The organism is Conchiformibius kuhniae DSM 17694, assembly GCF_000428785.1.
In the GTDB taxonomy this organism is placed as follows: Bacteria; Pseudomonadota; Gammaproteobacteria; order Burkholderiales; family Neisseriaceae; genus Conchiformibius; species Conchiformibius kuhniae.
The window spans coordinates 57,672-104,426 of sequence record NZ_AUAP01000010.1; the positions used below are offsets into that span (position 1 = coordinate 57,672).

The window sequence follows — 46,755 nt, forward strand, 5'->3', positions numbered from 1 at the left end:
TTTTCCACCACGCACGCACCCAAGGCGATGGCGGCGATGGCAGTGGTGTTGTCCAAAGTGTGGTCGGACAAGCCGACAGGCACGCCGAAGCGTTGCGCCATATCGGGCAGGGTGCGCAGGTTGTAATCGGCGGCGGGTGCGGGATAGCCGCTTACGCAATGCAGCAAAATCAATTCTTGGCAACCGCCCGCGCGGGCAGTGTCCACCGCTTCGGCGATTTCGGCGGCATCTGCCATGCCGGTGGAAACAATCATCGGTTTGCCCGTTTGCGCGACATAACGAATCAACGGCAAATCAACGGCTTCAAACGAGGCGATTTTATATGTGGGTGCGTTGAGCCGCTCCAGCATGTCCACCGCGCTGAAGTCAAACGGCGAGCTGAACAGGGTAATGCCCGCTTCCCGCGCATAATCAAACAGGGGCGCGTGCCAATCCCACGGCAGGTGCGCCTGTTGATACAAATCGTAAAGCGTGCGCCCGTGCCACAAGCCGCCCTTGATTTGGAAATCGGGAGCGTTGCTGTTCAGGGTGATGGTGTCGGCGGTGTAGCTTTGGATTTTGACCGCATCGGCACCGGCGCGTTTGGCTTCGTCAATCAGGCGGAAAGCGGTTTGCAGGCTGCCGTTGTGGTTGGCCGACATTTCGGCGATGATGTAGGGCGGGTGCGCCGTACCGATGGCGCGGCCGTTGATGGCAATGGTCATGCGAATATCCTAAAATCGGGCGTTATTATACGAAAGGAAACGCCAATGTTGAAACACTATTGTTTGGCAGGCTGCATGATGTTTGCCCTTGCCGCCGCCAACGCGCAAACCGCCGCGCAAACTTTGCTGAAAACAAACGAAACACCGCCCGCCGGCACGAACGGTTACGCCGCGCTGCATTTGTTCCCTTACCACACCACGCCGCAGCAGCAGGCAGAATGGCTCCGGCACCCGCACACCGCTACGGATTGGGAAAAACTGCCGCACGAAACCGATTTTGCCTGCCCAAACAAATATGACACAGACGCTTGCACCGCACACGTCCGCACGCATCTGCCCGTGTTTCAGGCAGCTTTGCCGCGACACCGTGCCGTGCTGGACAATCTTGACAGCTTGGCGCAATCCGACCACATTTCCGTGCCGCCGCAGCATTTTGAAACGGCTTTGTTGGAAACAACGCACTTTCCCGCCTACGCAACACTGCTGCAAACCGGCAGGGCGGCAGCCATCACCGAATGGCTGTCGGGCAAGGCACAAGACGCCTTGTCGCGCAGTTGCCGCCACATCAAAATCGGGCGCATGATGCTGGCACACCCGCAAGGTTTGGTGCAAAGCGCCACAGGCAACGCGCTTATCCGACAACACACGGAATTGTTTGCACATATTTTGGCACAACACCCCGAATCGGCACACCGTTTGCCCGCAAGCTGCACGGCAGTGTTTGCGCCTTTGCCGGAACAGGACATGGGTTTGTGTCGGGCAATGAAATACGAATACCGCAGTTTGGCAAACGACATGACCGCCGACCGACCGCAAACATCGGGCATTCCGGCACGGCTTGGCGCATACTGGCATGGTTTCAAAATCAAGGTGTTGCTACGCGAAAACGCCGAACACGCCGCGTTTGTCTGCACGGACGATGCTTTGGCACAACTGCGCGGCGATGCGCCGTTTCAAACGCCCGTGCCGCGTTTTTCGCTGGGCAAGTAGCTGTGGAACATGGAAATTCACACCGAATATCAGCAACACGCGCAGCAACTGCAAGACACCCGCTTACGCCTGAACGCCGTCCGCGCCCTGTTGCAGCTTTACCGACTACCCGCGCCGCCCGATGATGCCGCCGTGCAACAGGTTTTGGCGGCACACGCCACACCCGCCCGCGCTTTGACGTGGCACGCGGCGCAGGGGCGGATTGGCTTTACGCTTTACCGTCCGCACCCGCAAGAAAGCACAAATGCGTTTTTGCCGTTTAATAGGCAAATTCGTTAGACGATAATTCAAAGATTTGCGTACCGTCCGCCAAAGTTTCGGGCTGTCTGAAACCGAGTTTGCGGTGCAGCCCCAAACTGGCGGCGTTGTGCGGCAACACGCGCCCGCGCACCGCCGCCACGCCCAATTCGGCAAAGGCAAAACGCAAAGCGTGCAGGCACAATGCCGTGCCGTGTCCGCGCGGGCAGTCGGGGGCGCGGTAGAAACCCCATTCCCACACGCCGTTTTCGCGGCGCGTGAAGCTGACAAAACCGCGAGCCGCGCCGTCTGCCTGATGGATTTTCATCACGAAATCGGGATTGCCGCGCTGTTTGGCAAACCAAGCAATGTGGTTTTCCCATGCGATTTCGCCCGCATCAAACATAAAACGGCGCACTTCGGCATGGTTGCGCCACGCAAACAAACGCGCCGCATCGTCATCGCGCACATCGCGCAACACGGCGGCGGGCATCGGCGCGGTCAGATGCCGCACCACCCGCGCCACGCCTTTGCCATCGCACAAAGCGGCGGCGGCACGGCTTTGGCGGATACGCTGCTCCGCACCGGCGCAGGCTGCCTGAAGGTCGGCGGCGGTAAAATCGGACGGCAACACGGCGGCCGCACCCGCATCGTGCAAGGCGCGGGCGATGCCGCGCTGGTTGTCCGCCAACACCAGCAAGGCACTCGGCAAACCCGCGCAACAGCGTTCCCACGCGCTGCTGCCCGCCGCGCCCACCGCCCAATCCGCCGCCGCCAGCAATTCGCCCATATTGTCCGCCGCCGTGATGACGCGGCAGCGATACGGCGCGGCACCGGCAAATTCGCGCACCGCCGCCAAATGCGGCGCGGCCGCGCCCATCACCGCCCGCACTTCGCAAGACGGCGGCAGCCATTGCGCCAACGCCCGCAACACGCGCAACGTAAAATTATCCTTGTCCACGCCGCCCAAACTCACCAAAACCGTGTTCAGGCAGCCTGAAACGCGCCGCGCCAAACTGCGTTCGCGCCACGCCGCAAATTCGGGTCGCAACAGCGCATAGCGCGTTCCCGCCAACACACGACCATGCGCGGGCAGCAAACCCACATAATCGGCGGCGCGGCTGCCGAGATTTTGGTCAAGCAGCACATCGGCATCGTGGCAGCGGTCGTGCAAATCGTCAATAATCAAAATCTTGGACGCGCACACGGCGCGGGCGCGGCTTTCCCACTCCGTATCCAGCGCGTAGTGGTCGCACACAATCCAGTCGGGCGCGAAATCGCGGATAATGCCCTCGCAATCGGCAGAATCCCGCGCTTGCGGCACGCCCAGCCACGCCGAATGCGCCAAACACGATACGCCCTCCCCTGCTTGCGGGGGAGGGTTGGGGTGGGGGCTGGCGGACGGCGCGGGCAGCAAACTGCCGTCAAAACCGTTTTTCAACACCAAATCAAACAAATGCCCCGAATGTTCGCGGCAAACGAAATGCGCGGTATGCCCTTGTTCACGCAGGGATTTTGCCAAGGTCAGACAACGCATCAGATGTCCGCTTCCGATTTGCAAGGAAGCATCTGTTCGGAAAAGGAATTTCATGTTCGGGCTGCCTGAAAATGGTTTAAACGTTTTTGAATTTCCGCGCATAATTGCTCTGCCGTGTACGGGCTGTCCGTTCCAATTAACGAGAAAGTCTGGGTTGAATAGCCCATTTTTTTTACTGCTTAAAGCCATTATTTTTTGAAACCCCGACATTCGCGCCAAAAACTTTTTATCATCAAAAATATCAATTACGATAAAAGTTTGTTTACTGAATGGAGATGTTTCCAATGTCGTGATTTTTACTCCGCCAATCTCTTGCCACGCCATCAAGCCCACGCTGTACGCATGAGCATCCACAACAATGCCTTGCTCATTGATTTCAATCATGGGCGTGCTTTGCCGGAAACGTTTGACCATTTGCACCGCACAGAACCCAAAAAACAGAAAACCAACAATAGAAAAAATATATCCAAAGCACTCCCTTTTTCCAAACCGCGCATCAAAAGCCACGGGGACAGCGCACAGAAAGCCAAACCTATCAACAAATACTTGAATAATTTGGTTTTGCTTGGGTAAATTTTAATGGTTTCAAACATTTTGTTTCCTTTCAGGCAGCCTGCCATTCCGCCAGCACCCGCCACAATATTTCCGCCCGTTGCCAATCTTCTTCGGTATCAATATCCTGCACGCGGTAACGCGGTACGGGAACGGCGCACACCTCGCCCGCAAACACCGCCTTGCCCGTGCGCCACGCCGCCGCCCTGCCCCAGTAAAACTGTCCCGCATCGTGCCACGCTTCGGTCAAATCCTGCGAACGCACCGCCGCGTTTTCGGGTTGGAACATCTGCAATCTGCCCTGTTCGCAACGCAAAGCGCGTTGAATCGGAAAAGCAAACGTGGTAACGCTGACGGCGTAATCCGCGCCGCTTTCGCGCAACACCGCCGCGCCGCGCCGCAAATCGTCTGACCGCACAAACGGCGCGGTGGCATACAGGCAGCACACGGGCGCATCGTCCGCCACGCCCAGCGCGTTTACCGCATGGCGCATCACGTCCGAAGTGGTGGCGTAATCGTCTGCCAATTCGGACGGGCGCACAAACGGCACGTCCGCGCCGTATGCCTGCGCCGCCGCCGCGATTTCGCCATCATCAGTGGACACCAGCACCCTGTCAAAACAGCCGCTTGCCAAGGCGGTTTCAATGCTGTGCGCCAGCATCGGTTTGCCCGCAAACGGGCGGATGTTTTTGCGGGCGATGCGTTTGCTGCCGCCGCGTGCGGGGATAATGCAAAGGGTCATAATTTGATTTCCAAAAAATTTTCAGGCTGTCTGAAACATTTTGCTCCCTCTCCCGCTTGCGGGGGAGGGCTGGGGCGGGGGAACGGTATTGCACGCGCAACAAACTTTTCTTTTGATTACGCCGCTTTTCCCCCACCCCGCCCCTCCCCCGCAAGCGGGAGAGGGAGGCTTTTCTATTTTCAGGCTACTTTAGAGCGTGTCATCATTTAAACTTTTATTACGAATAATCAGAACAATAAAAAAATGCCGTCATTCCCGCGCAGGCGGGAATCCACTGCCCGATGCTTGGCATTTGACTTGGATTCCCGCATTCGCGGGAATGACGGTGCAGTGGCTTTCCGGTTAAATGATGACACACCCTAAACATTACGGTTTCAACTCAGCTTCGCACATCCGCACGTTGTCCGCGCTGTGCGCCGTTTGCAACTGCTCGTGCGCCGCTTTCAAATAGGCGCAACCTTTCACCTTGTCCGCCGCCACGCCGCGCCCTTCCATATACGCTACGCCCGCATTGTTTTGCGCATCGGCATTGCCCTGCGCGGCAGCACGTTCATACCAAATCACCGCATTGCGCCAATCATCGCGGTGCATATAATAACGCCCCATCTGATACTGGGCGGCGGCATCACCCTGACGCGCTTTCGCCAACACATCGGCGGGCGGCGCACCAACGGACGGCGGTTTGGTATCGTCCCGCACCATTCCCTGCGCGAAAGATTGCCAAGCGTGATACAGCCCCGCGCCGCCCAACAACACACCGCACACCACAAGCGGCCACACCGAACCGTGCTTGCTTTGGTACGGCGGTTTTTCCGGCAGAAAGTCAGACATCTGTGTTTACCCTTTTGTTTTCAGGCAGCCTGAAACGCCGCCCGCAACACCCGCACCACTTCGTCCTGCTGCGCTTCGCCCAAATCAAAATACAAAGGCAAACTAATGGCTTGCGCGTAATACGCTTCCGCACTCGGAAACGCGCCCGCTTGAAAACCGAAACGCTTGCGGTAATACGGCTGGCTGTGGACGGGAATATAATGCACATTCGCGCCGATACCGTTTTCCCGCAAATAATCAAAAACCTGTTTGCGGGTTTTGCCGCTTTCGGGGCGCACGCGCACGGGATAAAGATGCAGCGCGGAATGGTTGTCGGGATTGCGGTACGGCAAATCCAACGGCAATCCGCGCAATAATTCATCGTAACGCGCCGCCAATTGATGACGGCGGGCGACAAATTCGTCCAAACGCGCAAGCTGGCTAATGCCCAACGCTGCCTGAAGCTCGGTCATGCGGTAATTGAAGCCCAAATCAATCTGTTGGTAATACCACGCACCATCGCTGCCGCCGTCCATTTCGGCGGGGTCGCGGGTGATGCCGTGCGAACGCAGCAAGGCCATTTTCTGCGCCAGTTCGGGGCGCTTGGTGGTCGCCAAGCCGCCTTCGGCGGTGGTAATGATTTTGACGGGGTGGAAGCTGAACACGGTGATGTCGCTGTGGGCGCAGTTGCCGACTTTGCCCGCGCCGTAAGCCGCGCCGATGGCGTGCGAAGCGTCTTCAATCACGGCAAAACCGTATTGCCGCGCCAGTTCGCCGATGGCTGCCATCGCGCACGGTTCGCCGCACAGGTGGACGGGCACGACGATTTTCGGCAAACGTTTGCCTTCGCGCCGCGCCCGCGCCAATTTGTCCGCCAGCGCGGGAACGGACAAATTCAGCGTGTGCGGGTCAATGTCCACAAAATCCACGTCCGCGCCGCAATACAGGGCGCAGTTGGCGGAAGCGGTAAAGGTTATCGGCGATGTCCACAACACATCGCCCTGCCCCAAGCCCAATGCCAGACACGCCAGATGCAGGGCGGAAGTGGCGCTATTGACGGCAACGGCGTGTGCCGCGCCGCAGTAGTCGGCAAGGGCGCGTTCAAATTCGGGGACTTTGTTGCCCTGTGTGAGAAAGTCGGATTGCAGCACGGCGGTAACGGCGGCAATGTCGGCGGGGGAAATGGTTTGTTTGCCGTAGGGAATCATGGTTTTCTTTCTTTAAACAAATGTTCAGGCTTCCTGAAGCAGGGGCAAGCCCGTGCGTTGTGCCATTTTCTCGGCGCGTTGCCACACAAAATAGTGGTCGGTAAACACATTGCTCACGCGCCCCAACGCCCAGTCGCGGCTGCCTGAACGGGCAATCAGACGGATTTCGTGATGCCCCGTGCCATCATCATTTTTCTGCCACGCGCAGGCGATGCCGACAAAATCGTTCGCGCTACGCCGCTCGCGCACCTGCCAACGCATTTTTTGCCAAGAAAACATGCGCAAATGAAATTCATCGGCAAGCGGTTCATAAACCAAACGCCGCGTGGACAACAAAATACCCAGCACATAGCGTAAAGCGGAACACACCACAAACATCGTGTAAGCCGCCAACAACAGCCCCGAAAAATCTGTGTTCGTTACCAACAGCGTCCACACCGATTTGACGCACCAAGCACATAGCCACAGCAACACCACCAAACGCACAAGCTGCCACCACCAAGCAAACGGCATCGTCCACGCACACGCGCCCTGCGGCGTTTGGCGCGGCGGAATCGGTTGCGACAACACCGCTAATTCCGCTTCACGGTACAAACGGCGGTTGCGCCAATACACAGACACCCGCCGCGCACTCCAAAACAAATACGCCGCCGCAGGCAGCGCAAACACGCTAAACATGACGCCGAAACGCGTTTCGCCACGCCAGCCCAGCCACAGAAAAAAGCCCAGCAACGCCGCGCCCGCCGCCGTAAACAGCAGGCGCAGCAGCAGGGACGGCAAGGGCGCAGTTTGGGGCAATTTGGCGTGATAGCGGGTCATGGCAGGTTTCCTAAAAATGGTTTACACGAATAATTTCAATTGGATAATCGTTTTCCGCCAACATTTTCCGCAAATCAATACCGGCAGCCAAATTCTTCTGTTCAAAATCGGTGGGAAACAAACGTTGATGCCGCATGGCACGGTTTAAACTGCTTTGATAATATTGGTGCCTATCCCAAATCGTTTGATTATCTACCTTCATTTGCCGATAAGCGTCCGGATAACGGGTTTGCACTTCATAGATGCGCTCCGCCATCACCGTCATCAAGCGTTGATGAAAATCCTCCACTTCACGGATAAAATCCGCCTCTGCCATCACAAAAACGGCTTCGCCGCGATGCTGAAAATACGGCACGCCCTCACCGTCCGTTTCGTTGCCGTTCCAATACAGATAAATTTCATCGGCATACCGCCACAAGCGGAAAACGGGCATTCCCATATAGCCGAAACTGCCACCGAACAAGGCATAACGCATGGCTTGGTCATGGCGCTGCAATTTTTCCGCCCATTGCGCCCGTGCCAAATCATAAACTTTCGGATTCAAAAGACAAGCGTGTATCAAGTCGCTGACATTTTGCCAAGCATAAGGCAGGGCGAAACTCAGCACGTATTCATGCAAACGGGCGACATAATAATCGGGTATTTCAGGAGAAAAACCGTTATCATATTGTTCCGCAACGATTTTCGCGTCCGCCGTCCAAATGTCGGGATTGTACGACAACAAACGCTTGCCGTTAATACAGATGTTGTAAGCACCGTTCGTCAAATAAAACCAACCGAGAAGGTGGTTAGACTCAAGCGTTTTCTCCAAGTTTTTAAACGTGAAATCAAATAAAGGCATCGCATTCCTTTCTTTTCAGGCTGCCTGAAAACTCAAATCGCCCCGATTTTATGCTTGTTCGCCTCAATCCACGCCCGCAATGCCTCCCGCGACATCCATTCGCGGTTGCTGTCGCTGGCATACACAAAACCTTCCGGCACTTTTTTGCCGTCTTTGATGCGCTCGGGCGAATCGTGCCAGCCGTTAATCGCGGGCAGGATTTTGAAATGTTCGGGATATTCGTAGGTGTAGTGCGCGTCTTCCGCGCCTATCATTTGTTCGTGCAGTTTTTCACCCGGACGGATACCCACCGTTTCGCAACGGCATTCGGGCGCCACCGCCGCCGCCAGTTCGGTAATCGTCATCGAGGGGATTTTTTTCACATACACTTCGCCGCCCACCATGTCGTCAAAAGCGTGCCACACCAGCTCCACGCCCTGTTCCAGCGAAATCATAAAACGGGTCATGCGCGGGTCGGTAACGGGCAGCACGCCCGTGTCGCGCAGGCTGATGAAAAACGGTATCACCGAGCCGCGCGAACCCATCACATTGCCGTAACGCACCACCGCAAAGCGCGTGCCGTGCTCGCCCGAATAGGCGTTGCCCGCCACAAACAGTTTGTCGGAAGCCAGCTTGGTCGCGCCGTAAAGATTGACGGGGCTGCTGGCTTTGTCGGTGGACAGGGCGACCACGCGCTTCACGCCTTTGTCGATGCAGGCGTCAATCACGTTCATCGCGCCGTTGATATTGGTTTTTACGCACTCAAAGGGATTGTATTCGGCGGTGGGGACGATTTTGGTGGCGGCGGCGTGGACAACGTAATCCACGCCGTCCAAAGCGCGGTAAAGCCGTTCGCGGTCGCGCACGTCGCCGATGAAAAAGCGTACCCGCGCATCGCCTTGAAAGTGTTTCGCCATTTCCCACTGTTTCATTTCATCGCGGGAAAAGATGATGATTTTTTTCGGATTGTAGCGGGCGAGCGTCATCGGCACGAAAGTGTTGCCGAAAGAGCCGGTGCCGCCGGTAATCAAAATCACGGATTGGGAAAGCATGGTTGCGCCTTAATCAAAACAAATGTGCCATTATAGCAGGGCGTTTTTGCCCGCATCCGCACAAGACGGCACTTTTTGCCCCGTGGCAATTGAAGCCTGTAGCAACATTGTGTAAGATACGGTTTGGTATTTGTTTTTTACAGGAGTAATGCCATGCTGCTGAGCAATTTGGAACACATTCCCGACCGCCGCATCGTCAAACATCTGGGCTTGGTGCAAGGCTCGACCGTCCGCGCCAAGCACGCGGGGCGCGATTTTATGGCGGGTTTGAAAAACCTTGTCGGCGGCGAGCTGAAAGGCTATACCGAGCTGCTGAACGAGTCGCGCGAACAGGCTTTGGAAAGAATGCAGGAACAGGCGCGGCAAATCGGCGCAAACGCGGTGATTAATGTGCGTTTTTCCACCTCATCGGTGGCGGCGGGCGCATCGGAGATTTTCGCCTACGGCACGGCGGTGGTGTTGGAATAAGGGGGCAGTCATGTCAGAAACCATTATGCTCATAACGGGTATCTTTTTGCCCTATTTATTGCCCGTGCTGCTGTTGGCGGTGGCGTTTGTTTTCGGCAGCCGCGCCGAGAAAAAACACTATGCCGGTATTTTGGCGCGGGAAGACGCGTTGCGTCATATTATGGTGTTGTCGGTGAAACGCCCGCCCAAATCGTTTGCGGAACAACGCTTGGTGATGGGCAGCGTGGTGGTGTCCAGCGATTATTTCACGCGCCTGCTGGCGTGGTTTCGCAATATTTTCGGCGGCAATGTGCGCGGCTACGAAACCTTGCTCGACCGCGCCCGCCGCGAAGCGGTGTTGCGGATGAAGGCGCAAGCGGACGAACTCGGCGCGGAGATGATTTTAAACATGAAGTTTGAAACGTCCACTTTGGGTAATATTCATGTTCCGCAGCAATCCTCTGCTTTGGGAACGGTGGAGGTGCTGGCATACGGCACGGCGGGAAAGTTGCGAAAGCCCAATCATGCCCGACCCGAAGTTTGACGAAAGCCGTAATCCGAACATTCCGCCTGCCGGTTACCGCGTGCGCGAGTTGCGGCAGATGCTGGTGTATCTCACCGTTAGTGTGGCGGTGCTGTGGCTGTTGGTGGAAGGTGCGGTGCGCGTGTTGCCGTATGCCCTCAGCTTGGAGCGGGAGCGGCAATGGTTTGCCTTTGTCGGGGATTTGATTGAAAGCGGTGATGACACGCGCAGCGATGCCGCTTTGCAAACGCTGGCGGACGATTTGGCACGGCGCATGGATTTGCCTGCGGGCAGCGTGCGCGTGTACCGCAGCGATGACGATACGGTAAACGCTTTTGCCACATTCGGCGGGCATATCGTGCTGTATCAGGGTTTGCTGGACAAGCTGCCTGACGAAGAAAGCGTTGCCGCCGTGCTGGCGCACGAAATCGCCCACGTCAAACACCGCGACCCTTTGCGCGGCGCATCGCGCGGGCTGCTGTTCGCGCTCATCAGCACGGCGGCAACGGGCGGGCAGGGCAATCCCGAGTGGCTGATTGGTTTGGAAAATCTGCGTTACAGCCGCAGTTTGGAAGAAGCGGCGGACGCGGCGGCGGTGGCGGCGGTGCAATCGCGTTACGGCGATGTCGGCGGCGCAGCACGGCTGTTTGCCGTGTTTGCAAACGTGGAGCGCGAACACGGACACGACCACACCCCGCAATGGGCGCAAAGCCACCCCGACACCGCCGCCCGCCGCGCACACGTCCGCGCCCTTGCCGCCGACAACGGTTGGCACGCCGCCCCTTCCGCACACCCCAATATTTGGCGCACGCCCGCGCCCACGAAAGGAGACTGAATATGGACGGATTTTTTATCGGCTTGCTGCTGTTTGTGCTGGGTGTTTTGGCGGCACTGGGCATCGGTTTCAAGAAATTCTACCGCCATGCCAACAAAGAAACTTCGCTGGTACGCACGGGCTTGGGCGGTGAAAAAATCGTGATTAGCGGCGGCGTGATTGTGCTGCCGATTTTTCATCAGGCGATGGAAATCAATATGCAAACCATCACCTTGGAAATCTCCTGCGAGGAAACCGAATCCCTGCTCACCCGCGACCACATGCGCATCGACCTTGTGGCGCAATTTTTCGTGCGCGTGCGCCCCGGCGAGGTCGGCATCGAAACCGCAGCACAAACGCTCGGCACGCGCACCCACGACCGCAACGCCCTGAAAGAAGTGTTGGAAGGCAAGCTCATCAATGCCTTACGCGCCATCGCCGCCAAAATGGACATGGAAGAGCTGCACAGCAAGCGCCTTGAGTTTATCCGCGACGTTCATGCCTACTTGAAAGAAGAACTGGACAAAACCGGCTTGGATTTGGAAAACATCGCCATCACCCATCTGAACCAAACCGACAAGGAATTTTTCAACATCAACAACGCATTTGACGCGCAAGGTTTGACCCGCTTGACCGAAATGGTGGAATTGCACAAAAAAAAGCAAAACGATGCCGAACAGGACAGCGCGTTTGCACGCACCCAGAAAAACCTGCAAACCGAACGCGACCAGCAATACGCGCAAATGGCACAAGAACTTGACCTTGCCGTCCGCCGTGCCGAACAGGCCGCCGCCATTGCCGAAGAAGAAGCCGCCAAAGAACGCGAAGCTGAAGAAGCCCGCATCGCCGCCCGCCGCGAAGTGGAATTGGCACGCATCGCCGCCGAGCGCGACATCGAAAACGAGCGCATCCGCAAAACCCAAGCCGTAGAATTGGCAGAGCAGGAACGCACCATCGCCATCGCGGAAAAATCCCGTGCCGAATCCGAAGCCAAAGCCGCCGCCGAAAAATCGCGCGCCGAAGCCGTGCGCGAGGAAGAGGGCGTGATTACCGTGCGCGAAACCGAACGCGCCGAGCGCAGCAAAGCCATTGAATTGATTGCTGCCGAAGAAGCCGCGCAAAAAGAAGCGATTGCGGTTACCGTGTCTGCCGAAGCGGAGAAACAGGCGGCGCTCGACCGCGCCGAAGCCGCCCGCATCGCCGCACAGGGCGAAACCGATGCCAAAATCCTGCTGGCGCAGGCGCAGGAAAAACAATATCAGGTGGAGGCGGAAGGCACCCGCGCCGTGAACGAAGCCGCCAACGCGCTGTCGGACGAGCAAATCGCCATGCAAATCCGTTTGGCATTGCTCAAGCGTTTGCCCGACATTATCCGCGAGTCCGTCCGTCCGATGGAAAACATTGACGATATTAAGATTTTGCAGGTAAACGGCTTGGGCGGTTTCGGCGGAACGTCCGGCAGCCCGAAAGACGGCGGGCATGCCGACAATCTTGCCGACCAAATGGTCAACAGCGCCCTGCGTTATCGCGGCCAAGCCCCGCTTGTGGACAGTCTGCTTAAGGAAATCGGTTTGGACGGCAGCAATATCAACGGCTTGACACAAGGTCTGCACCACAGTGTGCGCCAAGCGGCAGAAGCCTTGCAGGGGGAAACACCCGCCCTGCCCGCCGCCGAAACCGTAACGGCTGCGGACGATGTGTCCGCACACGCAGACGCGCCGCAACATTAAACGCTATAATTGCCCTTTTTTTCCCGTCAAACACCCATGCCCCATCCCTACCGCCGCCAACAACACTACCGCCGCGCCCTGCCTGAAGTGGGCATCAGCGAAAACGGCAACATCCGTTCCCTGCATCTTGGCACGCCCACCGTGCAAAGCGCGATGAATTTGGACAATCCGCCCGAACTGGTGCTGTCGTACAGCCGCGCGATGATGGCGTGGCTGCTGTTTGCCGAACAGCCGCCCGCGCACATCACCCAAATCGGCTTGGGCGGCGGCAGTTTTGCGCGTTGGCTGGCGGAATACCTGCCCGACACGCGCCAGACGGCGGTGGACGTCAATCCGCAGGTGATTACGGTTGCCCGCGCCATGTTTGTCTTGCCGCCCGAAGGCGGAACCTTTGAAATCATTGAAGCGGACGGCGCGGAATACGTCAAAACCCTGCGCGGCGGCACCGATGTGATTTTGACGGACGGCTTTGACGGCGAACAAATCATCGATGCTTTGGTGTCGGACGAATATTTTGCCGACTGCCGCCGCGCATTGAGCCGGCACGGGATTTTCGTAACCAATTGGTGGCAGGGCGACAAACGTTATCCGCAGTTTTGCGCCCGTTTGCGCGAGGCGTTTGATGGGCGCGTGTTGGCATTGCCCGCCGAAACACACGGCAATGCGGCGGTGTTGGCGTTTCAAACCGCGCCCGTGCTGCTCACCGACACGCTGAAAAAACGCGCCGATGCGCTGTCGGCACAATACGGCTTGGATTTCAAATGCATGCTTGCCGATTTGAAAGCCGAAAACGGTTGCAACGGGCGCAGTTTGCGTTTTCAGGCAGCCTGAAAAAATACCGCTTCAGTCCCCTCCCGTTTACGGGGGAGAGCTGGGGCAAATCCCATTTTCTTTTGAAAAACAAAGCGCATGCCGTCATTTAAATTTTTCTACTGAAAATCAGTGTAATAAATAAAATACCGTCATTCCCGCGCAGGCGGGAATCCAACAATAAATTCAAACAAACTTTGATAAAACATCGTTTGCCAAGCATCGGGCAGTGGATTCCTGCCTGCGCGGGAATGACGGCGGTTGGGATTTTTTCGTCTGCGTACGAATTGAAAAAACCGTTTCCCCCACCATCTACCCCGCTTGAAAAATCCTTTTGCGAAAGCCCCCGATGATTACCGTCAATACCCTCCGCCAAATGAAAGCGCAAGGCGACAAAATCGCCATGCTCACTTGCTACGAAGCCGCCACCGCCGCCCTGCTCAACCGCGCCAAAGTGGACGTATTGCTGGTGGGCGATTCGCTGGGCATGGTGGTGCAGGGACACGCGTCCACCCTGCCCGTGTCGCTCGCCGACATGTGCTACCACACCGCCGCCGTGTCGCGCGGCAACGGCAACGCCCTGATTGTGGCGGACTTGCCTTTCGGCAGCTACCAGCAAGGGCGCAAACAGGCATTCGCCGCCGCCGCCGAACTGATGGCGGCGGGCGCACACATGGTCAAGCTCGAAGGCGGCGCACTGATGGCAGACACCACCGAATTTTTGCAACTGCGCGGCATTCCCGTGTGCGCCCACATCGGTTTGACCCCGCAATCGGTACACGCGTTCGGCGGCTACAAAGTGCAGGGCAAGGGCGACATCGCCGCCGCCGCGCTGCTGGAAGACGCACGCGCCCACGATGCGGCGGGTGCGGCGATGGTGCTGATGGAATGCGTTCCCGCCGCGCTGGGCAAACGCGTTACCGAAGCCGTGTCCTGCCCCACCATCGGCATCGGCGCGGGTGCGGATTGCGATGGTCAGGTGTTGGTGTGGCACGACATGCTCGGCGTGTTCCCGAAGCCCGCCAAATTCGTCAAAAATTTCCTGATGGGGCAAAACAGCCTGCAAGACGCGGCGGCAGCGTATGTCCGTGCGGTGAAAGATGGCAGCTTTCCGGCGGCGGAACACGGCTTTGCCGAGTAGGAGACGGCGCATGCGTACCATCGGCATCATCGGCGGCATGAGTCCTGAAAGCACCGCGTGCTACTACCGCGACATCAACCGCATCGTCAATCAAACCAAAGGCGGCAACCACAGCGCACCGCTCATCTTGTACAGCGTTGAATTTCAAGCCATTGCCGAACAACAAAAAAACGGCGACTGGCAAGCCGCAGCCGCCACACTTGCCCGCGCCGCCCGCATCTTGCAGCAGGCAGGCGCACAAGCCTTGGTGCTGGCAACCAACACCATGCACAAAGTCGCCCCGCAAATCGAAGCGGCGGCAGACATTCCCCTGCTGCACATTCTCGATGCCGCCGCCGCAGCCCTGCACCGTCAAGGCATCAGCCGCGCCGCCGTATTGGGCACGCGCTTCACCATGCAGGCAAACGGCTTTTATGCCGAAGGTTTGCGCCAACGCGGCATTGACGCGCTCATGCCCGCTCCCGCCGACCAAGACGACATCCACCGCATCATTTTCCAAGAACTGTGCGTGGGCGACATCCGTCCGCAAAGCCGCGAGCGTTACCGCGACATCATCGCCCGCTTGCGGCAAAACGGCGCGGAAGGCGTGATTTTGGGCTGCACCGAAATCGGACTGCTGCTACAGCCGCACGATTGCCCCCTGCCCCTGTTCGACACCGCCGCCCTGCACGCGCAAGCGGCTGCCGAATTTGTGTTGGCGCAAGATGCCAATCTTCACTGTTTCAACGCACATAAAGCACCGCCCCATGCCTTGCCCTGATGCGGATGGCGTTACGCCCCGCCCGAAAGGAATTTTGATAAAAAAACCGCTTCCGATGATGTTGTCGGAAGCGGCTGCTTGCACATACTCTGCCGGTTATTGGGTAACGACAGATTGGATACGCACGTCCACGCGGCGGTCGGGTTCGATACACGCAATCAGTGCCGAACGTTTTTTCGCTTTGGACACTTTTTTGCCCAAACGCGCCACTTCCGCTTGGCAAGATGCGGTCATGCGGGCTTGGCTTTCGCCGTAGCCGATGGCGGAAATCTTGGCTGCGGGCACGCCACGGTTCACCAAGTAGTTGGCAACCACGTTGGCACGACGCTCGGACAGGGCTTGGTTGTAGGCATCTGCGCCCATAAAGTCGGTATGGCCTTCCACACGCGCGCGCACCACTTTGGCATCAGACAGCTGCGCCGCCAAAGAGTTGAGCGAATCCACAGCTTGCGGACGCAAGGTATCTTTGTCGAAGCCGAACAGGAAGTTGGAAGAGAAAGTAACCACTTTTTCTTCGGGTTCGCGCTGAACGGGCGGGGGCGGCGGAGGAGGCGGCGGTGTGGGGGCGGCAGCATCGCCACATTCTGCCAAGCCTTCGGTGGATTTGTTCAGATAGTTGTTTTCCCAGCATTCGCCGTAGCTGTTGCGGACAACTTCGCCGCTTTGCTCGCTGACGGTATAACCGTTGGCCGACACGCCTGCAGAAGCAAGCAGGGCGAGCATCATGGCGCTTAATTTAAGCTGTTTGGTCATGTTATTCCCTCATCAAAAAAATTTGGCAGAAAGCGCGGTAGGGCTGTGTGGGCGTGTTCTGCCGGCTTGCGGTATTCAGGCAGACCGCAAGCGTTATGCGGCGGAAACCTGAATTTTTCGGGGTTACTATAAAGAAAACAGGCGGTTTCTGTCAATAGAAAATACCGCCGCACCGTTTGGCTTATAGATTGCAGCATTATACCTAAATATTTGGCATGATATAATATTCAGGCGGTTTTTCGGGCGTTTTTTTTTCTTGCGGTTGTGTAAAAACAACAAACCCGCCGCCTTTGCTTTTTGCTTGGGGCGTGATACATTGTGCCGTTTGCCCCGCCAAGCATGCCAATCGGGGGGCGCAAACCAAAACGGTGTTTTTGCGGCAAGGAAACGGTGATGAAATTACAGCAGTTGCGTTATGCGGTGGAAACCTTCCGCCACAATTTGAACGTGTCGGAGGCGGCAGAGGCTCTGTTCACGTCCCAGCCGGGCGTGTCCAAACAAATCAAATTGCTGGAAGAGGAAATCGGGGTACGGATTTTCATCCGGCACGGCAAGCGCATGGTGGCGGTTACGCAGGCGGGGCGGGCGGTGCTGGAAACGGCGGAGCGGATTTTGCGCGATGTGCAGCACATCAAAAGCATCGGCGGCGAATTTGCCGATACCGCCGGCGGAGTGCTGACGGTGGCGGCGTCGCACACCCACGCCCGTTGCGTGTTGCCGCCTTTGGCGGCCGCTTTTGCCGCCGACCACCCCGACGTGTGCCTGAACATCATCACCGGCACGCCGGATGAAGTGGCGGCCGCCGTCTTGCGCGGCGAAGCCGATTTTGCCGTCAGCAGCGAGCCGCCGCGCAACATACCGCCACTGCGGCATTTGCTGTCGCGCCCTTGGCGCTATGCCCTACTGTTGCCAAAAACCCATACTTTGGCGGAAAAAAGCGGCGCAAGCATACGGGATTTGTCTGATTACCCTTTGCTTACCTATAATTATGCCCTACAGCCGCACAGCGTGTTCGGGCGCGCACTGGCAAAAGCACAAATACACTGTCGGGCGGCACTGCTCTCCTGCGACAACGACCTGCTGAAAACCTACGTCCGCGCCGGCTTGGGCATCGGGCTGCTCGATTGGGCGGCGTGCGCTGCCGAAGCCCGCGACAACGGCGAATGGACGGTGCGCGACATCAGCCACTGGTTCGAACCCGCCTACACCCAAATCATCGTGCGCGGCGACACCCAGTTGCGCAAATACGCCTGCGACCTGATTGCCAGAATAGACGAAAACCTGACCGCACCGCGCATCGAGTCGCTGCTGTACGCCCCGCCCGCCGATGATTTTTCCATCTGAAACCGATGACGGCACCGCCCCATCATTTTGCTTTTTGTAAGGAACAACCACCATGTCTTCGGAAACTTCGCCTGCCGCACGCCATCGCGGATTTGCGGGATTCGTGTACCAACGCTTCAAAGAAGCACGGGTACTGCAAGCGGCGGGCAGCCTCACCTTCACCACCCTGCTGGCACTTGTCCCCCTGCTTACCGTCATGCTGGTGGTCATCACCGCCTTCCCCGTGTTCGGCAACGTCTCCGCCCTGTTCGAGCGCTGGATTAACGACCTGCTCGTACCGAGCGGCGCATCTGCCGTAACCGTATACCTGACCGAATTTAAAAATCAGGCGGGCGGGCTCACCGCCATGGGCTTGGCAGCCATGACCCTGAGCGCCCTGCTGCTGATGCAAACCATCGAACGCACCTTTGACGGCATTTGGCGCGCCCGCAGCACCCGCCCTTGGTGGGTACGCTTTTCACTGTATTGGGCGATACTCACCTTGGCGCCCGTGGTGGCGGGCGCGGGGCTATCCGCTTCCACCCAAATGGCGCACTGGTTTCCCGCACTGGCGGGCAAAACCGGCTGGGTGTGGATGGGACTGCTTGCCAACGCCGTTTTGCTGTACCTGCTCTACCGCCTTGTGCCCAACCGCGAAGTGCCGCATTGGCACGCCCTCACCGGCGCGGCGGTTACCGCCGTACTGCTGGAAGCCGCCAAATGGCTGTTCGGCATCTACATCAACAATTTCAACAGCTACCATTTGGTTTACGGCGCATTTGCCGCCGTCCCCCTGTTTTTGGTGTGGCTGCACCTGCTGTGGACGATGGTGCTGGGCGGCGCGGTACTCACCGCCAGCTTGAGCGGCTGGCACGGCGGCAGCACCGACCTGCCCGACGACGGCCGCGAACGCTTCGACACCGCCGTACAAATCCTGCTGATGCTCCAAACCGCCCAACAAGAAGGCAAAACCCTGCGCCCGCACGACTTTCGCAAACGCGTGCGCGTGGGCGGCGAACGCTTGGAAGAAGTCTTGCGCAAGCTGGCGCAATACGACTACATCGGCGCGGAAGCCAAAGGCTGGCTGCTCAAAACCGCCGCCGACCAAATCCAACTGCGCGAACTGTTCGAACGCTTCGTGTACCTGCCCGGCTTGGAGGGCGACAGCGTCCCCCGCGCCCTTCGCGCCCTGATTCTGCCGGGCTTGGAGCGTTTGGACATGAACTTGAGCGAATTTGAAAAAAGTCTGGTGGAAGTGCCGGTGGTGTCGGACGAACCCGAACCGCCCGCCGCCAACTGAAACGCACCATATAAATTTTTATACCGCAAATCAATGCAACAAAAAATACCGTCGTTCCCACACGGGCGGAACGCCACTGCCCGATGTTTGGCAAGCGGTGTTTTATCAAAGTCTGCCGTGCTTCGACTCGGATTCCCGTCTGCGGGAATGGCGGTGCAAAATTTTTTCAGTTAATTGACGACACGCCCCAAGGCTTATTATCAATTAAATTATTACATTAAAAATCAAAAAAGTATAAAAACTTCCGTCATTCCCGCGAATGCGGGAATCCACTGCACGACAACTTGCAAGCAATGTTTTATCAAGGTTTGTTTGAATGTGTTTTGGACTCCCGCCCGCACGGGAACAACAGCGTTGCCGACTGCGCACAGTTTTTTGAAACGGCACGGCAGTGCTGCGCTATAATCGGCATTTTCACCCCGCCCGCCATGTCCCGCGCCAAACTGCTGTTCAAATCCCTGAAAGCCCGCTTGCAAACGCTGCGGCTCAAATGGGGCAAACGTCTACTCGACCGTCCGCCGCCGCCCGCACCGTCCGACCGCATCCGCAGCATCTTGTTTTTGCGGCAGGACGGCAAAATCGGCGATGCCGTGGTCAGCTCCTTTGTGTTCCGCGAAATCAAACAAGCCCGACCCGACATCCGCATCGGCGTGTTGTGCAACAACGGCAACCGCCGCCTGTTTGCGCCACATCCGCATATTGACGCGCTGTATCACGCCCGCCCGAAAAACCTGTGGGACTACTGGCGCACCGGACGGCAGTTGCGCGGGCGTTACGATGCGGTCATCGACCCCACCGTGTTGCTGCGCAACCGCGATTTGCTGCTGTTGCGCCTGCTGGCCGCGCCGCTCACCGTCGGTTACGGCAAAGCGGATTACCGCCTGTTCAGCCGCAACATCGATGCGGACGGGCTGCATTTTGCCGAAGTGTACCGCCGCGCTTTGGAATGCTGCGGCATTGCCTGCGCCGACACCCGCCACGATTTGCCGCACGATGCCGCCGTTGCCGCGCGGATTGAAAATTTTTTGCAAACGCACGGCATCACCGATTTTACCGCCGTTAATTTTTTTGGCGCATCGCGCAGCCGCCGCTTCAACGACCGTCAAATCCGCGCGTTTTTAACCATGTTTGCCGATGAATTTCCCCAACGCCGTTTTGTACTGCTGGGCGCACCGCCGTTTAACGCGCAATTAAGCGCCCTGCCCCTGCCGAATAATGTCGTCTGCTATCCGGCAAACGATGTTTTGGAAACGGCGGAGCTGATTCGCCGTGCCGAAAAGCTGGTCAGCCCCGACACCGCCGCCGTCCACCTTGCCGATGCTTTCGGCACGCCGCAAATCGCCTTTTACCGTGAAGATCCGCAAAACTTCGCCCATTGGCGACCGCAGTCGCCCGATGCAAAGATATTGTTCTACAAAAACAATATCGGCAAAATCAGCCCGGCCACCTTGTCCGCCGCCCTGCGGGTCTGAACCATCGTGTTTCAGGCAGCCGTTCAAAAATGGCGCGGCAGCCTGTTTCGATACCGCTAAACGGCAATTTGCAACCTGTCGTGCGAATTGCGGCAGGTTGCGCCTCCAATTGTGATAAATATGAATATCTAAATTATGAATATCTTAATTTTGCACAAATCTTTGGTCTTGGGCGGCACGGAAAAAATCCTGCTCAACTACCTGAACATCTTGTCGCGCCAACACCAAGCAACCCTGTTGCTGACTATAGATTTGGGCGAACAGGCGTTTTTTCAGGATGGCATTCCCGCTGGCGTCGCCGTACACACGGTTTTCAGCGAAGCAGAAGTGGAACATTATTCACAGGTCGGACGGCAACGGCGCAAAAGCCTGCTGCACAAAATCCGCCACGAATATTTCAAAGCCTACGAACAAATCCGCTTTTACCGCGCGGTCAAACGCCTCATCCGACAAAATCAAATTGATTTGATAATTGACTTTTCAGGCTGCTTGGACAAATTTATCCGTCTGCCGGAAATATTGCGGCGCGGCTGCCCGCCCAGTGTGCGCTGGGTGCACGGACGACTGCACGGATTATTGTCTTCCGATAAACACCAATTTGATAAATTTAGAAAAATTTTCCAAAACCACGCTGCTGTCATCGCCCTTTGTCCGCAAATGTCCGAGTATTTGCAAAACCTGTTCACGCTGCCACCCGACAAAATCCGTACCCTGCCCAATCCGATGGACTTGGCAGACATCGCCGCCCAAGCCGAACAAGACTTGCCCGCCGAAGCCGCCGCCTACCGTCCCTATATCTTGCAAACCGCCAGGCTGGACATCGGCAAAGGGCATGAAGAACTGATTGACATCTACGCAGAATTGAAACGGCGCGGCATCACCCACAAACTCTGCTTTGTTGGCGAGGGCGGCAACCGCACCGCCTTGGAAGCAAAAATCCGCGCTTTGGGCTTGGAGCAAGACTGCATTGTATTGGGCGCACACCGCAATCCCTATCCGTTTTTCAAACATGCGGACGTGTTTGTACACACTTCCGAACACGAAGGCTTACCGACCGTCCTGCTGGAAAGCATGGCTTGCGGCACGCCTGTGGTGGCGATGGATTGCCCCACCGGCCCGAAAGACGTTTTGGGCGCAAACAGCGAATACGGGCGTTTGATTCCCCTGCACGACAAGCAAGCCTTTGCCGATGCCGTCTGCGAACTGCTGGCATCGCCCGAACAGCAAAGCCGTTACCGCAAACAAGGCTTGCGGCGCGTACGGGATTTTTCTGTGGAAAATATCGGCTTACAATTGGAAGCATTATTGAACTCTTTGACCGGCAAAAAACAACCATGAAACTGATTATCCTTGACCGCGATGGCGTGATTAACCACGACCGCGACGATTTCGTCAAATCCGCCGAAGAATGGCAGCCGATAGACGGCAGCTTGGACGCGATTGCCTTTCTCACCCAAGCGGGCTACACCATCGCCGTCGCCACCAACCAATCCGGCTTGGGGCGCAAACTGTTTACCATGCACACTTTAAGCGAAATGCACGCCAAAATGCACAAACTCGTGCATCAGGCTGGCGGCGAGATTAGCGGCATCTGGTTTTGTCCGCACCTGCCCGAACACGGCTGCACCTGCCGCAAACCCAAACCCGGCATGGTGGAAGACATTTTGGAGCGTTTTCAAGCCGATGCCGAACACACTTATCTGGTCGGCGACAGCCTGCGCGATTTGCAGGCAATGGCGGCGGCGGGCGGCAAAGCCGTATTGGTCAAAACCGGCAAAGGCGCCAAAACCCTTGCCGAACACGCCGACAAACTGCCCGAACACACCCTGATATTTGACGACTTGCTCGCCTTCTCCCAATACCTGACCGCCCCGCCCGACACCGAATCCGAACACGAAGCCTGATGCCCCGCCCCGTTTTCGCGTACAATACGCCCCTTTCCGCCCGACAGCCCATGCCATGTTTCAACCCACAGGGCTGCACATAAAGCGGCGCCCCATGCCTTGCCCTAATTCGGACGGGCTTACCCCCGCCCGAATAATCAAGCGATTTTACCGCCGTAAACGGCGGGGTTTCAAACCGAAAAGGAACAAGATGAACACCCACCGCGCCCGCAAACGTTTCGGACAAAACTTCCTGCACGACACCCGCATCATCGCCGACATCGTCCGCGCCGTGCGCCCGCAGCCGCACGATATTGTGGTGGAAATCGGACCCGGCTTGGGTGCGCTCACCGAGCCTTTGTGCCGTGCGCTGGCGCGGCTGCACGTTTGCGAGATTGACCGCGACATTATCGCCCATTTAAAAAAACAATCTTATGCGGAAAAGCTGATTGTCCATGCGGGCGACGTGTTGCAGTTTGATTTTTCAAGCGTTGCAGGAAAAAAGAAAATTGTCGGCAATCTGCCCTACAATATTTCCACGCCCCTGCTGTTCCGCTTGAGCGAATACGCGGACGAAATCACAGATATGCACTTTATGTTGCAAAAAGAAGTGGTTGAGCGCATGGTTGCCGCGCCCGAAAGCAATGATTACGGGCGTTTGGGCGTGATGCTGCAATACTTTTTTGACATGGAAAAACTGCTGGACGTGCCACCCGAAGCCTTTGACCCCGCGCCGAAAGTGGATTCGGCGGTGGTGCGCCTGATTCCGCAGGCGGGGCGCATCGGCACGGCGCAGGATTTCGCCCATTTTTCCGCGCTGGTGAAACAGGCGTTCCACCAACGCCGCAAAACCTTACGCAACAATTTGAAAGATTGGGCGAACGAAGACGATTTGCTCGCCAACGGCATCAGCCCGCAACAACGCGCCGAAGCCGTGCCGCCCGAATTGTATGTGCGCTTGTCCAACCATCTGATTAACCAAAATGTTCAGGCTGCCTGAAACACCGAAAGACCGCAATGACCGTAACCGACAAAAACAAAATCATGGTGAGCTTTAAAAACGTTCACAAATATTTCAAAGATTTGCATGTAATCAACGATGTCAGCCTCGACATCCGCCAAGGCGAAGTGGTGGTGGTGTGCGGGCCTTCGGGAAGCGGCAAATCCACGCTTATCCGCACGGTAAACCAATTGGAAACCATCGCTTCAGGCGAAATTTGGGTGGACGGCGTGAACGTTGCCGACCCGAAAACCGATTTGAACAAAATCCGCACCGAAGTGGGCTTCGTGTTCCAGCATTTTAATTTGTATCCGCATTTAACCGTGTTGCAAAACATCACCTTATCGCCGATTAAGGTAAAAGGCATCAGCCGCGAAGCTGCCGAAGCCAAAGCGGTGGAACTGCTGAAAAAAGTCGGTTTGGAACACAAAAAAGACGCGTTGCCGACCCAGCTTTCCGGCGGGCAGCAACAGCGCGTGGCGATTGCGCGGGGCTTGGCGATGGAACCGCGTGTGATGCTGTTTGACGAACCGACTTCCGCGCTTGACCCGGAAATGGTCGGCGAAGTGTTGAAAGTCATGAAAGATTTGGCACAAAGCGGCATGACGATGATGTGCGTAACCCACGAAATGGGCTTTGCCCGCGAAGTCGCCGACCGCGTGATTTTTGTTGACCACGGGCAGATTGTGGAAGATGCGGAACCGGAAGCGTTTTTCAAAAACCCGCAAAGCGACCGCGCCAAGCAGTTTTTAAGCCAGATTATGTCGCATTGAGTTTCAGGCTGCCTGAAAACGTTTTTCAAGAAAATTCAAAATGATGAAATCCCCAAAATCGCTGGTCATCGCCAGCCGCGAAAGCCCGCTTGCGATGTGGCAGGCGCGGCACGTTCAGGCGCAACTGCAAACGCTGTATCCCGATTGCGCCGTTTCCATTCTCGGCATGAGTACGCAGGGCGACCGCATTTTGGACAAAACCCTGTCCAAAATCGGCGGAAAAGGTTTGTTTATCAAGGAATTGGAACAGGCTTTGCAAGACAGTCGCGCCGACCTTGCCGTTCATTCCATCAAAGACGTGCCGATGGTGCTGCCGGAAGGCTTTGCGTTGGCGGCGATTGGCGAGCGTGCCAATCCTTTTGATGCCTTTGTTTCCAATGATTATTCCGATTTGTCCGCGCTGCCCGCAGGCGCGGTGGTCGGCACGTCCAGCCTGCGCCGCGAAGCGCAAATCCGCGCCCGTTTTCCGCATTTGACGGTGCGCCCTCTGCGCGGCAATGTACAAACGCGTTTGGCGAAGCTGGACGCGGGCGAATACGCGGCGGTTATTTTGGCGGCGGCGGGGCTGGAACGGCTGGAATTGCACGGGCGCATTCGTGCCGTGTTGTCGCCCGCCGACAGCCTGCCGGCGGCAGGACAAGGCGCATTGGGGATTGAAATCGCCGCACACCGCACGGATTTGATTGAGGTTTTGCTGCCGCTCAACCACGCGCAAACCGCCGCTTGCATCACGGCGGAACGCGCCCTTGCCCGCGCTTTGGGCGGAAGCTGCCAAGTGCCGCTCGCCGCCTACTGCACGGGGGACGAACAGGGTGTGCTGACCCTGCACGGCTTGGTGGCGCACCCCGATGGTTCGCACACGCTCACCGCTTCGGCGCAAGCACCCGCGCCCTATGCGGACGCGCTCGGCAGGGCGGTGGCGAAAAAATTGGCGGACGATGGCGCGGTGGAATTGATTGAAGCGGTGTTGGCGGAAAACTGATTGTTTGTTTCAGGCTGCCTGAAACCCGAAAACCCTGTTTCCCGACAGGGTTTTTTCTGATTCAGGAAATGAAAACGATTTGCATTTGTCGGCAACGGGCGTATAATTTCAGTTAAATCAGGTTAATTTTCGTCATTTCCCATTCTTTTCAAAGGAATTTTTCATGAAACGCACACTTTCCCTGCTGCCCCTGCTGTTGGCATTGGGCGCGTGCCAGCAACAGCCGTCCGCACAAGCCCCCGCCGCCGAAACCGCCGTTTCCCAAGCCGCGCCGTCCGAAGCCGTTGCCGCCGCATCGTCTGCCGCCGCGCCCGCCGCTTTGGAACAGGCTTTGGCGGAATACAAAAAATACGTTCAGGAACAAACCGATGTGCTGGTGCGCGATACCGAAGCCTTTGTTACGGCGGTGAAAGCGGGTGATTTGGACAAGGCGAAAGCCCTGTATGCACCCGCCCGCGCCCATTACGAGCGCATTGAGCCGGTGGCTTCGCTGTTTGAAGAATTGGACGAAGCGATTGACGTGCGCGAAGACGATTTCAAACTGAAAACCAAAGACCCCGCTTTCGGCGGCTTCCACCGCATTGAATACGCGCTGTGGGTGGAAAAAGACACCAAGTCGGTGGCGGCAACGGCGGATAAATTATTGAACGATGTCAAATCCTTGCAAGCGGAAATCGCCAATCTGGACTTCCCTGCCGAAAAAGTGGTCGGCGGGGCGGCGGAGCTGATTGAGGAGGTGGCCGCCGACAAAATCACCGGCGAGGAAAACCGTTACAGCCATACCGATTTGAGCGATTTTCAGGCGAATGTGGACGGTTCCAAAAAAATCGTGGAGCTGTTCGGAGCGCAGATTGCCGCCGCCGATGCCGAAATGCCGCCGCGTTTGCAGCAGCGTTTTGCCGAATTGGACAGCATTTTGGCGAAATACCGCGCCCAAGACGGCAGCTTCGCCACCTACGACAAATTGAGCGATGCCGACCGCAACGCTTTGAAAACGCCGTTAAATGCGTTAGCGGAAGATTTGGCGAAATTGCGCGGCTTGCTCGGTTTGGGCGGCTGAAACTTTGGACGTGCCGTCATTTCCATTTTTCTGAAAATCAGTGTGATATAAAACCATTCCGTCATTCCCGCGCAGGCGGGAATCCAAGTGGAAACCCGACAAATGTCGGGAAAACAACGCTTGCCAAAAAGCAGCACCGGATTCCCGCCTGCGCGGGAATGACGGGATTGGGATTTTTCAGTCAAATGATGACACGCGCTTATTCCAAACACAGGCTGCCTGAAATTCAGGCAGCCTGTTTTTCTTGAAAGAACAATATGATGGATACCCCGCACGACCCCGCCAAACGCACCCTGTTCAAAACCGCCGCGCTGTTGGCGGCAGGCGGCACGCTGGCTGCCTGCAGTCAGGGTAAACCCGCCGCCGCGCCGCCGCCTTGCGCGGAAAAAACGCATTCGCGTCAAGCCTATCCCTGCCACGGAGCGCATCAGGCGGGCATCGTTACCCCGCACCAGCCTTTCGGCATCGTCTGCGCCTTTGATGTCAGCGCACGCGACCGCGCCGGTTTGCGCGAAACCTTGCAAATTTTGAGCCGCCGCATTGAATTTCTCACGCGCGGCGGCGAACTGGCGGACGGCGACCGCAAATTTCCGCCCGCCGGAAGCGGCATTCTCGGCAAAACCGTGCCGCCGGACGGCCTGACCGTTACGCTCGGCGTGGGCGCGAGCCTGTTTGACGGACGTTTCGGCTTGTCCGCGCTGCGCCCCAAGCATTTGGTAGAAATGCCCGATTTTCCCAACGACAAACTTCAGGCGGAATGGTGCGATGGCGATTTGTCCTTGCAAATCTGCGCTTTCAGCCCCGAAACCTGTCTGAACGCCCTGCGCGACATCATCAAACATTGGAGTGCGTTTGCGGTGATTAAATGGAGCATGGAAGGCTTTTTGCCAAAAACCCAAGCGGGCAGCGCGGCGCGGAACCTGTTCGGCTTTCGGGACGGCAGCGCAAACCCCGACGTGTCGCAAACGCAAACCGCCAATCAGGTGCTGTGGACGGGCATTGCTGAAAACGCGCGGGACGAACCGGCGTGGACGCGCGGCGGCAGCTATCAGGCGGTGCGCTTAATCCGTCATTTTGTGGAATTTTGGGACAGAACGCCGCTTGCCGAGCAGGAAGCGATTTTCGGGCGCGAAAAATATTCCGGTGCGCCCTTGGGCATGAAACACGAACACGACAGCCCCGATTACGCCCGCGACCCCGAGGGCAAAACCATTCCCAAAGACAGCCACATGCGCCTTGCCAATCCGCGTGATGGCGGATTTTTGAAAAAACACCGTCTGTTCCGCCGCCCGTTCAATTATTCGCGCGGGCTGGCGAAGTCGGGACAGCTTGACGTGGGTTTGCTGTTTGTGTGTTATCAGGCGAATTTGGCGGACGGTTTTGTGTTTGTGCAGGGTTTGCTCAACCGCGAGCCTTTGGAAGAGTATATTTCGCCGTTTGGCGGCGGCTATTTTTTCGTGTTGCCCGGTTTTGAAAAAGGCAGCTATTTGGGGCAAACGCTGCTGGACGCGGCTGCCTGAATGCGCCAAGCCGGCGGCAAAAACCAAGCTTGGCACAAAACACGGTGTGCAAAATGCCTTTTTCGTTTGAAATCCCGCCGTTTATAACGGTAAAATAGCCGTTTGCAGCTTAAGGCGTGTCATCAATTGACTGAAAAAACACGGCATCGTCATTCCCGCGCAGGCGGGAATCCAAGTCAAAGCACAACAAACCTTGATAAAACATGGCTTACCAAGCATTGGGCAGTGGATTCCCGCCTGCGCGGGAATGACCTTGTATTTTTATACCACACTGATTTTCAGTAGAAAAATTTCAATGACGACACGCCCCAACCTTTCCCGAGCGGCGCGGCGCACATGTCATCCCGCGTTTCGGGCAAACACACAGCGATGAGCCAATTACAGCAAGGAGTATGATTATGGCGCGTTACAGCCTTCGCATCACCCGCCACGGCAGCACCCAATATCTTGATTTGTCGGACGCTGCGGGTCGCATCACACGGGTGGAAGCACAAGACCAAACCGTTTACCAAATCATCGACAAGCAAACCGGCCGGCCGGTCGAGCAAGCGGTGGCGCACCGTTCCGGCAAGGATTTGCAGATTTATTTGGGCAGCAAGGCACAAGGTTTGCCCAAATTGGTGGTGGGCAAGTATTTTGACCATCACCCCGTTGCCCCCGATGAAATTCCGGGTGCGGACAACAATGCGGGCAAAAATGCCGCCACTTTCGCCACTTCCAGCACCGCCGTACTGCCGCAGGACGGCGAACAGGGCGCGCACCAGTCGGGCTGTGCCTGCGCGGGCTGCTGCCAACGCCGTCTCGACAACTTTGACCAAGACGGCGTATCCCGCCCCGAAACCCACCATGCCGTTGAAAATAAGCAGGGTTATGCTTTGGAAATCGTCCGCAACGGCAAAACCCGGCATCTTGACGTGTCGGGCGGCATGGACTGGATTCAGGCGCACGACCAAACCATTTACCGTGTTATCGACAAAAGCACGGGGCAGTTGGCGCAAAATATTTCCACGCTGAAGGTGGGCAGCAATCTGCAGGTTTATCTGAAAGACAAGGCTTCGGGCATGCCCGATTTCGTGTTGTACCAATATTTTGAAAAATATCCCGTCAGCAGCGACAAATTGGGCGGCTTGAACGCGACTTTTGCCACGTCTTCCGCCAACGGCACGCTGCCCGATACGGACACGGGTGCGGGAAGCGGCGGAACGGGGTCGGGCAATACCGCCCCATCGGGCGAGCAAGGCTACACCTTGAAAATCTACCAACCCGATAAAATCGGCACGGCGAAGCTCTCCGGCAAGGGCGACATGATTTGGGTGCCGGTGGCGGCGCAAAGCGTGTACCAAATCATCGACAACAAAACCGGCAAAGTGTTGGACAATGTCGCCACGTTTGCTTCGGGCAGCAATCTGCTGGTGTATCTGAACGGCAAAATGACGGGCATGCCGGATTTGGTGATGCAAAATTATTTCCGTCATCACGCCGTACCGGAAAGCAAATTGGGCGAATTGAACGCCACTTTCGCCACCTACTCGGCTGCGGGCGCATTGCCCGCAAGCGCACCCGCCGGCACGGACGGCGGACACCAGCCCGCACCGACACCGCCCGACAACGGCAACGACACCGCGCCGACACCGCCCAAACCGCCGGTGCAGCCGCCCCAACCGCCGCAGCCGCCCGTACAGCCCAAGCCGCCCGTGCAACCGCCGGTTGAGCCGCCGCAGCCGCCCAAACCGTCCGCACCCGCCGACAATCAGCGCATCGGCATCCGCATCACCGATGTGGACGACAACTTTTTGGGCGCAGACGACATGAGCCGCATGGTTACGCTCAACGGCCGCATCGACACCGCTTCCATGCCGCATTTGAACACCCGTTACAACCGCGATGTGCTGCAAAGCGTTACCGTAGAAATCAACGGCAAACGCTATGAAGCGGGCGTGGACAACGAAACCTTCCGTTTCAAAGTGCAAATCGCCGAATCCGAGCTGCGCGCTGCGGACGGCAAGCAGTTCCGTTTCCACATCAATCACGGCGGCAAAGTGTTTAAAGTGTCGCAAGGCGGCTGGTGGAGCGGCAACAGCAAAACCTTCGCGCCGATGGACGACCAAGACGCCGCCGCCGCCATTTCCCGCCTGAAAGTATCACTGGAAGGCGAAGGCGTGTCGGGCAACACCGTCCGCGCAAACGGCCTGAATGCGGAACAATCGCAAATTTCCGGCGTGGTGAGCGGCGCGGCCAAAACGGGCGACACCGTATTGGTGGACGTGAACGGCAAGCAGTACCGCACCCGCGTGGAACACGGCAAAACCTTTAAAGTCAGCGTAAACAAAGCCGACTTGCTCGCCGACAGCGACCACACCGTCAGCGCGAAAGTGGTTTCCGGCAGCGCAAGCGCACAAGACCACCACCACTACACCGTGATGCGCCCCCAAATCGGCGGTGATTTTGTGAGCGGCAACGGCAAACTGCCCGTCAGCAAACTGCCCTACTTCATTGCCAATTTGGACAGCGAATGGGACAACCAGCGCTATTTGGGCTTTCTGCCGCAAAAACCCACCGGCAAAGCCGCCACCCTCACCTACCGCTTCTTCACCCAGCACGACTTGGACAACTTGTCGGAACACATTGCCCAATTGAAACAGCAAGCTGCCAAACTGGGCTACGCCGACCGCCACAAAATCTCGGTTATCCGCAGCGAAATCAAATATCTGGAAACCCTGCACCGACACAACCCCGAAGGCATGTCGGAAGCCAACCAGCGCAAAATGGAAGACGTGTTGCGCCACATCGAAGAAAACTCGGCGGTTAAATTCGTCCGCGCCAAAGACGGCGAATATGCCGACATTACCTATTACATTCACGACCTTGCGCCAAACGTATTGGGTCAGGCGTATTTTGGCGGACACGTCCAGTTGGCGCGCAACATCTTCACCGGCAACAAATTCGACTACGTTACCGCCATTCACGAAACCCTGCATTCGCTGGGTCTGAAACACCCGCACCGCGATGCCCAACGCGGCGACGAACCCGTGATGAGCAAAACCGAAGACCACGAAAGCCTGACGGTGATGTCGTACAACCGCGCCGACTTCGTCAAACACGACGGTTTGCGGATTTACGACATGGCGTATCTGCACTACCGCTACGGTGTGAACCCCGACAAACGCGCGGGCAACGACACCTACACGTTCAAAGCCTTCAACCGCCATTCCTTTGACGGCGACGTGTATATTTGGGACGGCGGCGGCGTGGACACCTTTGACGCATCGGCGGAAACGCAGGGCGTAACCGTGAATCTGACCCCCGGTTCGTGGATTCATTCCGGCGCGAAAACCACCAATTTCGCCTTGAGCGAACACACTTTGCTGACCCGTGCCGATGTGTTGGCGGAGAGCGGCGGCGGGCGCAATCTGTCTGACGGCAACTGGCTGGCGATGCGCACCGTTGCGGCAAATACTTTTGTGAAAGGTCAGGCGTTTATCGGTTTCGGTACGCAGATTGAAAACCTGATTGGTTCCGATTACAACGATTCGCTCACCGGCAACGATGCCGACAACGCCATCTACGGCGGCAAGGGCGATGATGTGATTGACGGTGGCAAGGGCAACGACTGGCTGGACGGCGGCGCGGGTGCGGATACGCTCAAAGGCGGTACCGGCAACGACAGCTACATCGTAGACAATACCGGCGACCGCGTGGTGGAAAACCGCAACGAAGGCACCGACACCGTTTACAGCAGCCTGAAAAGCTACACGCTCGGTCAGTTTGTGGAAAACCTGCACCTGATTGGCAGTGCGAAAGACGGCATCGGCAACAGCGAAAACAACCGCATTGTCGGCAACGACCGCGACAACTATCTGTTGGGCGGCGGCGGCAGCGACACGCTCACCGGCGGCAAAGGCAAAGACACCTTCGCTTTCGGCAGCCTGTTGGACGGCAGCATCGACACCATCACCGACTTTGAAAAAGGCAGCGACAAAATCGGTCTGTCCAAAGCGGTGTTCACCGCCCTGCACGACAATATGAGCAATTTCGGCGATTACGTGCGCTACGACAACCACACCGGCAAGCTCTCCTATGATGCGGACGGACACGGTAGCGGCAGCGCGGTTACCTTTGCCCACCTGCAAGCGGGCTTGGGTACGCTCGACCAAAGCCACTTTACCTTGCTCGGCTAAACGCGAAGGCGTGTCATCATCTGACTGAAAACACACAGACCGTCATTCCCGCGCAGGCGGGAATCCACTGCCCGATGTTTGGCAAGCCATGTTTTATCAAGGTTTGTCGTGCTTCGATTTGGATTCCCGCATTCGCGGGAATGACGGAATCTTTTATATAGTTAAAATGCTTATTTTTTCATACGGCGTTGGCTCGCCTTGCCGTATTATCCATACTGTCTGCGGCTCGCCGCCTTGTATGAAAAATAAATCATTTCAACTATATTTCACTGATTTTCAGTAGAAAAATTTAAATGATGACACGCCCCAATGGCACGGGGAAGTTTCAGGCAGCCTGAAAAACTAAAAACACCCCGTTTTATTCAAACGGGGTGTTTCTTTAGTTTTTAATCAAAGCATTACACAACGCCTTGTGCCAGCATCGCATCGGCGACTTTCTTGAAGCCCGCGATGTTTGCGCCGTTCACATAGTTCACAAAACCGTCTGCCGAACCGTTGGCAACGCAGTTTTCGTGAATGTTTTCCATAATGCCGAACAAACGTTGGTCTACTTCCTCGCGCGTCCACGACAGACGAATGGCGTTTTGGCTCATCTCCAAACCGGAAGTCGCCACGCCGCCCGCGTTGGACGCCTTGCCCGGCGCGTACAAAATCTTCGCTTTGACAAAGGCTTCCACCGCGCCCAAAGTGGAGGGCATGTTCGCGCCTTCCGCCACGCAGATGCAGCCGTTTTGCAGCAGGGTTTGCGCATCGTTCTCGTCCAACTCGTTTTGGGTGGCGCAGGGCAGCGCGATGTCGCACGCCACGCCCCAAGGACGTTTGCCTTCAAAGAATTGCAGGCCTTGCTCTTTGGCGTAAACGGACAGACGCTCGCGGCGCACTTCTTTCAATTCCATCAATGCCGCCAACTGCGCTTCGGTCATGCCGTTGTCGCCGAACAGCACGAAACCGCCGGAATCGGACACGGTCAGCACTTTCGCACCCAACTGAATCGCTTTTTCGGCAGCATATTGCGCCACATTGCCCGCACCGGAAATGGTAACGCGCTTGCCCGCGAAGCCGTCGCCTTTGGTTTTCAGCATGTTTTCGGCAAAATACACCGTGCCGTAACCGGTGGCTTCGGGACGAATCAGGCTGCCGCCGTAGCTCAACGCCTTGCCGGTCAGCACCGATGCGAACTCGTTGCGCACGCGCTTGTATTGACCGTACAAAAAGCCGATTTCGCGTCCGCCCACGCCGATGTCGCCCGCCGGCACGTCCAAATCCGCACCGATGTGGCGCGACAATTCGGTCATAAAGGCTTGGCAGAAACGCATCACTTCGCCATCGGATTTGCCTTTCGGGTCAAAGTCGGAACCGCCCTTGCCGCCGCCCATCGGCAGCGTGGTCAGCGCGTTTTTGAACACTTGCTCGAACGCCAAGAATTTCAGCACGCCCAAATCCACGGTGGGGTGGAAGCGCAAGCCGCCTTTGTAGGGGCCGATGGCGGAATTCATTTGCACGCGGTAGCCGCGATTGACCTGCACCTTGCCCGCATCGTCCACCCACGACACGCGGAACATAATCACGCGCTCGGGTTCAACGATGCGCTCCAGCAGGCCGAATTGGGTGTATTTGGGGTTTTTCGCCAAGAACGGGGCAAGGCTGCCGAACACTTCTTCCACCGCCTGATGGAATACGGTTTGGTTCGGGTCGCGTTGTTTGATGGTTTGAAACAGGGCGTTCAAGTCGCTCATTTTCTGACTCCTGTGAAGGTTTGGTAGAGAATATTTTTCTGATAATTTGTAACTAAATTACAAATCAACTTGCCAATTCAAGCATTTGGTTGTTTAGTTGCAAAGCGGAACGCAGTTTAGCAAGTAATCGGGGCTTTTGCCAGTAGCCGAAACGGGCGGAATACACAATTTTTTACAAAATAAGAAAATATTTTGACAAAAGGCAAAGATTTTTACCGTGTCAGCGCGGGCGGCGGCGAAATAAAAATGTAGTTTGTGGCGTTGCGGTGTTTTTCGTCATGAAAGAAACTACATTTTCAGGCTGCCTGAAACCCGCCAATCATTTCACAATCCACATTTTCCGTTCAAACACCGCCGCCTCATACACATCGTCCAATACCAACTCCACGCCCAGCGCGGGCAAGGCAACGGTACCGCTACGGAAAGTGTGTTCCCGCCAATCATCGGCGCGGGAATACAAAAAGGCTTGTACAAATCGTTGTTCCAAAACCAGATAATGTTGCAGCGTGGGCAGTTGGCGGTATGCCGCCAATTTGGTTACCAAATCGGTAAAGCGGGTGGAACTGGACAAAATCTCCATAATTACAATGACTTGGCTAAACTCCGCTTCGTTGTCGCGGCGGCAGTTTACCACCACGTCGGGCAGAAAATAGTGGCTGCCGATTTTGACTTTGCAGTCGCTGGCAAACGGCATGCAGCCGCTTTTGCGCAAACGGTTGCCCAATTCGCGGGTCAGGTTGTGGGCGATAAGCAAATGGTTGTGTGATGCGCCCGCCATCGCCACGATTTCCCCGTTGATGAATTCAAACATTTCATCGGGATTTTCCGCACAAAATTCAAGGTATTCCGCTTCGCTGGCGGCTTGGGCTTGCAGTAGGGTGTTCATGCGGTCAGCGTGCCTTTGGTGGACGGCATGCGTCCCGCCATGCGTTCATCGTGCGCCACCGCCATGCGCAGGGCGCGTCCGAATGCCTTAAACACGGTTTCCGCCTGATGGTGGGCGTTTTTGCCGCGCAGATTGTCGATGTGCAGGGTCATCATGGCGTGATTGACCAGCCCGTGAAAAAATTCTTCAATCAAATCCACGTCAAACGTGCCGATGCGGGCGCGGGTGTAGTCCACATGGTAATGCAGTCCCGCCCGCCCCGACAAATCCAGCACCACGCGGCTCAAGGCTTCGTCAAGCGGCACATAGGCGTGTCCGTAGCGGGCGATGCCGCTTTTGTCGCCCCACGCTTGGCGCAGCGCCTGCCCCAGCGTGATGCCGATGTCTTCCACGCTGTGATGGTCGTCGATGTGCAAATCGCCTTTGCAGACAATGTCCAAGTCTATCATGCCGTGCCGTGCGATTTGGTCGAGCATGTGTTCAAAAAAGGGAATACCGGTGTTGAAACAGGCTTTGCCCGTGCCGTCCAGATTGACGGATACGGTGATTTGGGTTTCGCTGGTGTTGCGGGAAACGGTAGCGGTTCGCATGGTTTTACTTTCTTGATTAAACGGTAAAAACGGTTTTCAGGCAGCCTGCAACAAAACGGACAATACGGCATCGTTCTGTTCGGGCGTGCCGATGGTCAGGCGCAAGCAATTGTTTAATAAGGCATGGCTGCCGTGCAGTTTTTTCACCAAGATTTTGTTGTCCAACAATTTTTGATACGCGGCTTCGGCATCGGGCAGGCGCACGGTGATGAAATTGGCTTCGCTGGCGAACACGGTCGCGCCCGCAATGCCGCGCAGGGCGTTGCTTAAACGCGTGCGCTCTTGTTTCAGTAATTCAATGTTTTTGTTGATAAAATCCATATTGTTCAACGCAAACTCGGCGGCGGTGAGGCTTAAGCAGTTCATATTGTAGGGCGGCAGGATTTTTGCCAATTCGTTCATGACGGCGGGCGCACCGGCGGCGTAGCCCAAGCGCAAGCCCGCAAAGCCGATTTTGCTTAAGGTTCTCAAAACAATCAGGTTTTCAGGCTGCCCCGCTTGCGGCAAAAAGCTGTCGCGGCTGAATGCGCCGTAGGCTTCGTCCACCACCACCGCGCCCGATGCGGCGGCAATCACGGCTTCCACATCGGCGCGGGCAAACGGTACGCCGGTGGGGTTGTTCGGATAGGCGAGAAAAATCAGGGCGGGATTGTGTTCGGCAAGCGCGTTCAACACGGCGGGCAAGTCCAGCGTGAAATCGGGCTTGAGCGGCACGCCGATGCAGTCCATGCCAAACAGTTCGGCATTGCGGCGGTACATCACGAAGCTCGGTTCCAACACCAGCATTTTCGCATCCGTGCGGGCAAACAATAAGGTGATGAATTGTATAAGTTCGTCCGAGCCGTTGCCGAGCGCGAGCGCGGCGGTATCGGGAACGGGAAAGGCGCGGCGCAAGGCGGCGGGCAGGGCGGAAGCGGCGGGATTGGGATAACGGTTGATGTCGGCGCGGGCGAGTTGTGCGGCGAGTTCGCTTTGCAATTCGGGGGGAAAGGCGTAAGGCACTTCCATCGCGTCCAGTTTCAGCCAGCCTGCGGGCAGGTCGGCAACGGCGTAGGCGCGGGCGGCGCGGATGTTGGGGCGGATAAAGTTGAGCATGGTCGGGCAGGTGCGGTAAAGACAAATATAAGGCATCGGCGCACGGGCGTTTTGCGTGGGCGCGGACGGTATGCCGAACTATATCAGAAAATGTGGGGCAAGGGTTTCCGATTACGGCTGCCCGAAAGCGCGTTTTCGGGTTACAATGGGTTATTTGCTCCACACCTCAGCATGATGATTGCCCAATATGCCGTTTTCGGCAACCCGATTGCCCACAGCCGTTCTCCACAAATCCACCGCCTGTTTGCCACACAGGAAGGTGCGAACATCAGTTACCGCCGTATTTTGGCAGACAGGCAGCGCAATGCGTTTGCCGATGCGGTACGCGGTTTTTTCGCATCGGGCGCGGGCGGGGCGAACATTACCGTGCCGTTTAAAGAATATGCGTTTGATTTGGCAGACGAACATTCGGAGCAGGCGCAGGCTTCGGGCGCGGTAAACACGCTGATTCCCCTGCCAAACGGCGGTTTGCGCGGCGACAATACGGACGGCGCGGGGCTGGTATGCGATTTGCAGACGCATTTGCAAACGTCTTTGCGCGGCAAACGCCTGTTGCTGCTGGGGGCGGGCGGGGCGGCGCGGGGTGCGGTGTGCGCCCTGCTGGACACCGGTTTGGCGGAATTGGTGGTTGCCAACCGCAGCGCCGACAAGGCACAGGTGCTGGCACGGCGTTTCGGCATCGCCGCCACCGGCTTTCACGCGCTGCCGCCCAATTATTTCGATGTGGTGGTCAATGCCACTTCCGCCGGCCTGAACGGCGAAGTGCCCGACATTTGCCCCGCCGTGTTCGGGCAGTGCGTTTTAGGCTACGATATGCTGTATGCCAGCGACAAAACCGCTTTCATGCGTTTTGCCGCCGCAAGCGGCGCCACCGCCACCGCAGACGGCTTGGGCATGCTGGTGCGTCAGGCCGCCGAATCCTACCGCCTGTGGCGCGGCTTCACCCCCGATGCCGATGCCGTCATCACCGCCCTGCGCCGCCGCCCCCGAAAGGAAGGCTTGTGAAATACATCGTCTATTTGCTGTTGCTGCCCGTGTTTGCCCTGCTCACCTTCAATATGTATGCCTACGGCAGCATCATCGGGCTGCGCGTACTCGCCCCCGCCGACACCGCATTCATGCGCAACCGCATGGCACAGCTTGCCGACAGCAAACCCGAAGTCAAACTGGACTACCGTTGGGTGGACTACGAACACATCTCGCCCCACCTGAAAAAAGCCCTGATTGCCTCCGAAGACGCCCATTTTGCCAAGCATCAAGGCTTTGACTTGGCAGGCATACGCGCCGCCGCCGAGCGCAACCGCCAAAACGGCGAAATCCGTGCCGGCGGCTCCACCATCAGCCAACAGCTTGCCAAAAACCTGTTTCTCAACGAACAGCGCAGCTACTGGCGCAAAGCCGAAGAAGCCGCCATCACCGCCATGCTCGAATCCGCCACCGACAAACGGCGCATCTACACCCTGTATTTGAACAGCATCGAATGGGGCTACGGCATCTACGGCGCGGAAGCGGCGGCACAACACTTTTACGGCATACCCGCCGCACGGCTCGACCGCCGCCAAGCCGCCCAACTTGCCGCCCGCGTGTCCGCCCCCCTGCGCTACGCCGACCGCCCCCACGATGCCCGCCTGCAACGCAAAAGCGCCGTCATCTTAAAACGCATGGACAGCGCCGCCCTGCCCGATTAGACAAAAATTTTTGTTGTGCGATTGAAACGCCGCCCGCCCCCGCCGCACGCGCACCAATCCCAACACCCCCGATAATCCTGTATAATTGCAAGGAAATTTTTACCACCACACCCCACACCGACAGGTACACCGTTATGAGCATAGGTTTATTTCGGGTCTTGCTGCAACAAAAGCTCGTCCCGCAAGAAAAAATCGAAAAATACCAACAAGCCGCCGAGCGCGGCACCTTCCTGAAAATGATTTTTGACGACAAAATCATCACCCCTCAGGATTTGTGCGCCCTGTTGTCGCGCATGTTCAACTACCCGCAATTCAACATCAACGCGTTTTCGCGCAGCAAAATGATGACCGACCTGCTGGACGAAAACCAAATGATGGCACACCGTTGCGTGCCACTGTTCAAGCGCGGCAGAAAACTGTTCATGGCGGTTTCCGACCCCACCAACATCCAAGCCCTGCAAAAACTCGTCTTCTCTAGCGGCTTGTCGATAGACTTGGTTTTGGTGCGCGACGACCACCTGAACAGCTTTCTCGAATGGTTCGGACAAAGCAGCACCAGCATCCTGCGCGAAATGGGCACCGACAGCACCCTGCAGGAAGCCCAAGCGCAAACCATGATTGTGGACGGACAAGAAGAAGAAGACGGGCCCATCGCCCGTTTTATCCAAAAAGTCCTGTCAGACGCACTCAACGCCGGCGCATCAGACATTCACTTTGAATTTTACGAATTTATGGCACGGGTGCGTTTCCGCGTGGACGGACAACTGCGCGAAGTGGTTCAGCCCCCGCTCAACCTGCGCAGCCAGCTTGCCTCACGGATTAAAGTGATGGCAAAGCTCGACATTTCCGAAAAACGCATTCCGCAGGACGGACGCATCCAGCTCCAATTCAGCCCAGACAGCAAAGCCATCGACTTTCGTGTGAACACCATGCCCTGCCTGTTTGGCGAAAAAGTGGTGATGCGTATCCTCAACTCCGATGCCGCCACCCTCAACATCGACCAACTGGGCTTTGAAGACTTCCAAAAAGACCTGATTATGGAAGCGATTCACCGCCCCTACGGCATGGTGCTGGTAACGGGCCCCACAGGCTCGGGCAAAACCGTCTCGCTCTACACCTGCCTGAACATTCTCAACACCGACGACGTAAACATCTCCACCGCCGAAGACCCCGCCGAGATTAACCTGCCCGGCATCAATCAGGTAAACGTGAACGACAAGCAGGGCTTGACCTTTGAAGCCGCGCTCAAAGCCTTCCTGCGTCAAGACCCGGACATCATCATGATTGGTGAGATTCGCGACTTGGGCACGGCGGACATCGCCATCAAAGCCGCGCAAACGGGCCATATGGTGTTCTCCACCCTGCACACCAACAACGCCCCCGCCACCCTGTCGCGGATGCTGAACATGGGCGTTGCGCCGTTCAACATCGCCAGCTCGGTCAATCTGATTATGGCGCAGCGTTTGGCACGGCGTTTGTGTTCCGCCTGCAAAGAACCGGTGGAGCGTCCGCCCGAACCCGCACTCAAACGCGCCGGCTTTACCGATGAAGACTTAGCGGGCGATTGGACGATGTACCGCCCCGTCGGCTGCGAAATCTGCAAAGGCAAAGGCTACAAAGGCCGTGCCGGCTTGTACGAAGTGATGCCGATGACCGAAAAAATGAAAGCCGTCATCATGAACAACGGCACGGAAGTGGACATCGCCAACATCGCCTACGAAGAAGGCTTGGTGGATTTGCGCCGCTCCGGCCTGCTCAAAGTGATGCAGGGCATCACCTCGCTGGAAGAAGTCATCGCCACCACCAACGAATAATTTTAAATCAACCCATTGAATAGGTATCGTTCATTATGGCAGCCAGAAAACCCGTCAAAACCGTTTCGGCAAAAAAAGCCGCCGCCTTCAATCCCAAACAAAAGGAAAAAGGCAACCGCTACCAGTTTGAAGGCCGCAACCTGCAAACCGAATCCATCGTGCGCGGCGAAGTGGTCGCCCGCAACGAAGAAGAAGCGCGTCAGAAACTGCAGCGCCGCCAAGTCAAGGTGCTGCAAATCACCAAGATGAAAAAAACGCGCGACAAAAAAATCACCCAAGCCGACCTGACTGTGTTTACCCGCCAATTGTCCACCATGATGAAAGCGGGTTTGCCCCTGATGCAGGCATTCGACATCGTGGCAAAAGGACACTCCAACGCCACCATGACGCGCATGCTGCTGAGCGTGCGCGCCGACGTGGAGCAAGGCACGGCACTGGCAAGCGCGTTTGCCAAACACCCCAAGTATTTCGACAAATTTTACTGCAACTTGGTGGCGGCGGGCGAAGCGGGCGGCGTGCTGGAAGCCCTGCTCGACAAATTGGCAACCTATAAGGAAAAAACCCAAGCCATCAAGAAAAAAGTCAAAAGCGCGCTGACCTACCCGATTTCGGTGATTGTGGTTGCCATCGTGCTGGTGATTGTGATGATGATGTTCGTCTTGCCCGAGTTCAAAAAGGTGTATGACGGCTTGGGCGCGGAACTGCCCGCGCTGACGGCGTTTATGATGAACATTTCCGATATTTTCGTTGCCTACGGCTGGCTGATTATCTTGGGCTTGGTCGGCTCGGTGGTGGCATTGGTGCAGATTCACCAACGCTCGCCCGCTTTCCAGAAAAAGGTCGATGCGTGGCTGCTGAAAATGCCGATTTTCGGCGACATCGTGCAAAAAGCCACGATTGCGCGGTGGGCGCGGACAACGGCAACGCTGTTTGCGGCGGGCGTGCCTTTGGTGGAGGCTTTGGATTCGGTGGCGGGCGCATCGGGCAATATTCTGTATGAAGAAGCCACGATTGAAATCCGCAGCAAGGTCAATCAGGGTATTTCACTGACTTCCGCCATGCAAGCGGCGCAGATTTTCCCGAACATGGTGGTGCAGATGGCGTCCATCGGTGAGGAATCGGGCGCGCTGGACGACATGCTGAACAAGGTTGCCGAGTTTTACGAAGACGAGGTGGACAACGCGGTGGCGATGCTGTCTTCGCTGATGGAGCCGATTATCATGGTGGTGCTGGGCAGCATCATCGGTGTGATTTTGGTGGCGATGTACCTGCCCCTGTTCAACATCGGTAACGTGTTCGGCTGATGATGGAAGAAACGGTGTTTGCGGTGGCGGCGGCAGGGCTGCTGGGCTTGATGGTGGGCAGTTTTCTCAATGTGGTCATCTACCGGCTGCCGGTGATGATGAACAGGGAATACGACCGCGCCGCCAAAGAGATTTTGGCAAAGCCTGTGGAACAGGTGCTGGCATGGCTGCCCGCCGACAAAGCCGCCTCAGGACGGGCTTTGTTGGGCGTGGCTGCCGAGCCGCCGCCGCGTTTCAATCTGCTGCTACCGCGTTCGCGTTGCGGAAGCTGCGGGGCGGGCATCAAGGCATGGCAGAACATTCCCGTATTGAGCTGGCTGCTGCTGCGCGGACGCTGCGGCAGTTGCCGTGCGCCCGTGAGTGTGCGTTACCCTTTGGTGGAATTGCTCACGGGCGTGCTGTTTGGCGTGGTGGCGTGGCGTTACGGCGCGGACGCGGTAACGGCTTGGGGCTGTGTTTTGACGGCGTTTGTGCTTGCGCTGACGTTTATCGATGCCGATACCCAGCTTTTGCCCGATGATTTGACGCTGCCTTTGGTGTGGTTGGGGCTGCTGTTCAATCTGCATACGGGTTTCGTGCCGCTTTCGCAAGCGGTGTGGGGCGCGGTGGCAGGCTACATGAGCTTGTGGACGCTGTACCAGACGTTCAAGCTGCTGACGGGCAAGGAAGGCATGGGACACGGCGATTTCAAACTGCTTGCCGCAGTCGGCGCGTGGGTGGGCGCGGCGGTGCTGCCGGTGGTGGTATTGGGCGCATCGCTGGTCGGGATTGCCGCCGCGCTGGTCAAACGGGTGGGCAAGGGTCAGCCGATGGCGTTCGGGCCCTGCTTGGCGGTGGCGGGGTGGCTGGTGTTTCTGTTTCACAATCAAGTCGGCACGCTAATTGCTTGGTGGTTGGCAAAATCGGGCTTTTAGTTTATGACGGCATGGATTGCACTCACAGGCGGCATTGGCAGTGGGAAAAGCCAAGCCGCCCTTTATTTTCAAGGCATCGGCGTTCCCGTTATCGACGCCGATGCCGTCAATCGCGAACTGATTACCACCCCGAACAGCCCCGCCCTGCGCGGCATTGCCCGCACCTTCGGCGCACAAATGCTTGATGAAAACGGCATTTTGCGCCGCGATGCCATGCGGCGGCTGATTTTCGGCGACAGTTGCGCCAAAGCCCGTTTGGAAGCGCTGCTCCACCCCCTGATTATCCGCGCAATCCGCCAACGCCAGCACGGCTGCACCGCCGGCTACGGATTGGTCGAGCTGCCCACTTTGGCAGAGCACCCGCATTTTGGCACACTGGTGCGGCGCGTTTTGCTGATACACGCCCGCCAAGACGTGCGCGTGGCACGGGTGATGCGGCGCAACGGCTTGTCCGAGCAGGAAGTATTGGCGATTGTCGCCGCCCAAGCCGATGACGCGCAACGCTTGGCGATTGCCGATGACGTCATCACCAACCACAGCACGCCGGACGCGCTCCAACACGCCGTTTTGCAACAACACGCGCACTATGCCGAGCGGTTCGCGCCGCACCGCCCCGACACGAAACTTTGATACTGCTTCCCACCGCAGCGTGCGCCGCGCCCCGCTTGGGAACGGTTTGCCCCCGCCAAACCGACATCATCACACCATCAATGACGGGGCTTCAAACCGACAAGGAATTTTGATGAAGCTCTACTTCGATTATCCGCTCTCCGAACGCGTACGCAATTTCATCCGTCTCGGTCAATTGGCACAACGCTTCCACGAAACGCTCGAATCAGACGACAAATGGCTGCACCACATTGCCGTTTGCACCCTGTTTGAATTGAGCGAATGCGCCTCCCGTGCCGATTTGAAACGCGATTTGCTGCACGACTTGGAGCGCCAGCGCATTCAGCAAAACGCTTCTGCCGAGCCCGACCAAGCCCATTTGGACAAACTCAACCGCGCCATCGCCGAGCTTCAGGCAGCCAACCGCCAATCGGCACAATCGTTGCGCGAAAACGAATGGCTGACCGCGTTCAAACACAAGCTGAACATTCCGGGCAGCACCACCGCAGTCGAGTTGCCCAGCTACCATTATTGGCTGCACCAAGATGCCGAAGCGCACCGCCGCTATTTGGAAAAATGGTCGTCCGCCACCTTGCCCGTGCAACAGGCAGTGGAGTTGGTGTTGGCGCATTTGTACCGGCACACCCACACGCTCGAATGCGAGGCCAAAAACGGCGTGTACCAGCACGGCGGGCTGGTGCAAAGCACCCATCTGCTGCGCATCGGCGTGGCACGCGAACACGAAGTGGTGCCGGAGGTGTCTGCCAACAAGTATTTCACCAACATCGGTTTTTTGCAGGCAAATCAGGAAAGCACGCGCAGCAAGCGCAGTGAAAAGGATTTTTCGTTTGAATTGATTTTGTGCGGTATGGAAGCGGCACAGGCTTGAAAAACAACAACGCGCAAGGAAAATTACCTTGCGCGTGTTTTTTGCGGTCGATTTGATGACGCGCCCCAAGCACACATCAGCGTTTCAGGCTGTTGTGCCAGCGTTGGAAAGCGGTTTGAAACACGCGGTTGAGCTTGTGCTGGTGTTCGGGGCTGTCGGCGGTTTGGTAAAACGCTGCCGTTCCGTCCAAATCCAGCGTATGAAAATAATCGTGGATAAAGTGTCCGTAGCCTTCGTCTTCATCGGCATAGTAGTATTCGGTGAAGCGTCTGCCCAAGTCGTTGAAGCAGGTTTTGTCGATGCCGCCGTTCAGTTGGGTCAGCACAAAGGTCGCTCCCGAAATTTTGCCCTGCCGCAACAGGGAAAAATTGGGCAGGGAAGCGGCGGCGGTGCTGTGCAGCCCTTGCGACACCGCCCATGCGAAATAATAGCCGATGTGGTGGGCAGCGTGTTGCGGCGGCGTGCCGGCGGGCAGGTCGGCAAGATGGAAGCTGATGTGGTCGTAGTGCATGATTGCCCAAATACAGGAAACAATAAGGTGGATTATACTGCCGAAGCCCGCGCCGCTTCAAAAAACCGCAGCACCGTTTCCGGCAGCCAGCGCAAATGTCCGCGCCCTTCGCCCGAGACGAAACCGCAATGCCCGCCGTTTTCCGGCTGGAGCAAATGCACTTGCGCGGACACATCGGCGGCGGTCGGCAGAAATTCGGCGGGTAGGAAGGGGTCGTTTTGCGCGTTCACAATCAAAGTGGGGCGGGCGATGTGCGGCAGATACGGCTTGGCGGCGCAACGGGCGTAATAATCCTGCTCATCGGCAAAACCGTGCATCGGCGCGGTGTAGGCGCGGTCAAATTCGCCCAGCGAGCGGCAGCGTTGCGGCGGCTGCGGCACTTTGCGGCGCAGCGTGTGCAGAAAATACGGCGCATACAGCAAGCGCGACAAGCCGCGTTCCAAAGCGGCGGCGGCGTTGGGCAAATCAAGCGGCGCGGAAACGACTGCTGCCGCGTGCGGCACGGCATTTTCACCCTGCTCGCCCAAATACTTCGCCAAAGCGTTGCCGCCCAGCGACACCCCCACCGCATACAGGCGCGGATAACGGTGCTGCAACACCGCCAGCATGTGCGCGATTTCGCGGGTGTCGCCGCTATGATAGGTGCGCCGCGCGCGCACGCCGCCGCAACTGCGAAAATGCGCCACCACGCCGTGCCAGCCGTGCGCGGCCACCGCGTGCATCAGCGCGGCGGCGTAATGGCTGCGGCTGCTGCCCTCCAAACCGTGAAACAAGACCACCAACGGCGCATCGTCTTGCTTGGCATCAACAAAATCATAAGCAGCCAAATCTTCGCCGTAGCTGTCGGCGATGAGTTCGCGGCGGTAGGCGGGCAGGGGCGGTTGCAGGGCTTTGGCATAAAGCGTTTGCGCATGACCGCCGCACAGCCAGCGCGGCGACACAAACGGCGGCGCGACAAACGCCCCGCCCTGCCCCGCCACCGCCGTCAATGCAGCTTCTCCTGACACGCCATAATCCGCTCCCATTCCAAACGGTAGCCCTGCAACTCATCGTATTCGGGAAAATCATCGCGCCCCGCAAACGTCAGCTCGTCCAACAAATCGCCCAACAACTCAATCGGCTCGATTTCCGTACCGTACAGATTCGGGTCGAAGGCAATCCCCGCCAACACTTGGTCTTGGTCCATATCAATCAGAATATCGTACATAAAATCCACCAAACCGATGGACACAATCCGGTAATCCTGCCACTCCTCGCAACGGCAATCCGCCGCATTTTCCGAGCTGTGCCAAAAGCAATACACCGCTTCGGGTTCGCCAAAACGGTTTTCATACACTTCAGACGGACACTCGGCAAAATAGTCCTCACCGTCTTGCAGGGTGTACACGGTTTGGGTGGCCACCACCGTGCGGACAAATTCCGCATAAGCGGGGTCGGAGTTGGGGGGAGTCATGTAGTTCATCATTTCAAGGTACTTCTTTTTCACGGGCAGACAATGCGGCGCATTGCCTGATGATTATGATTATATGGTTATTCGGGATTTTCGTGGTCGGATTCGGCGGCGGGCGCGGGCTGCTGCGCCATCGTTTCTTTCAACGCACGGTACAGGGCGCGAAAATGCTTGGGCGGTTTGTTTTGTGCCTGCTCCTTGCGGGCGTTGCGAATCAGCGTGTGCAGTTGTGCCGCATCGGCGGCGGGGTGTTCGGCGACAAATTCGGTCAATGCCCCGTCTTCCGCCAGCAAACGGCTGCGGACGTGTTCGACACGCTGCAAAAACGCATTGTGCGCCTGATTTTCGCCCTTGAGCGTGTCCAAAAACGCCTGTATCGGCGCGGGGTCGGTGTCGCGCATCAGCCTGCCGATGTATTGTGCCTGACGTTTGCGCGCGCCGTTGGCGGAAATGCTGCGGTAGTCGCGCACCGCCTGATACAAATCTTCAGACAAACCTATTTTTTTCAATGTATTGTCGGATAGTTCCGTCAGTGCCATGCCCAATTGCTGCAAATGGTGCATGTGTTTTTTGACGGCGGTTTTGCTGGGGGCGTGTTCGTTCATGGTTTCGTTTCTTTGCGAGTGAAGCGGGGTGCGGGCGGAACGTTTGCGGAACGGACGGCGGCGGGAGGTGGCGGTACGTTCTTCAAGGTTTGCCGGCAACGGGGGCGCGTTGTTGGAGTTGGGGGGACAGCACCAGTTCGCGTTTGAGCGGAAGCGGGAAAATGTCTTGGTTTTTCAGTGCGAAAAACCAGTAGGCGCGTTGGTGTTTGCGGTAGGGGTGGCGGGTGCGGCAAAAGGCGAAGGCAAGATTGTTGATGCAGTGGAAGGTGTGTCGCCGCCAGTCGGGGGAAAGGCGCGCTTTCCAACGGGTGATGTCGTGCAGTTGGGAAACCTGCAGGCGGCAGCGTCCGTCTGCGCGGCAAACGGGCTGCCAGTTTTCGTGTTCTTTGCGTCCGTCCATCATCCATTGTCCGCCGGTGCGGAAAAAGCGCATTTGGACGGCGGTGGGTTCGTGGTGGATGTCCAGCACGGTGTAGCTGCCCTCATCGCGGCTGTCGGGCGGGGCGGCGTGGGCGGCGGCGGCAAAACCCAGCGCGGCGCACAATAGGGCGGATAGGCGTTTCATGTTATCGGTTTCGGATAGGAAAAACCCGCCGTCAGGCAGCGGGTCGGAATGGGGTGTGGTTGCAGATGCAACAATTTTGATGCAACAATTTTGATGCAACAATTTTGATGCAACAATTTTGATGCAACAATTTTGATGCAACAATTTTGATGCAACAAT

Annotated in this window: 44 protein-coding genes and 3 pseudogenes (1 of these 47 cut by a window edge); 28 read left to right on the forward strand and 19 right to left on the reverse strand. The window is 57.1% G+C overall.

All coding sequences use genetic code 11. The annotated features are described in order from the left end of the window. On the reverse strand, positions 1–704 hold the 5' portion of the coding sequence (gene pseI / locus G392_RS0104945; RefSeq protein WP_034334466.1) for a pseudaminic acid synthase. It extends 346 nt beyond the left edge of the window; the window shows 704 of its 1,050 coding nt (coding positions 1–704); its start codon is at positions 702–704; the stop codon falls past the left edge of the window. 45 nt (positions 705–749) lie between these two features. Here pseI and G392_RS0104950 point away from each other — a divergent pair, with 45 nt between their 5' ends. After that, entirely contained in the window at positions 750–1,694 is a 945-nt protein-coding gene (locus G392_RS0104950) for a hypothetical protein (RefSeq protein ID WP_027009340.1), read from the forward strand. A gap of 9 nt (positions 1,695–1,703) precedes the next feature. Then, positions 1,704–1,973 carry a hypothetical protein gene (locus G392_RS0104955; protein WP_027009341.1) on the forward strand — a complete coding sequence of 90 codons (270 nt, stop codon included), beginning with the start codon at positions 1,704–1,706 and terminating at the stop codon, positions 1,971–1,973. On the opposite strand, the gene pseG is transcribed toward G392_RS0104955, so the two are convergent. Both pseG and G392_RS14365 read right to left on the reverse strand, forming a co-directional pair. After that, positions 1,954–3,522 (reverse strand): UDP-2,4-diacetamido-2,4,6-trideoxy-beta-L-altropyranose hydrolase, encoded by a 1,569-nt coding sequence (pseG, locus tag G392_RS0104960; protein WP_027009342.1) that lies wholly within the window; start codon positions 3,520–3,522, stop codon positions 1,954–1,956. The genes G392_RS0104955 and pseG overlap by 20 nt on opposite strands. 177 nt (positions 3,523–3,699) lie before the next feature. Continuing rightward, positions 3,700–3,909, reverse strand: a pseudogene (locus G392_RS14365) (hypothetical protein); the annotation flags it as partial. On the opposite strand from G392_RS14365, the gene G392_RS14040 reads away from it, so the two are divergent. Next, complete coding sequence (locus G392_RS14040) at positions 3,811–4,041, forward strand: hypothetical protein (protein ID WP_211224347.1); 231 nt, start codon at positions 3,811–3,813, stop codon at positions 4,039–4,041. The pseudogene G392_RS14365 and the gene G392_RS14040 sit on opposite strands and share 99 nt — an antisense overlap. 31 nt (positions 4,042–4,072) lie before the next feature. Here the strand turns inward: G392_RS14040 and pseF are convergent, their stop codons facing one another. From pseF to pseB, 6 genes are all read right to left on the reverse strand, one after another. Continuing rightward, complete coding sequence (pseF, locus tag G392_RS0104970; protein ID WP_027009344.1) at positions 4,073–4,762, reverse strand: pseudaminic acid cytidylyltransferase; 690 nt, start codon at positions 4,760–4,762, stop codon at positions 4,073–4,075. 366 nt (positions 4,763–5,128) lie between these two features. Further along, positions 5,129–5,593 carry a tetratricopeptide repeat protein gene (locus tag G392_RS14310; RefSeq protein WP_027009345.1) on the reverse strand — a complete coding sequence of 155 codons (465 nt, stop codon included), beginning with the start codon at positions 5,591–5,593 and terminating at the stop codon, positions 5,129–5,131. A 20-nt stretch (positions 5,594–5,613) separates the two neighbouring features. Next, complete coding sequence (pseC, locus tag G392_RS0104980) at positions 5,614–6,780, reverse strand: UDP-4-amino-4,6-dideoxy-N-acetyl-beta-L-altrosamine transaminase (RefSeq protein ID WP_027009346.1); 1,167 nt, start codon at positions 6,778–6,780, stop codon at positions 5,614–5,616. A 24-nt stretch (positions 6,781–6,804) separates the two neighbouring features. After that, on the reverse strand, positions 6,805–7,599 hold the full coding sequence (locus tag G392_RS0104985) for a hypothetical protein (protein ID WP_027009347.1): 795 nt from the start codon (positions 7,597–7,599) through the stop codon (positions 6,805–6,807). A gap of 10 nt (positions 7,600–7,609) precedes the next feature. After that, on the reverse strand, positions 7,610–8,440 hold the full coding sequence (locus G392_RS0104990) for a DUF5984 family protein (protein WP_027009348.1): 831 nt from the start codon (positions 8,438–8,440) through the stop codon (positions 7,610–7,612). Between the two features lie 32 nt (positions 8,441–8,472). Next, on the reverse strand, positions 8,473–9,471 hold the full coding sequence (gene pseB / locus G392_RS0104995; RefSeq protein WP_027009349.1) for a UDP-N-acetylglucosamine 4,6-dehydratase (inverting): 999 nt from the start codon (positions 9,469–9,471) through the stop codon (positions 8,473–8,475). A gap of 153 nt (positions 9,472–9,624) precedes the next feature. Between pseB and G392_RS0105000 the strand changes: the two genes are divergently transcribed. The 7 genes from G392_RS0105000 (at position 9,625) to G392_RS12185 (ending at position 15,696) form a co-directional block, all read left to right on the forward strand. Continuing rightward, positions 9,625–9,939 (forward strand): YbjQ family protein, encoded by a 315-nt coding sequence (locus G392_RS0105000; RefSeq protein ID WP_027009350.1) that lies wholly within the window; start codon positions 9,625–9,627, stop codon positions 9,937–9,939. A gap of 10 nt (positions 9,940–9,949) precedes the next feature. Continuing rightward, on the forward strand, positions 9,950–10,462 hold the full coding sequence (locus G392_RS12175; protein ID WP_051255585.1) for a YbjQ family protein: 513 nt from the start codon (positions 9,950–9,952) through the stop codon (positions 10,460–10,462). Further along, complete coding sequence (locus tag G392_RS0105010; protein ID WP_027009351.1) at positions 10,443–11,276, forward strand: M48 family metallopeptidase; 834 nt, start codon at positions 10,443–10,445, stop codon at positions 11,274–11,276. The genes G392_RS12175 and G392_RS0105010 overlap by 20 nt, the downstream gene beginning before the upstream one ends. A gap of 2 nt (positions 11,277–11,278) precedes the next feature. Next, positions 11,279–12,985: a flotillin family protein gene (locus G392_RS12180; protein ID WP_084165930.1), complete on the forward strand. Its 1,707-nt coding sequence runs from the start codon at positions 11,279–11,281 to the stop codon at positions 12,983–12,985. Positions 12,986–13,021: 36 nt separating this feature from the next. Beyond that, a complete protein-coding gene (locus tag G392_RS0105020; protein ID WP_027009352.1) occupies positions 13,022–13,816 on the forward strand; it encodes a polyamine aminopropyltransferase in 795 nt (264 codons plus the stop codon). A 328-nt stretch (positions 13,817–14,144) separates the two neighbouring features. Then, positions 14,145–14,936 (forward strand): 3-methyl-2-oxobutanoate hydroxymethyltransferase, encoded by a 792-nt coding sequence (gene panB, locus G392_RS0105030; protein ID WP_027009353.1) that lies wholly within the window; start codon positions 14,145–14,147, stop codon positions 14,934–14,936. Positions 14,937–14,946: 10 nt separating this feature from the next. Next, on the forward strand, positions 14,947–15,696 hold the full coding sequence (locus G392_RS12185) for an aspartate/glutamate racemase family protein (RefSeq protein ID WP_051255586.1): 750 nt from the start codon (positions 14,947–14,949) through the stop codon (positions 15,694–15,696). Between the two features lie 96 nt (positions 15,697–15,792). Here the strand turns inward: G392_RS12185 and G392_RS0105040 are convergent, their stop codons facing one another. Further along, entirely contained in the window at positions 15,793–16,449 is a 657-nt protein-coding gene (locus tag G392_RS0105040; protein WP_027009354.1) for an OmpA family protein, read from the reverse strand. A gap of 393 nt (positions 16,450–16,842) precedes the next feature. Here G392_RS0105040 and G392_RS0105050 point away from each other — a divergent pair, with 393 nt between their 5' ends. The 11 genes and pseudogenes from G392_RS0105050 to G392_RS13000 all read left to right on the forward strand — a co-directional run bounded on the left by G392_RS0105050 (position 16,843) and on the right by G392_RS13000 (position 31,940). Then, positions 16,843–17,793 (forward strand): LysR substrate-binding domain-containing protein, encoded by a 951-nt coding sequence (locus G392_RS0105050; RefSeq protein ID WP_027009355.1) that lies wholly within the window; start codon positions 16,843–16,845, stop codon positions 17,791–17,793. A 52-nt stretch (positions 17,794–17,845) separates the two neighbouring features. After that, positions 17,846–19,072: a YihY family inner membrane protein gene (locus tag G392_RS12190; RefSeq protein ID WP_051255587.1), complete on the forward strand. Its 1,227-nt coding sequence runs from the start codon at positions 17,846–17,848 to the stop codon at positions 19,070–19,072. A 428-nt stretch (positions 19,073–19,500) separates the two neighbouring features. After that, on the forward strand, positions 19,501–20,544 hold the full coding sequence (locus G392_RS0105060; RefSeq protein ID WP_034334490.1) for a glycosyltransferase family 9 protein: 1,044 nt from the start codon (positions 19,501–19,503) through the stop codon (positions 20,542–20,544). 135 nt (positions 20,545–20,679) lie between these two features. Continuing rightward, complete coding sequence (locus tag G392_RS0105065) at positions 20,680–21,882, forward strand: glycosyltransferase (RefSeq protein WP_027009357.1); 1,203 nt, start codon at positions 20,680–20,682, stop codon at positions 21,880–21,882. After that, positions 21,879–22,448, forward strand: a complete 570-nt coding sequence (gmhB, locus tag G392_RS0105070) for a D-glycero-beta-D-manno-heptose 1,7-bisphosphate 7-phosphatase (protein WP_027009358.1) — start codon at positions 21,879–21,881, stop codon at positions 22,446–22,448. The genes G392_RS0105065 and gmhB overlap by 4 nt, the downstream gene beginning before the upstream one ends. Positions 22,449–22,638: 190 nt before the next feature. Beyond that, the gene (gene rsmA / locus G392_RS0105075; protein WP_027009359.1) at positions 22,639–23,427 is read left to right on the forward strand and encodes a 16S rRNA (adenine(1518)-N(6)/adenine(1519)-N(6))-dimethyltransferase RsmA; all 789 of its coding nucleotides are present in this window, start codon (positions 22,639–22,641) and stop codon (positions 23,425–23,427) included. Positions 23,428–23,471: 44 nt separating this feature from the next. Then, on the forward strand, positions 23,472–24,200 hold the full coding sequence (locus G392_RS0105080; protein WP_027009360.1) for an amino acid ABC transporter ATP-binding protein: 729 nt from the start codon (positions 23,472–23,474) through the stop codon (positions 24,198–24,200). A gap of 43 nt (positions 24,201–24,243) precedes the next feature. Then, a complete protein-coding gene (gene hemC / locus G392_RS0105085) occupies positions 24,244–25,182 on the forward strand; it encodes a hydroxymethylbilane synthase (RefSeq protein WP_027009361.1) in 939 nt (312 codons plus the stop codon). 319 nt (positions 25,183–25,501) lie between these two features. Continuing rightward, positions 25,502–26,242, forward strand: a pseudogene (efeO, locus tag G392_RS0105090) (iron uptake system protein EfeO); the annotation flags it as partial. 260 nt (positions 26,243–26,502) lie between these two features. Continuing rightward, positions 26,503–27,762: an iron uptake transporter deferrochelatase/peroxidase subunit gene (efeB, locus tag G392_RS0105095; RefSeq protein WP_027009363.1), complete on the forward strand. Its 1,260-nt coding sequence runs from the start codon at positions 26,503–26,505 to the stop codon at positions 27,760–27,762. A gap of 398 nt (positions 27,763–28,160) precedes the next feature. Continuing rightward, the gene (locus G392_RS13000; RefSeq protein WP_156900806.1) at positions 28,161–31,940 is read left to right on the forward strand and encodes an Ig-like domain-containing protein; all 3,780 of its coding nucleotides are present in this window, start codon (positions 28,161–28,163) and stop codon (positions 31,938–31,940) included. A 398-nt stretch (positions 31,941–32,338) separates the two neighbouring features. Here G392_RS13000 and gdhA read toward each other — a convergent pair whose 3' ends face one another. From gdhA to hisC, 4 genes and pseudogenes are all read right to left on the reverse strand, one after another. Further along, complete coding sequence (gdhA, locus tag G392_RS0105115) at positions 32,339–33,676, reverse strand: NADP-specific glutamate dehydrogenase (RefSeq protein WP_027009364.1); 1,338 nt, start codon at positions 33,674–33,676, stop codon at positions 32,339–32,341. A gap of 319 nt (positions 33,677–33,995) precedes the next feature. Then, entirely contained in the window at positions 33,996–34,562 is a 567-nt protein-coding gene (locus tag G392_RS0105120) for a Uma2 family endonuclease (protein ID WP_027009365.1), read from the reverse strand. Beyond that, positions 34,559–35,149, reverse strand: a pseudogene (gene hisB / locus G392_RS0105125) (imidazoleglycerol-phosphate dehydratase HisB); the annotation flags it as partial. The gene G392_RS0105120 and the pseudogene hisB, both read right to left, overlap by 4 nt. 39 nt (positions 35,150–35,188) lie before the next feature. After that, positions 35,189–36,283: a histidinol-phosphate transaminase gene (hisC, locus tag G392_RS0105130; protein ID WP_156900807.1), complete on the reverse strand. Its 1,095-nt coding sequence runs from the start codon at positions 36,281–36,283 to the stop codon at positions 35,189–35,191. Positions 36,284–36,421: 138 nt separating this feature from the next. Between hisC and aroE the strand changes: the two genes are divergently transcribed. The 7 genes from aroE to zapD all read left to right on the forward strand — a co-directional run bounded on the left by aroE (position 36,422) and on the right by zapD (position 43,465). Beyond that, entirely contained in the window at positions 36,422–37,252 is an 831-nt protein-coding gene (aroE, locus tag G392_RS0105135; protein WP_027009368.1) for a shikimate dehydrogenase, read from the forward strand. Continuing rightward, entirely contained in the window at positions 37,249–37,935 is a 687-nt protein-coding gene (mtgA, locus tag G392_RS0105140; RefSeq protein ID WP_027009369.1) for a monofunctional biosynthetic peptidoglycan transglycosylase, read from the forward strand. Before aroE ends, mtgA begins: the two co-directional genes overlap by 4 nt. A 134-nt stretch (positions 37,936–38,069) precedes the next feature. After that, positions 38,070–39,749: a type IV-A pilus assembly ATPase PilB gene (gene pilB / locus G392_RS0105145; RefSeq protein ID WP_027009370.1), complete on the forward strand. Its 1,680-nt coding sequence runs from the start codon at positions 38,070–38,072 to the stop codon at positions 39,747–39,749. A gap of 35 nt (positions 39,750–39,784) precedes the next feature. After that, on the forward strand, positions 39,785–41,053 hold the full coding sequence (locus tag G392_RS0105150; protein ID WP_027009371.1) for a type II secretion system F family protein: 1,269 nt from the start codon (positions 39,785–39,787) through the stop codon (positions 41,051–41,053). After that, positions 41,053–41,967 (forward strand): prepilin peptidase, encoded by a 915-nt coding sequence (locus G392_RS0105155; protein WP_027009372.1) that lies wholly within the window; start codon positions 41,053–41,055, stop codon positions 41,965–41,967. The genes G392_RS0105150 and G392_RS0105155 overlap by 1 nt, the downstream gene beginning before the upstream one ends. 3 nt (positions 41,968–41,970) lie before the next feature. Next, positions 41,971–42,597, forward strand: a complete 627-nt coding sequence (gene coaE, locus G392_RS0105160; RefSeq protein ID WP_027009373.1) for a dephospho-CoA kinase — start codon at positions 41,971–41,973, stop codon at positions 42,595–42,597. A gap of 112 nt (positions 42,598–42,709) precedes the next feature. Beyond that, complete coding sequence (gene zapD, locus G392_RS0105165; protein WP_027009374.1) at positions 42,710–43,465, forward strand: cell division protein ZapD; 756 nt, start codon at positions 42,710–42,712, stop codon at positions 43,463–43,465. Between the two features lie 76 nt (positions 43,466–43,541). Here zapD and G392_RS0105170 read toward each other — a convergent pair whose 3' ends face one another. The 5 genes from G392_RS0105170 to G392_RS12200 all read right to left on the reverse strand — a co-directional run bounded on the left by G392_RS0105170 (position 43,542) and on the right by G392_RS12200 (position 46,596). After that, entirely contained in the window at positions 43,542–43,976 is a 435-nt protein-coding gene (locus tag G392_RS0105170; protein WP_027009375.1) for a DUF7832 domain-containing protein, read from the reverse strand. 32 nt (positions 43,977–44,008) lie between these two features. Further along, a complete protein-coding gene (locus G392_RS0105175) occupies positions 44,009–44,956 on the reverse strand; it encodes a YheT family hydrolase (protein WP_245571932.1) in 948 nt (315 codons plus the stop codon). A 5-nt stretch (positions 44,957–44,961) separates the two neighbouring features. Continuing rightward, on the reverse strand, positions 44,962–45,429 hold the full coding sequence (locus tag G392_RS0105180) for a DUF2750 domain-containing protein (RefSeq protein ID WP_027009377.1): 468 nt from the start codon (positions 45,427–45,429) through the stop codon (positions 44,962–44,964). 77 nt (positions 45,430–45,506) lie between these two features. Further along, positions 45,507–46,031: a ribosome biogenesis factor YjgA gene (yjgA, locus tag G392_RS0105185; RefSeq protein WP_027009378.1), complete on the reverse strand. Its 525-nt coding sequence runs from the start codon at positions 46,029–46,031 to the stop codon at positions 45,507–45,509. Between the two features lie 82 nt (positions 46,032–46,113). Further along, on the reverse strand, positions 46,114–46,596 hold the full coding sequence (locus tag G392_RS12200) for a hypothetical protein (RefSeq protein ID WP_156900808.1): 483 nt from the start codon (positions 46,594–46,596) through the stop codon (positions 46,114–46,116). Positions 46,597–46,755: the final 159 nt, after the last annotated feature.

Coding starts and splice junctions, on each gene's coding strand:
- G392_RS0105060 (WP_034334490.1), top strand. CDS start 19,501: ATGTCCCGCGCCAAACTGCTGTTCAAATCCCTGAAAGCCCGCTTGCAA.
- aroE (WP_027009368.1), top strand. CDS start 36,422: ATGATTGCCCAATATGCCGTTTTCGGCAACCCGATTGCCCACAGCCGT.
- G392_RS12200 (WP_156900808.1), bottom strand. CDS start 46,596: ATGAAACGCCTATCCGCCCTATTGTGCGCCGCGCTGGGTTTTGCCGCC.
- pseG (WP_027009342.1), bottom strand. CDS start 3,522: ATGAAATTCCTTTTCCGAACAGATGCTTCCTTGCAAATCGGAAGCGGA.
- pseC (WP_027009346.1), bottom strand. CDS start 6,780: ATGATTCCCTACGGCAAACAAACCATTTCCCCCGCCGACATTGCCGCC.
- G392_RS0104955 (WP_027009341.1), top strand. CDS start 1,704: ATGGAAATTCACACCGAATATCAGCAACACGCGCAGCAACTGCAAGAC.
- G392_RS0104990 (WP_027009348.1), bottom strand. CDS start 8,440: ATGCCTTTATTTGATTTCACGTTTAAAAACTTGGAGAAAACGCTTGAG.
- hisC (WP_156900807.1), bottom strand. CDS start 36,283: ATGCCTTATATTTGTCTTTACCGCACCTGCCCGACCATGCTCAACTTT.
- G392_RS0105010 (WP_027009351.1), top strand. CDS start 10,443: ATGCCCGACCCGAAGTTTGACGAAAGCCGTAATCCGAACATTCCGCCT.
- G392_RS0105050 (WP_027009355.1), top strand. CDS start 16,843: ATGAAATTACAGCAGTTGCGTTATGCGGTGGAAACCTTCCGCCACAAT.
- G392_RS13000 (WP_156900806.1), top strand. CDS start 28,161: ATGGCGCGTTACAGCCTTCGCATCACCCGCCACGGCAGCACCCAATAT.
- G392_RS0105120 (WP_027009365.1), bottom strand. CDS start 34,562: ATGAACACCCTACTGCAAGCCCAAGCCGCCAGCGAAGCGGAATACCTT.
- G392_RS0105080 (WP_027009360.1), top strand. CDS start 23,472: ATGGTGAGCTTTAAAAACGTTCACAAATATTTCAAAGATTTGCATGTA.
- gdhA (WP_027009364.1), bottom strand. CDS start 33,676: ATGAGCGACTTGAACGCCCTGTTTCAAACCATCAAACAACGCGACCCG.
- G392_RS14040 (WP_211224347.1), top strand. CDS start 3,811: ATGAGCATCCACAACAATGCCTTGCTCATTGATTTCAATCATGGGCGT.
- rsmA (WP_027009359.1), top strand. CDS start 22,639: ATGAACACCCACCGCGCCCGCAAACGTTTCGGACAAAACTTCCTGCAC.
- G392_RS0105170 (WP_027009375.1), bottom strand. CDS start 43,976: ATGCACTACGACCACATCAGCTTCCATCTTGCCGACCTGCCCGCCGGC.
- hemC (WP_027009361.1), top strand. CDS start 24,244: ATGAAATCCCCAAAATCGCTGGTCATCGCCAGCCGCGAAAGCCCGCTT.
- pilB (WP_027009370.1), top strand. CDS start 38,070: ATGAGCATAGGTTTATTTCGGGTCTTGCTGCAACAAAAGCTCGTCCCG.
- G392_RS0105180 (WP_027009377.1), bottom strand. CDS start 45,429: ATGACTCCCCCCAACTCCGACCCCGCTTATGCGGAATTTGTCCGCACG.
- G392_RS12180 (WP_084165930.1), top strand. CDS start 11,279: ATGGACGGATTTTTTATCGGCTTGCTGCTGTTTGTGCTGGGTGTTTTG.
- G392_RS14310 (WP_027009345.1), bottom strand. CDS start 5,593: ATGTCTGACTTTCTGCCGGAAAAACCGCCGTACCAAAGCAAGCACGGT.
- G392_RS0104985 (WP_027009347.1), bottom strand. CDS start 7,599: ATGACCCGCTATCACGCCAAATTGCCCCAAACTGCGCCCTTGCCGTCC.
- G392_RS0104950 (WP_027009340.1), top strand. CDS start 750: ATGTTGAAACACTATTGTTTGGCAGGCTGCATGATGTTTGCCCTTGCC.
- pseF (WP_027009344.1), bottom strand. CDS start 4,762: ATGACCCTTTGCATTATCCCCGCACGCGGCGGCAGCAAACGCATCGCC.
- G392_RS0105150 (WP_027009371.1), top strand. CDS start 39,785: ATGGCAGCCAGAAAACCCGTCAAAACCGTTTCGGCAAAAAAAGCCGCC.
- G392_RS0105065 (WP_027009357.1), top strand. CDS start 20,680: ATGAATATCTTAATTTTGCACAAATCTTTGGTCTTGGGCGGCACGGAA.
- pseB (WP_027009349.1), bottom strand. CDS start 9,471: ATGCTTTCCCAATCCGTGATTTTGATTACCGGCGGCACCGGCTCTTTC.
- G392_RS12190 (WP_051255587.1), top strand. CDS start 17,846: ATGTCTTCGGAAACTTCGCCTGCCGCACGCCATCGCGGATTTGCGGGA.
- zapD (WP_027009374.1), top strand. CDS start 42,710: ATGAAGCTCTACTTCGATTATCCGCTCTCCGAACGCGTACGCAATTTC.
- panB (WP_027009353.1), top strand. CDS start 14,145: ATGATTACCGTCAATACCCTCCGCCAAATGAAAGCGCAAGGCGACAAA.
- G392_RS0105155 (WP_027009372.1), top strand. CDS start 41,053: ATGATGGAAGAAACGGTGTTTGCGGTGGCGGCGGCAGGGCTGCTGGGC.
- G392_RS0105020 (WP_027009352.1), top strand. CDS start 13,022: ATGCCCCATCCCTACCGCCGCCAACAACACTACCGCCGCGCCCTGCCT.
- gmhB (WP_027009358.1), top strand. CDS start 21,879: ATGAAACTGATTATCCTTGACCGCGATGGCGTGATTAACCACGACCGC.
- G392_RS12185 (WP_051255586.1), top strand. CDS start 14,947: ATGCGTACCATCGGCATCATCGGCGGCATGAGTCCTGAAAGCACCGCG.
- coaE (WP_027009373.1), top strand. CDS start 41,971: ATGACGGCATGGATTGCACTCACAGGCGGCATTGGCAGTGGGAAAAGC.
- efeB (WP_027009363.1), top strand. CDS start 26,503: ATGGATACCCCGCACGACCCCGCCAAACGCACCCTGTTCAAAACCGCC.
- G392_RS0105040 (WP_027009354.1), bottom strand. CDS start 16,449: ATGACCAAACAGCTTAAATTAAGCGCCATGATGCTCGCCCTGCTTGCT.
- G392_RS12175 (WP_051255585.1), top strand. CDS start 9,950: ATGTCAGAAACCATTATGCTCATAACGGGTATCTTTTTGCCCTATTTA.
- yjgA (WP_027009378.1), bottom strand. CDS start 46,031: ATGAACGAACACGCCCCCAGCAAAACCGCCGTCAAAAAACACATGCAC.
- G392_RS0105000 (WP_027009350.1), top strand. CDS start 9,625: ATGCTGCTGAGCAATTTGGAACACATTCCCGACCGCCGCATCGTCAAA.